The organism is Spirosoma arcticum, assembly GCF_054779955.1.
Genome location: NZ_BAAGXG010000006.1, coordinates 288,358 through 346,028 on the forward strand (window position 1 = coordinate 288,358; position 57,671 = coordinate 346,028).

The window sequence follows — 57,671 nt, forward strand, 5'->3', positions numbered from 1 at the left end:
TGAATACCTTACCTCGAGTTCCGAATTTTTCCGGGCGGGCGATAGTACCGTCAATAATGTTGGCGATATTGTTGGAAACGTCGATCAGCGGTATTTACACATCCCGGCCCTGATTGGGGTGAAACTGGCGCAGTCGGACCGGGGCGTGTCGGCCGTGCGTCTTGCGGTAGGAGCGGAGTATGCTATTCCGTTAGGCGTTGGCAATAACAAATTTAATTTTGAGCAGAGCGACTTCCGGGCGGCCACCGTTAACGGTGTTGGTAATCTGGGCTTCGACGCGGGTCCGCTGATGCTGGACTTCAAATACCACTATGGATTTGCCAACGTACTCGCCGGAAACACAGATACCAGACGCCGGATTGTGAGCGTAAACGTAGGGTTTAAGTTTTAATCCTGTTAATCAGTTAGTGAGTTAACCAGTCGGTTCGGTGATGAGTTGATTAGTCTTCATGTAGTTTTGTACTGACTGGCTAAGTAACGCATTAACGAACCGACTACTTTTATGAACACCCTCTTCCCCATTTTCGTCAAAGCTGAGAAACTGCGCATCCTGATTGTGGGCGGGGGTTACGTAGGGCTGGAGAAGCTAACGGCCGTGCTGGCCAATTCGCCCGCTGCCCGTGTGGTGCTGGTAGCGCCCGAAATCCGCTCCGAGATTCTGGATCTCAGTCGGGAGTATGCCAACGTAAGCTTGATGGTGAAACGCTATCATCCCGAATGCCTCGACGACTGCGACCTGGTGATTGTCGGTACGAATGACAAAGCAGTCAACCGGCAAGTGCAGGTTGACTGCAAGGCCCGGCGCGTTCTGGTCAATGTGGCTGACACACCCGACCTATGCGATTTTTACCTGAGTTCAGTTGTGAAAAAGGGAGATCTTAAAATTGCTATTTCGACTAACGGCAAATCACCGACCTTCGCCAAGCGGTTTCGCGAAGTACTGGAGGAGATTCTGCCCGACAGTTTGCAGGAAACGCTCGACAACCTAACGGCCATCCGTAACCAGCTCAAAGGCGACTTTGTGCAGAAAATGGAGAAGCTGAACGAGATTACGAAGGTATTGCGGTGAACAGCCGCCCCACGTTCGTTTACTCGTCACACCAATAGCTCCTCAGACGGGTCCCAGAGCAGCAATTTGAAATTAACAACGCGATCCTCCTCCACCCGAACGCCTTCATCCTCCAGCAGTTGTTGCATCACCGTTGGGCCACCAAAAAAGTGCTTACCCGATAATACGCCTGCGCTATTGATAACCCGGTGCGCGGGGACATCGTGACCGTGGGACGCGTTCATGGCCCAGCCCACCATTCGGGCACCGGCCCGCAGGCTCAGGTAGCGGGCAATGGCTCCGTAGGTTGTTACCCGGCCGCTCGGCACTAAGCGCACTACCTCATACACTTCCTCAAAATAATCGCGTGGTGGTGTCATTCGCGCAAATATCGGGCATTCGTCCAAAAGCGAAAGCCCCGCCAGTAGCTGGTGGGGCTTTCTTTTCAGTAACGTTGAGTAAATCAGAAAAGCTACCTTAGTTAACTTTGAACGAATCTTTAGCGTCGTCGATACCAGCCTCCGCTTTGTCTGCCAGTTCATCAACTTTATCGTTGTACTGCGACTTCGCGTCTTCCTTGTTGTTCTGAGCCTGACCCTTATACTGATCGTACTGATCCTTGGCTTTATCAGCGTACTGGTTCACCTGCGTTTTCGCCTGTTCAAAGCCTTCTTTCACCTGTACTTTGGCCTGCTCAAAACCTTCCTTCGCCTGAGAAACGCCTTTCTCCCACTGATCCTTCAAATCACCCGACCGCTTATTGGCTTCTTCGGTTAGCTTGTCGCGTGTTTCTTTACCGCTGCGGGGAGCCATTAGTATACCAATTGCTACGCCTGTTAAAATTCCCGTCAGAAAATCGCGTGTGCTTCTCATATCTTTCGTCGTTTATGGTAGTTAGTAAATGAGTTAATAGTTGGCTTTACGCTTCGCCTGCTTAACGGCATCCTGCGTTTTGGAAGCAGCCGTATCCACGTAGTCGTTGTACTGATTCTTGATGTTCTCCAAACCCGACTGTAGTTGATCCTGAAGGTCTTTGAAGAACGAATCCGACTCGGACGTAATTTTCTTACGGGTTTTTTTGCCACTTTCTGGAGCGAGCAGAAGGCCGACAACCGCGCCAACGGCTAAACCCACCAAAATTCCGGGTAACGATTTCATGTGTATTTACTTTAGTGAATGAACTGATTCATCATTAGTATAGAAAATTTTGTACCAGCTTTTGTTTTCACGTTTAATCAACTGATAATTAGTAGGTTAATTGAATAGTCGGGCTTTTGCTGAACTGGTCAGTATGAGGATTATTTTCTACAACGGCGTCCATGTTTTACCCGTTACCTGCTCCCGCCGGTCACTCATAAACGCGCTGTTGACTGGTGGCTTTATAAACAAATGCTGGCAGTAAACTGGTTTATTTGCAACTGCCATTTGTGCTGCACTACATAACTTCCTTAAATGACTGCCACTCACCCGTTTCTACTTTGGTTCAGCGTCTTTGTTATTATAATCTCGTTTGCGCATCTGATTCGCCTTGACTACTGGTGGATACGAATATGGGATTTTCCCCATTTGCAAACCACAGTGCTTACGCTGGTTGGCCTGGTGGCCTGGCTCGTGCTGGACCACACCTTCCAGTGGCCGACTGTGCTTCTGCCGATTGGGCTGGTCATCGCTTTTTTGTACCAGAGCTGGCTTATATACCCCTACACGCCCCTGCACCGCAAAGAGGTGCGCTCTATGGCACGCAGGAAGGTTGAGCCAGATGCCGACGTTAACGCCAACACGGTACGTTTGCTTACCGCCAACGTATATCAGGAAAATACCCGAATGCCCGACGTGCTGAAGCTCATTGTCAAACACCAGCCCGACGTTGTCCTGTTGCTCGAAACGAACGAAGCCTGGAAGGAGGCCATGCAGCCCATCGAATCTAAGTATTCGCATCAGGTGCTGTGCCCGTTAGAAAATACGTACGGGCTGCTGTTTTATTCGCGCTTCCCAATGGTGTCGCACGAACTGCGCTTTTTGATTCAGGACGATATCCCGTCCATTTACGTGCAATTGGTGATGACGTCGGGGCAGCGGGTTCATTTTTACGGGGTGCATCCCATGCCGCCCAGCCCAACCGAACATTACCGCTCAACCGAGCGCGATGCCGAACTGCTGCTGGTGGGCAAAGAGGCCCGGCAACGGTCGGGACCAATCATTATAGCCGGAGATTTGAACGATGTTGCCTGGTCGCACACCACGCGGCTGTTTCAGCGGGTGAGTGGACTGCTGGACCCGCGTATCGGACGTGGCCTGTTCAGTACCTTCAACGCCAAGTATTTTTTCCTGCGATGGCCGCTCGATCACGTCTTCGTGTCGCATCACTTCAGGCTGGCTCAACTGCGCCGGTTACCTAACTGCGGGTCGGATCACTTTCCAATTCTGGTTTCACTAACCTATCAGCCTGACCCGCGCCGTACCGACGAGCTGCCAGAACCCGAAGGCGACGATCTTGAAGAAACGGAGACGATTATTGAAAAGGCAACGCACGGGTGAGGGCCAAAAAAATCCCTGCGCTCAAATTGGCGCAGGGATTTCGTACCCACCGTAACTTGTACTTAACCTAAAATGAGATTGCACGGATAACTCCGCAACTGAACTGACTCAACGTGAATCAGCATTATATTCTGTGCGCCCAAAATTATGACGCAGAACTCGATTTGTCAAACACCCCGACCCTGAATGAGTCGTAATACAACCGCTATAATTGCGATGACCAGTAGAATGTGGATCAGGTTTCCCATCCCAAAACTACCAAACCCAAGAAACCCCAGCAACCAAATGATCACCAGAATAACGGCTATTGTGTAAAGTAAATTTCCCATGGCTTTCGTTAGTGAAGGAGTAATGTATCGTGAGTAAATCAGACTGAATGTCTCGCATCTACTTTTGAAGTAGAAAAATTTGTGCCAAATTAGATTTAGTGTTGCCAATCGTATCAGAATACAAACCTTATACGACTGAGAATGAGCATTTACCTTAGGCTAACCTTTCTTCATAAGTGCTTTTGCCGGATGCGCAGGAGCGGGTGAATAGTGTAGATAAAAATCCACAGATGTAGAATTAATGTAGAAAAATTCCTCACCTATAAAGTGCATATTTCAATGGGTGAAAAAGTCTGCCGGATGTTTAATATATCTAAGTGACTAATCTGTTGCTGTTTAGCGAGTATTTACAACATCTTCTCCTATGACAAATAGTTTCGGCATAGAATTATATAGTATGGTTTATGTACAAGGGTAGCGAACTACTTGATTGTAACAATGATAATGATGACAAGAGTTAATACCACACCGCAGTTTAGACCAACCGTTGTTTCTGGCGTTACAACCGCTAAACGCATTTTGATTATAGACGATGAGACCGATATATGTCTGTTATTATCGGGACTGTTGCGACGATTGGGCTATCAGCCAACCTGCGCCCACTTTATTGAGGAAGGACGGCAGTGTTTGATGTCTCAGCAATTCGACGCCATTTTTTTAGATCTCAATCTCCCTGATGGCTTGGGTTTCGATTTGCTGCCAGCCATCAAGGAAGAACAGACCAAGGCAAAAATAATAATGATCAGCGCTTTCGACGGTCAGGCAGAGCGCCGACGGGCAACGGAGCAGGGAGCCGACTATTTCATTGGTAAGCCGTTCACCCGGCGGTCGGTGGAAATGGCTTTGCAAACTATTCAGGTTTGAGTAACTTTGTTCATGCCGCCACATTTAGGCAGTTTGTTCAACGGTTTATCATTACTTTGGGCAAAAGCTGTGTGAATAAGCTCATTCCCAATACATGGAAAAAATACTGATTGTCGACGATAATAATGATATATGTCTGCTTCTGGAGCGTTTTTTAAGCAAGCAGGGGTATAAAACAGAATCGGTGCAGCGGGGCGAAGATGGTCTGGTTTTACTGCGTAAAGAGGTCTACGAATTAGTTATCTGCGATTTTAAGCTTCCCGATATCGATGGACTTGAGATGTTGCGCCGAATTAAGGTCATGCATCCAAACACAGCCGTTATTATCATTACTGGTTACTCTGATGTTCGGGTTGCTGTGCAAACCGTAAAACACGGCGCCTTCGACTACGTAACCAAACCGCTCTATCCTGACGAAATCTTATTTACGATTAAAAGTGCGCTCGAACGACGCAGTCAGTCGTTGAGCCAACCTGCTGGTTCCACCGCCGTATCTGGCTCAGTTGGCGCTTCTAAAATAAGTGCATCAAGGGCAGCGGCCAAGACCATGCTCACCCCCGATGGGAAGCGATTCATTTTCGGGAAAAGCCGCGCTGCCGATCAACTTCAAAAGCATATTGACCTGATTGCGCCAACGGATATGTCGGTCATCATCACGGGCGAGACGGGAACGGGAAAAGAGTTTGTGGCCAATGCGATTCACCTGAAAAGTAAGCGGGCCGAAAAACCATTTGTTGCCATCGACTGTGGCGCATTGAGCAAAGACCTCGCTGGTAGTGAGTTGTTTGGTCACATAAAAGGCTCGTTCACGGGCGCAATGGCCGACAAAGCCGGGAGCTTTGAATTTGCCAACGGGGGTACGCTTTTCTTAGATGAGATTGGGAACCTGTCTTACGACAACCAGATTAAACTTCTGCGGGTGTTGCAGGAGCGAAAAATTCGGCGTATCGGTTCCAATCAGGATGTTTCGGTGGACGTTCGCATTATTGTTGCTACCAATGAGGACCTGCGCGATGCGGTTCGACAGGGGCGTTTCCGCGAAGACATTTACCACCGCATCAACGAATTTGAAATGCATTTATCGCCCCTGCGTGAGCGCAAAGCCGATATTATGGTTTTCGCTGAGCATTTTCTGGAGTTGGCCAATCGCCAGTTAGAGAAAGACATTCAGGGCTTTGAAGATGACACCCGCGAGAAGCTGAAAGAGTACTACTGGCACGGAAATCTGCGCGAACTTCAAAACGTTGTTAAGCGGGCCGTGCTACTAACGCAAGGCGATTACATTGAAGCTGACGTGTTGCCACAGGAGATTTTGTCGCCCCAGTATTTAACCGCAGCCGATACAATGGCGAACGTGCAGGTAAGTTACGACCCAAACCGGCCGGGCGTTCCCGTTATCAGTCAGTCGGCGGCTAACCTGAAGTCGGTGTCTGAAAGCGCCGAACGAGCCGCCATTCTTAAAGTACTGGAAAAAACCGGCTACAACAAGACCAAGGCGGCCGAGGTGCTCAATATTGACCGCAAGACGTTGTATAACAAGCTCAAAGCCTACGATATTCATTTGTAGCAGTCCGTCAGTTAAAGAGTCGGTAAGTCAGAGAGTGGCTGACGCGAACGTTGCTTTCGCGTCAGCCACTCTCTGACTTACCGACTCTTTAACTGACGGACTGTTTTCAATTCAGGCTGAATCCAACCGATACTAAGCCGACACCGTTTTTGGCATTACCAAGCAACGTTCGGGCGGCTCCGCTATTTGCAATTCGTTGCAGACCCTGTTCGTAACGTGCGCCAATAAACGCTTTGCCGAAGTAGATATTTAGTCCACCGGCAATGCCATAATCCACTTTGTTAAAATTGGCGCGGTTAATGGCACCAATGCCGCTTCCAAAATCCCCGTTTGAGTTAATGTTAGAATTGAGCAGGTACGATACGTACGGGCCTGCCTGAAGCTCAACGGCCTGACCAAGTTTAAACGTAGCTAACACGGGTAATTCAGCGTAGTTAAGTTTAAACGTGTTCGTGCCGTTAAAACCCAGAAAATTGTAATCGGCCGATGCCCCCTTTGTCATATACAGCAACTCGGGTTGAATAGCAAAGAACTCCCCGACCGGAGCCTGAGCAAAAACCCCGACGTGAAAGCCAATCCGCTCGCTTTTATTGTTTACCCCCTGACTGTCGTAGAACAGCGAACTCGCGTTTAACCCACCTTTCAGGCCGGTCCGCACCCTGCCTTGTGCTACCGCGTCTGAGGGATGAAGAAACACTGCGCCGGTAGTCAGCATGACAGCGGCAAGTACTGTTTTCATTGATTTTTTCATAACGTTTCTGTGATTGGCGGAAGGCTAACGCGCCCTCCATTTGTTTTGTTTAATAGATTAAATTCGTGCCAATAACTCCAAATATGGATCTGAACAGCCTACTGCATTGCATTTTACCACGTTAAGACAATTCGTAGCACTGCTTGGTTTAACGAGGGTATTAGCGAATTGCGTAAAATATTCCCCACTTTGTAGAGCTTGCCAGTCAACAACACGGTAGCGAAGCGTACCCTAAAGCCGATAAACCAAGCTGAAAGAAGCGGTTGTTCGGAGATCTTTCACGTTCGTAGATTGCATTTCCGGCGGTGGGCTAACAGGCGGCCACGATACGAAGTATTGTCGGAGATTCTATTGTTTAATGAAGCTGCACACTGCACGTATTTTTCCTTATTTTTGACCAGTCGGGTAAATTGTAGCAGCGCATTAACTGAAATTGTTTCAACTGCATGTATCAGGTCGGGGGCATCAGTGCACGACTGTAGTTCTGGCTGTAACGACAATTACTAACCAAGTATATGTACGGTAAGACTACGAAGATGACTATTTTAATCGCTGATGACGATGCCGACGACCGCATGTTTTTGGAGCAGGCTATGCGCAAAAATGGGTACGAGTATGGAATTCAGTTTGTTGAAGATGGGGAAGAATTAATGGAGTACCTGCGTCAGCAGGGGCGTTATAATAAACTGAACGCCCCCTGGCCCGATATGCTCATTTTGGATCTGAACATGCCCCGTAAAAATGGTTTTCAGGCACTTTCTGAAATTAAAGACGATCCTACGCTCCGTCGGTTGCCCGTGATTGTTATGACGACATCGTCGGCGGATGAGGACGTTTTAAAAACATATAGCTTAGGCGTCAACTCGTTCGTGACGAAGCCGTTTAATTTTAACCGGCTGGTCGAGATGATTGGTACGCTCAAGACGTACTGGATGGATACGGTTAGATTACCTTAAGCACGATTACTTCCCACTCAATGGTTATGAACGTTAGTGCGCCCACACCCGATGGTGTTGAAACCGAAACAATAGTTCGTGTTCTGCTCGTAGAAGACGATGAAGACGATTACATGCTAACGAGGGCTTTGGTATCTGCCAAAGAGAATTCAACGATCAAACTCGATTGGGTAGATAGCTACGACCGGGCACTGGACCTGATCGAAACTAATGGGTACGATGTTTATCTGGTTGATTACCGGTTGGGTATTCACACCGGTATTAATCTTATTCAGGAAGCGTTTCGGATGGGGTGCCGTGCGCCCATGATTTTGCTCACGGGGCAGGATGATCTGACGGTCGATCAGTCAGCCCTCGAACTCGGTGCTGCCGATTATCTGGTGAAGGGCCGCATCGACGCGCAACTCCTCGGCCGCAGCATCCGCTACGCGCTCCGGCAGGCGGGTGTGCTGGACGAAGTTGCCCGACAGGAAAACAAATACCGCTCCCTGTTCGAGCGATCCATCGACGCCATATTTGTTACGACTAACGAAATGCACTTTCAGGACGCAAATCCGTCGGTTGAACGCTTGCTGGGATATAACCGCGATGAGCTGAGGCAATTAAATCCGGCCCGGTTATTTGCCGACCTGAACTGCCTGCGTGAACTCCGGTTCAACGTTCGTGAGCATGGACAAATCAAAGATTTTGAGGTCGTGCTGCTGACCAAAGACCAGCGCAAACGAACCTGTTTGCTTTCGGTTTGGGCGGTTGATGATGTTGTTGGCCGACCCGAGTGGTACCAGGGGATTGTGCGCGACGTTACGGATCAAAAACGGGCACAGCAGGACCTGATTCTGGCTGAGAAATTAACCATGACCGGCAAAATTGCCCGCAGTATCGCCCATGAAGTCAGAAATCCACTGACAAACCTGAGCTTAGCCTTGGAGCAACTTAAGGATGAACTGGATACCGACAGCGAATATGTAACCATGTTTACCGACATTATTGGGCGTAATGTCGACCGGATTGGCCAGTTGATTACGGAAATGCTCAATTCCTCCAAACCTCGTGAACTCGACCGCAAACGGCAGAATTTCAACACCATTGTTAAGGCAACGCTTCAACTCGTGGCCGACCGTATCAAACTTAAGCGAATGCGGCTCGAAACCACATTCGACACGGGCGATTGCACCGCCCTTCTCGATAGCGATCAGGTTAAGACCGCCCTGCTCAACATTCTGGTCAACGCCGTTGAAGCAATGGAAGAGGGGAAGGGGCTGCTGATCGTTAGAACGGAGTGTATAGACAATAAGCAAGTCTGTGTTGAGGTGAGAGACAATGGTGGAGGTATTACTGATGCCGACCGCAAACGGCTCTTCGATCCGTTTTTTACGGGTAAATCGGGGGGTATGGGCCTGGGCCTAACCGCCACGCAAAATATAATTAATAGCCATAAAGGCTCCATTGAGGTCGAGAGCTCGGTGGGGCAGGGGACTACGTTTCGACTCTTCTTTCCCAAATAATCCGCAGGCTCACGCCAAAGCGTCCGTAGTCGGGTGCATACATTATTGCAAAACCAGCCCATATCGGGCTGGTTTTTTTGCGTAGGGAAGAGGTGTGTACGTTTATCCACACATTTCAACCAATGTGCTAAAATTACACATTCGTGACGACCCATACATATGCGGGACACATTCATCATGGAACCCATTAATGGCTGATTATCAGAATTGTAATATCGTTTTTTTTGGATTGGCTTTACCGAAAATTTGTGTGGCACAGTTTAGGCTTATATAAGTTACCATCACGACTATCCTTATGTGGACTACTTCTCACTTTCCGGCAGCGATGCGTTCGCTCAATCCCAGTACGCGCCTTAAGGCAATCGAAATCGCCAATCAACTGCTCGAGAAAGGCCATGTCGACAAACAGCGTATAATTAGTACCAGCATTGACGAGGCCCGCCGGTGGGCACGGTGCGAACACGCGGACTCAGACGTTTTACTTAACCAGATGCGGCCCTTTTTGTAAAACGGGTTCGCGTTCGCTCATGATCTGGAAGAAAAATATCTATGACTCGTTAATTAGCTGTGCAAACCTCTGCGACGAGTTTGCTGCCGATTGCTTCCGGTCTGAGGATGTTGAAAGCCAGTATTGTAGTCTGTTCCTGAGTCTGGATTGTGCCGATATATGCCGTCAGTTAGCGATGCTCTACGTTCGGGATTCGGAGAATATACTGCTGTTGGCTAAAGCCTGCGTTGAGGTCTGCGAGAAATGCGCTCAGCAGGCGAACACCCTCGACACGCAACGTTGTCAGCACGTATATGCGTCATGTCAGCAAACAATTTCGAGTTGCGTTAGTATTCTAAACATGGCGCATCACACCGATGCATCCAGCACATCGGCTCTAACGTCCACGTCGCTGTTTTCCGGCGTAGACCTCCGCAAAACATTTTACAATTAAACGCAGCCACAGTCGTCATAAGTCGTGGAAGGAATAAGGAGCTGGTGCCAAATTCCTTGTGACTCGTACGATAGCCGTGGCGTAAAACTAATTTTCTTGCCGTATGGAAAGCAAACCACAGAAAAACGAAAAGATGGAGAAAGTCCGTGATATGGTGGAGGGAATCCGCATCGCCATGATGACGACCATCGATGAACAGGGTAATTTAGTGAGCCGCCCCATGGCCGCCCTACAGTTTGATGAGGAAGGAAACGTGTGGTTTTTCACGAACCGTTCGTCACCCAAAGTTGACCAGATCGAACACGTTGAGCAACGCGTCAATGTATCGTTCGTGTCGGTCAGCGATGCCGATTACGTGTCAATTTCCGGCACCGCCAATGAGGTAGACGACCGGGCCAAGATCGACGAACTCTGGAATCCGCAGGCTAAAGCCTGGTTTCCAAAAGGAAAGGATGATCCAGATCTTACGCTTCTGAAGGTACACACCCAAATGGCTGAGTACTGGAACTCCAGCGACAGCACAATGGTCCGGCTGTTTCAGCAGGCCAGCGCGGCCATAGTGGGCACAACGCCTAAAATGGGCGAGAACGAAAAAGTATATAACTAATCAAAAAGCGAAAGAGCGGGTGAGTGAGCGAGTGAATATGTATTCCGTACGTATTCACTCGTTCACTCACCCGCTCTTTCGCCCTTTTCTCCGTTTATGATTGTAAACCAAATAGATGCTGGCTGGCAGATTATCAACCAGCAGGCGCATGGCCTGTTAGCTGTTCAGGCGGCCATGCATTGGCGGGCTGACAAGCGTCCGGTTCACTGGATCGAAACGCTCATTGCTCTGACCGAACATGACGATGGTCAGGACCCCTGGGAAGGGCGCAACCACCTCACCACCGCCGGTGCTCCCCTGCATTTTCAGATACTGGAGTACTCCGTTGAGCAGTGCCGTAACATGATTGACATTGGCCTTCAGAAGAGCCGCTGGAATGCCCTCATGCTGTCGATGCACACGACATTTCTGTACGAGCAAAAGCGGGGGACGGATGGCGAACTGGATAAATTTCTGGATCAGCAGATCAGCAGTCAGGTCAAGTGGCGCAGGCAGTACAAAGCCACCAAGGCCGAGGCCGACTATGCCTACGCCTTTGTACAGTGGTGCGATGCTTTGTCGCTGGTACTATGCCTGAGTCAGCTACCATCCGAAAGCCGTCGTCTGGAAGTTAGCAAAGGACCGGATGGCGAACCCTATTTTATTTTTCAGCGTGCGGATGAATCGCTGGGTCTGGACCCCTGGCCGTTCGACGCTTCGGAGTTCTCCGTTCACGTCGAAACGTTTCAATTAGCTAAGCTAACTTTTCAGGACGACAACGAACTTTACAATTCAATGCAGGACGCACCGATGGTGCTGAAGGAATGGTTGTTTAAGAAATGACGAATAGTGTATATATAAATCGGAAATTATCCAATAGGAATAGTAGATTAAAAACAAAAAAGCCTGCCTCCAATGGAAGCAGGCTTTCCGATCCCACCATTCACTACACTACCAAGGCCAGACGAGCCATCGACGCATGAGCAGAGTCGACGCTCTGTTTTTGACGCAATAACAATTCGCGTGTACTGGCTACTAAGTCCGTCTCCTGTAAAACAGAGTTATAATTATCGAGGGCTTCCTGATCGCCCCGCTGGCATTCCTGTACCGTTGCTTTGTCGTCGTCTTTGGCAAACGTGGACTTCACGTTGATCCAGGCGCGGTGCAGGTCGGAGGCTAAGCTCGTGCCGTTATCCGGCTCGCCACCCAAGGTCCGAACTTCCCGTTCCAGTTCCATTGCAAATTCGCCACGCTGACGTGATTGTGCCAAAAACAGGCTTTTCAATTCCGCGTCTTTAGCATTCTCGGCTGCTTCCTGATAGCCCTTTTCTGCATCGCGGCTGGTGGTAAGCAACTTATTCAACTGATCGAGGATTTCACCTCTTGTCTCTTTAACATTCATAACGTTAAGTTGTTTAGTTGTGTAATAAATAAATAGAGTAGTGAAAAATGTACAGTGCCGGACGTGTAATTCAAATCATAAGTTTACGATTTGTAAACCAGAATACGCCATTCATCGTCAGGATTTACTGGGGTCATGACCCCAATTTTTTAATGAATATTCCCAATTCGATCCTTCTGTTTTTTCAGGCTTTTGAGCACTGTGCCGTTTGACATAGCTGACGACTTTCCGCATGTGCGCGTAATCATCATCCGACAGATCGGCCGCTTTTTTACCTAAAATTTCGATGACCCGCTCCCCCGATTTATGCCCTGTCGATTCGTCATCACCGTCTTTCTTCTGACCAACTGAGTTCGACTCCTCCGTTTTGAGCCACTTCTCAAGTTGGGAAGCCGACATATTAACGACATCGTCAAACTCCGTCTTCACGTCCTTCTTCTCCTGATCGTCGAGCGCTGCCATAATCGCAGTTAATTATTTTTTGGTGACCTCACTGGTCGATTTAACCACTTTTTTGTCGCCTTGTTTAATCACCAAAGCGGGTTTGTCGGCCGACCCTTTGCGCTTTACTTTCGTGCCCTGCACCGTTTTCTCAACGTCCTCTTTGTGAACTTCGGTAACTGTGCCTTCCGCTTTTCCTTTGCCAAACTTCCACGTCACCTCATTGCCCTTTTTTATCGTTGCCATACCGCACATTGTTTATAAACGTCGGGCATTGGCCGTTGCAACGCCCGACGCTTTGTTTATTCGTTGCTTAACTTACCATCTTTAGCATCGCGCTGCATCTGCTTATTGGCAAACACCGCCACGTCGACCCGGCGGTTTTTACTGCGCCCGGCTTCCGTCGTGTTGTCAGCTACGGGTTGCGCTTCACCGTACCCCATTTCGTCGACCCGCGATGACTTAACACCCTGCGATTCCAGAAACTCACCAACCGCATCAGCCCGTCGATTCGACAGTTTCTGATTGTGAGCGTCCGAACCGGTGGCATCAGCATGACCTTCGATTCGAATATCCGTGTCTTCGTATTTGTTAAGCGTTTTGGCAAAGTCGGTCAGTTGACGCTTGGTTTCCGACTTTAGTTGGTATGAATCGACATCGAACAGAATATCGGAACCAAAGGTGATCTTGATTCCTTCGCCCACCCGCTCAACCTGCGCCGTTGGCAATTCCCGTCTCATCTCTTCGGCCTGCTTGTCCATCCGGCGTCCAATAACGGCTCCGGCGGCACCGCCTACCGTAGCACCCAATATGGCACCCAGCGCTGTGTTACCCGACCGACGGCCAACGACACCACCGATTACAGCTCCGCTACCAGCGCCAATAACCGCTCCGCGTTGCGTCTTGTTCGTATTATTTTTAACTGATTTACAACTCGTGAGTACGTCTGTTGATAAAAGACTACCAACCAGCAGTACGGCGACAGATTTTCTACTGAGTGAATTAAACTGACTTTTCATTGTGTGTTGTGAACAATTGGTACTGCCTATAGACGCCCAAACGCTGTACCAGTTTAATCCGGTTGCCAGCCAGGTTGCACCTTCATTACTTTAATTAATTGATTTTTAGCGACTTAATGCATTATCTATTCTTTATCATTCATGATGTATAATAACTTACTAAATAAAGTAGATAGAGTAACGGGAAGTCGAATGCCTATTTATGTAGAGCGGGTTCTACACTATGGAGTAACCAGGCAGTAGTAAAGGCAGTAATCATCAAGTCGGCAGACGTTAGCTTCCAGGTATATTTTGCCGGGCTAAATAGATTATTTATCTGATTTGCAGCAGTTTATGGAAGGTAATTTTTGATTTTCTCCTGCGGATTAGCAAACGAAAAACAGTGTCTCAGCGTTAAAAATAGAGACAGTGAAATTCTATAAAATCAATTCATGCTGCTATTAAAATCCGTTTTTATACTGCTGCTAACGAGCAGCCTGTTGCTAATTGCTCCAACGAGTTGTCAGACGTCCAACGTTGTTGACCCGACCGCGCCCGCCCGAACGCTTGTTAGCAGTTCGCCCCTTAGTGAGGTAACGGCCGCTCAATTACGTGGTCGCTACACCGGAGCAAGCGCCGTATTTCAGTTCTTTGTCCGGTACGGCATTGCAGCTTACCGGCTGGAATATACCACAACCAATAGTGATGGAAAGAAGATCAAAGCATCCGGGGCAGTTATTGTCCCTACTGGTGCGGCCACGGCTCTGCCGTTGCTGAGTATGCAGCACGGTACTATTCAGAACGACAGCGATGCGCCCTCTTACTTTGGGTCTGGCAGCGAAGCTTATACGCTCGGGTCGCTGTTTGCGTCGCAGGGCTATATCATTGCCGCCCCGGACTACATTGGTTACGGAGCCTCGAAGGACGTTCCGCACACCTACGAACAGCGCAACGGTTTGGCAACGGCCTCGCTCGACATGCTGCGTGCCACCCGTGAGTTTTTGGCCGACAGGAATGTGAACTGGGACAAGCGGCTGTTCGTGGCGGGTTACTCGGAAGGCGGCTATGCAACGCTGGCCCTGCAAAAAAAGATTGAAGAAGAAACGGGCAGTGAATTTAACTTAGTGGCGTCGAGTTGCGGAGCCGGAGCCTACGACAAACCGGCGTTTATGCGGCAGATCGTCAACGAGCGCACTAGTGGCATCGCTTACATCAACCGGCTGTACGTGTGGGTGTTGCTGACCTACGACCGTATCTACGGACTGAATCGGCCCATGACCCATTACTTCAAAGAGCCGTATGCATCGCAGGTGGCGGCTAAAGGTAAAGATGTGGACATCAGCGTCAGCCTGAACACGACATTTACCGACACCTTTAAAAAAGCCATCAATGACGGTACGGACGCCGATTTTCTGAAAGCCGTGCAGGATAACGATATTCACGATTGGAAACCCCGCACACCCACGCGGCTTTACCACGGCGACGCCGACGAGACGGTGCTTTACCTGAATTCGCAGAATACCTACCAGGCTATGCAAAAACGGGGTGCGGCCAACGTCCGGCTGGAGACGCTAAAGGGGGCCAACCACCCCACGGGTATTCTGGGATTCGTAACCGGGACTTACTCATTTTTCGGTACGGTTCAGTAACTCACAAACGCAAACGATTTGCTGTCGGGCGACCAGCAGGGAACGTTGATCGTTCCCTGCCCACCCGTAAACCGGGCCAGTTCGCTGAACTTGCCCGGTTTTTTTGTGTCCATGAGTCGCAGCATCACGGCTTTATCGGCGGGGTGGGCCGTTTTCTGGTCTTCTAAATAGCTGATAAACAGCATCCATCGGCCGTCGGGCGACAGGTGCGGAAACCAGTTGGCATAGGCGTCGCTGGTAATCTGTTCGGGTTGGGAGCCGTCGGCACGCATCCGCCAGATCTGCATTCGATCCGTGCGGAACGAATTGAAGTAAATGTATTTACCATCGGGCGAGTACTCCGGGCCGTCGTCAAGGCCGGGTGCGGTTGTCAGGCGGGTTTCGGGGCCCCCGCCAATTGGAACGGAGTAAATGTCGTAATCAGGTTTGTCGTCCGGGCCAACCGGCCGCTCACCAACAAACGCCAGCGTTTTGCCGTCGGGCGAGACGCCGTGCCAGTACGACGGTCCTTGCGCCGTAATACGGGTTGGCTCACCGCCCGTCAGGGGCAGCGTAAACACGTTGGAATTGGTACTGCCGCCGGGGTTATTGGCGTTCGCACTGATAATAATCGTCTGACCATCGGGGGTTAGTCCGTGATCGTTGTTGCACGTGGTCACCGAACCCGTATTAATAACCGTTTTCTGACCATTGGCCACGGCGACTTTATAGAGCAGTCCCCGCTCATTTATAATCAACGATTTGCCATCGCGCGTCCAGTTTGGGGCCTCGAACCGGACGCTGTCCTGCCGAACGACGCGCCGGTTGCCGGTGGCAAGATCATAAATTTCCAACCGGCTAAGGACGGGTTTGGGCGGAGTTGACTGGGCCATTGTGCTGCCGGTCGAAACGAGCAGAAAGCAGATGAATACGCTGAATTTCCTCATGCCCACTACAAGACGGACTGGCGACTACTTTACTGTAACAATCGCGTAGGGAGCCTGATTGGGCTGGCGGATTTTGGTGCCAACCGGTAGCTGAAAGCGGTCGTCGTCATGAATGATCAGAAGTTGATTTTTATCCAGCGGTGTCAGGTCCTCGGCTTTGTGACCGAAGCTGAGCGGCTGTCCTTGGCTATCGCGCACGAGCGTAAACGGCTTGTTGGCAAACAGATCATCCGGTGAAATAGACCATAGGTAGGCATCGAGCCGGTCGGTCGTTTCGAGCGACGTCAGCAGGTAGAAGCGCTTGTGATACGGGTCATATTCCAAACTCGACAGGCTTAGCGGCCGGGGCAGCGTCGGTTCTGCTTTTGCCGGGTCGAAGTCAGCAATCACGCGCCAGTCGTCGCGGAGTCGGATACGCGCATCGGTGCCGCTTCCGTCAATGGAATATGACACTGCAATAATTTTGTCGACGGGTTTGAAGCTGCTGAACGACGCCCCCACCTCCCGAACGCCGAATAAGAGGTGTTGGTCCGTTGCCGCCAGCCCTTCGATTTTGAAGTAGGGCGCACCGCCCGGAAACTCATCGGTAGCGAGTGTCTGTGCCAGTTTGGCCCGGTAGGCAATGGATGTCCGGCTCGTATCGTCGGGGGCCAGCACGCGTGGTTGCTGCTCATTGCCGGTGGGCCAGTACAGAATCGTGTTGTAGCCGTCCCACTCAGCACTGACTGGTTTCACGCGGTCGAAGGCGGTGGTCAGCAACACAAACGTACGGTCGGGTGTTTGGGCAAAATCTTCGTATTTCCGCCCAACTGAATACGCCGGTGCCATCAGATAGGTTGGCATTTGCGTTGAATCGGCCAGTGTAACCCGCGTTTTCAGGAATGCCGGACTCTGGGTAGGTGGCATGTCTTTGTCGTTGGCAAACAGCAGGTTGCGCCCGTCATAGGCCACCGCCGACGCTTCGCACCAAACGGCTTTGCCATCCAGCAGGGTTCCCGGCGCGAAGCAGGTCAACAAGCCTTGTTCCGTGATGGTGGCCGAGCGAGGGCCGGAGGAAAGTCGGGCCGTTTTGCAGGAGAAAGTCAGCAGTAAAACAAACGACGCCAGTGTGCGCAACCGGTAATTCATAAGAAAAATTGGTGATTATAACCGCAAACTACTCGGATTCCTGCCGCAACACAAACCCGACACCGTGGATATTTTCGATCCGCACGGCCGGGGCGTCGGCGAGTCGTTTGCGGAGCCGGGAGATGAACACGTCGAGGCTGCGGCCCATGAAATAATCATCGTCGCCCCAAACGGCCCGGAGCAGTTCGTCGCGCCGGACGAGCGTGTTGGGCCGGTCGAGCAGGTAGGCCAGCACGTCGGCTTCGCGGTGGGTGAGCGTTTGGGCGGAGCTGTCCGGCAGATGCCCATTGACGCGCAGGGTCAGGTTGTGCCGGTCGAGGACCAGCGTACCCGGTTTTTCAACGGCCGCAACCGGCAGTGGTGGGGCAGCCCCAGCGGGCGAACGTCTCAGAAAAACCTTGATTTTCAGGATCAGTTCTTCAATGCTGAACGGCTTGGTCAGGTAATCATCGGCTCCGAGCCGCAGTCCCTGCAACCGGTTGTCTTTATCGGCCAGCGCACTCAGAAACAATATCGGCACGTGGGTATCGACAGTCCGAATTTGCCGGGCCAGTGCAAAGCCGTCGGTCGATGTCGTTGGCTGAAGCATTACGTCCAACAGGCACAGATCGAAGTGACCCGCCCGAAACGTGGCCCAGGCGTCGGTTCCGGTGGTGCAGTGCGTTATGGAGAACGGCACGTTCTCTAACGTGTCGCGAATGACGAAACCAAGGTTAACGTCGTCTTCAACGAACAGGATGCGGGCGGGTGTCAATAGTGAAGGAGTGAGAGGGCGAAAGAGTGAAAGAGTGAAAGGGTGAATAGCTGACGCATCACTCATTCACTCTTTCACTCATTAAGAACGTGCTGCCCCGGCCCGGCTCGCTGTCGAGCGTGAGCGGCCAGCCGTGCGCCCGCGCCACCTGCCACACATAGTAGAGGCCCAGACCGAAGCCGCTGACGTTGGTGGTGTGGTTAGTCGGGACGCGGAAAAATTGCCAGAAAACGGCTTTCTGGTGCGCTGGCGCAATGCCAATGCCATTATCCTGCACCGACCAGATTAATCGCCCCGCTGACTGCCGGGTGTGGAGCACAACGCGGGCCGGAGCCGGGCTGTATTTAATGGCGTTGTCGATCAGGTTGTTCAGCGCGGTTTCTAGTTGGTAGCGGTCGGCCTGGATAATTGGGTTAGACGCGTCGAGATCGAGCGCTACGTGAGGAGCGAATGCATCGGCCGCCGTCCGCATGATTTCGTGCAGATCGACGGTTGTTTTGTTCAGTGAAAAACCCGTATGTCCAGCACGTCCGTGGGTAGCCCGTGCCAGTTGCAGCACGCTGTTGATTTGATTTTGCAGCCGACTGCTTTCTTCGCTCAACACGCGGGCATACTGTTTAAGCCGATCAGGTTGCTGCGCAATGGTGTCGGACTGGAGCACGTCGGCGGCAATGCGGATGGTGGAAACGGGCGTTTGCAATTCGTGGGTAATGTTGTTGATGAAGTCGCGCTGCACCTCCGTCAGCCGACGTTGTTTGAGGACAACGCCCAGGGTGTACCCAAAGAAACTAACGACCAGCAGCACGGCCACCATCGACCATAGCCAGCCACTCAACTGCCCGGCCACAAACCCCGACTGATTGGGGAACCGGATGCCGAAATAGTACGTGTAGCGCGGGAACTTGGGCAGGTTCTTCGTTTTCGCCCCAGCCGCCCCGCCCGTGCTGACATATGCGCCGTAGACCATTCGGTCGGTTTCGCAGTCGTAGATACCGTACTCAAAATCGGTGATGAGCTGGTGCTGTTGCAGCGAGTTCTGGATGAACGTTTCGAGCGTGACAGGATCAATGGGTGCGTCGGTGTTAACGATAAAATAGTCGGCCGAAAGCTGCGTCACGGCGTAGCGGTTGAGCATGAATTTGTTCAGTCGGGCCACGTCATCGGCCACGTCCTGGAGGGCAATAAACGCCGACTGCCGAAACTGCCGGTCGCGCAGGGCGTAGGCGTTTCGCACCCAGACTGCCTGCACCGCCAGAATACCAACGATGCTCAGCACGGACAAGACGATTAACAGGCGGAGACGGGCCATTTGTGAATGAGTGAATGAGCGAATTGTAACGCCGAATCGTGGTGAATGAGCAAATGCCAAGACGGGTTCATGGCTGTAAAATAAGCACCATTCACTCATTCAATGATTCATTCATTCGCTAATTAAACTCTCGTTAACAACTCATTAACAAACGTTAGGTAGCCCTTAACAGCCAGGCAGGGAGGAAGACCATACGTTTGTATCGTCGCTTGGTTGAGCGGCTTTATAAACCATCTTACTTTATGAAACGCATGCTGTTGTTTGCTTCGCTGGTTATGCTGACCGTCTCCTTAGCCATGACCATCCCGTCGGCTCTGCTTATCTGGAGCGAAACTACCCACGATTTCGGGCGTATTGTTCAGGGTAAACCCGTCACCGCCGAATTTACCTTTACCAACACGGGCGAACTGCCGCTGCTCATTAACCACGCCAAAGGTTCCTGCGGCTGCACCGGCGTCGATTATCCCAAAGCGGCTATTTTGCCCGGTCAGGCAGGCCGCATCAAAGCGACCTTCAACGCGGCTGCATCCGGCACGTTCAACAAGAGCGTACTGGTCGAGTCGAACGCTGAGGGTGGCACAACGGTCCTGTATGTGAAAGGCGAAGTGATAAAAGAAGGGCAGAAGCAGTAATCGCTGTCACGCTTGTTCATGCAACGGCCGTCTGTAGTGACAAAAGCGACGTGCCAGCCGTTTACCGGTGGCTACGTCGCTTTTGTCCGTAAACAAGTCTGACTTACTCCGCAAGAAGAACCTTGCGTGTAATACGCTGATTCCCCTGGGTCATAATCAGAATATACAGGCCCCGGTTCAGATCCTGCACTGGCATACGAATCAGATTTTCACCTTCAACTACCCTATACTCTACCTGCCTTACTGGCTGGGCAATTGCGTTGACTAATTGCAGCGTTAATTCACCCGCCGATCCAGCCCTGTAACCAATGCGGACTTCATCGCGGGCCGGCACTGGAAAAACCCGAACGGTCTGCTCCGACTGGTCATCGACCGCATCAAGTGCCGCTAACCGATTACCGTTACCGTTGGTTGGTGGATACAATCGGGTTTGGGGAATAGTCTGAGTGCCCACGCCTGGGTAAGCCCACATCAACTGCGCTACGGCTCCCCCGTTGTTTTCATAATACTCCATCCGAATGTCGTACTTCTGCCCCGCAGTCAGGGCAATTGGTACGCTCGTATCTGTGGCATTTCCGTGATCCGTCCAGTTATTAATAACCTGCACACCATTGACCCACAACCGCACCCCGTCGTCTGAAACGGTGCTGAAAACGTAGTTCCCCGATACCGGAGCCTCCACCTGACCTGTCCAGCGGACCGAGAAATTGTCGGCATTTACCGAACTCGCCGGTGCTCCATTGCCCCAGTAGAAGTTGATGATGGGGTCCACGCGGGTCAGCACAGCAGGAACCGTCAGAGTCTGGTTGTTGAAGTACTCACCCAGCAACCCTGTGCCCGTGCCCCCACTGGGCGCGGGCGTCGGTGGGGGTGGCGGGGGTGGGGTTGTGCCACCTGCTACGCGGTAGTAGGCCGAGGCCGGAATGGTCTGCTTGCCCAGCCCCGGACCCGCGTAGCTCACGGTGATCTCCCGGCCACCGCCCCCCTGCAAAAACTGCACCGTCAGGGCGTGGCGGCCCGCTTTGAGCCCGATGCTGCCCGACTGCTCGGTGAGACCATGCAGCCCATCGTTGTTGACCACCTCAGTAGTGCCAATGAGCAGCTTGCTGCCGTCGTCCGAAGCGGTGTAGAAGGTATACTGCCCATCGGTGGGCACATTGACGTAGCCCCGGAAGCGAAGGGCGAACTGCTCATTGCGGGTGCTGACGGTCACGTCCACATTGCCGCTGGTGCCCGTCTTGGCGGGGGTGAGGGCGTTGAAGTCGGGCAGGGTGGCCCATTCTCCCTCGTAGTACTGGTAGTCCAGACCCCCCACGGCATTGGCCGGGTTTTCGGGGTCCCGCAATGTAACTGGTGGGGGTGGGGGTGGCGGGGGTGGTGTGCCACCTGCTACGCGGTAATAGGCCGAGGCCGGAATGGTCTGCTTGCCCAGCCCCGGACCCGCGTAGCTCACGGTGATCTCCCGACCACCGCCCCCCTGCAAAAACTGCACCGTCAGGGCGTGGCGGCCCGCTTTGAGGCCAATGCTGCCCGACTGCTCGGTCAGGCCATGCAGCCCATCGTTGTTGACCACCTCAGTAGTGCCAATGAGCAGCTTGCTGCCGTCGTCCGAAGCGGTGTAGAAGGTATACTGCCCATCGGTGGGCACATTGACGTAGCCCCGGAAGCGAAGGGCGAACTGCTCATTGCGGATGCTGACGGTCACGTCCACATTGCCAGCGGTGCCTGTCTTGGCGGGGGTGAGGGCGTTGAAGTCGGGCAGGGTGGCCCATTCTCCTTCGTAGTACTGGTAGTCCAGACCCCCCACGGCATTGGCCGGGTTCTCGGGGTCCCGCAATGTAACTGGTGGGGGTGGGGGTGGCGGGGGTGGTGTGCCACCTGCTACGCGGTAATAGGCCGAGGCCGGAATGGTCTGCTTGCCCAGCCCCGGACCCGCGTAGCTCACGGTGATCTCCCGACCACCGCCCCCCTGCAAAAACTGCACCGTCAGGGCGTGGCGACCCGCTTTGAGCCCGATGCTGCCCGACTGCTCGGTCAGGCCATGCAGCCCATCGTTGTTGACCACCTCAGTAGTGCCAATGAGCAGCTTGCTGCCGTCGTCTGAAGCGGTGTAGAAGGTGTACTGCCCATCGGTGGGCACATTGACGTAGCCCCGGAAGCGAAGAGCAAACTGCTCATTGCGGGTGCTGACGGTCACGTCCACATTGCCGCTGGTGCCCGTCTTGGCGGGGGTGAGGGCGTTGAAGTCGGGCAGCGTAGCCCATTCTCCTTCGTAGTACTGGTAGTCCAGACCCCCCACGGCATTGGCCGGGTTCTCGGGGTCCCGCAGTGTTGTCGGAGTCGGGGGTGGTGGAGGTGGGGGCGGGGGTGGCGTGCCACCCGGTACCCGGTATACAGAGGTGAATGGAACCATTCTTTTGCTTAATCCCGGCCCTTCGTAGCTCACGGTAAGCTCACGCCCCCCGCCAGCCTGCAGAAAGGTAACGGTCATAGCGTGCATACCCGCCTTGAGACCAATGTTGCCCGACTTCTCGATGGGTCCATGCCGCCCATCATTGTTGACTATTTCAGTGGTGCCAATGAATAGTTTACTGCCGTCGTCGGAAGCGGTGTAGAAGGTGTACTGCCCATTAGTGGGCACATAAACATAGCCCATAAATCGCATAGCATACTGCTCATTGCGGTTGCTGGCATACACGTCCACGTTACGAGCGGTTCCTACCTTAACGGGGGTAAGCGCGTTGAAGTCTGGTATGAAATCCCATTCTCCCTCATAATACTGGTAGTCGAGGCCTGCCACCGCATTGGCCGGGTTCTCAGGGTCCCGCAGTGTAACCGCTGGTCCCCCGCTGGCGGTGAAATTAGCGGTGTACGTCGCATTGCCGTCAGGCATATTAAAATTACCATTGCCATCGACATTAGGCGTCCAGTTTGCGAACGTATAGGTGGTTCCATCATGGACCTGTGGCGACGGCACGGTCAGGTTAACGACTGTGCCGGCGACAAACGAATTATCATAGGGTGTCAAACGGGGTTGCTGGCCATTAACGCTTACTTGTAAACCGGCGGGATTGGTAGCCATAGTTAACGTTACCACTTTAGGACGCACATCAACGTAGGTTGATGATTTGCTTCCCTGCAAATCGGTGACGGTCAGATGAATGCGATACCAGACGTTTGTTGACGTTTCGCCCAGCCTTGGAACCGTAAAACTGCCACTTTTGCCATCACCCGCCACATCCGGCGTTGGTCCGGGATGAAAATGCGTATCGTGGTGAAAATCGATTTGCCACTCAAAGGCCTCGGGCGACAGGTTGCCGTCTTCCTGGTCGGTGGCTGAGCCGCTGAATGTAATGACCTCTCCCCCGCTGTAGAGCCTTCCGTTGGGAGTCGGAGAAAGAATGTTGCCTACCGGGTTCTGATTTGATGTTATGGTGAGCGTTGCCCCATTGCTGTTTACAGTACCTGACGAGTTGGTAACTACTACCCGAAATACAACGCCATCGTCATCCTGCACGACCGGAGAGCGAGTGTAGCTCGTTCCTGTTGCTCCAGCTATGTTCGCCCCATTCCGCTGCCACTGATACGAAAGCCCCGTTCCCGAAGCGCCAACGGTAAAGGTGGCCGTTCCGCCCACCGGAGCAACCTGATTGAGGGGCTGAGCCGAAATAGTGGGAACGTTACTCCCGGTATATTGCACCCGCCACACTTCGCCTTCGCTGCTGGCTGTATTATCCTCAACGGAGCCGCCCCCTAAACCACCACGAGCCAGATAATATAAACTCCCATCGGGTCCAACTTTAAGGGCAACCGGTCGGTTAACGTTCGCAGCAAAGTCTGCAATTACCCGATCACCATTCGTCACGTCCAGTGTCCTGATGTATCCCTTGCAATAATCAGCGAAAAAGTATTTACCTGCATAATTAGCCGGAAAGTGATTAGTGACCTGGTTATAGAATGCACCACCCGTAATGGCACAACCATCCGTATGCGCATACGCAAAAGCCGGGTCCTGGTAATTAGCCGGTGGTGTCTCGTTGGTTCGATACCCTTCAATGCTGGGATAGCCGTAGTTTTTTCCGGCAAATACTTCATCAATCTCTTCGAAGTATGCTCCCCCTACCTCACTGACAAAGATCCGTTCTGTGCCCGGCTGCACAGTGGCTCTGTAGGGGTGACGGAACCCGAATGCCCAGATGGCCCGGTTCTTGCCGGTAGTGGTGTTGTAAAATGGATTGTCGGTGGGGATGCTTCCGTCCGGGTTAATCCGCAACACCTTCCCCAGCAAGGTGGTCAACGACTGAGCGTTTTGCGCCATACCGTTATCACCCGCTGTAATGAACAGCTTACCTCCGCTGAAAAACATGCCGCCCCCGTTATGGATGGAAGCCTGTAAATTGTCTAACTCCAGCAGGATCGTCTCGCTGCCGGGTACAACCAGATCACCATTAGCCCTAAAACGACTGACCCGGTTATGGACCGGGCTTGAGGCCACGGTGTAGTATACATATACGTATTGATTGGAAGCAAAATTCGGGTCGAATATGAGGGTTTGAAGCCCTCGCTCATCATTGTTATTAACGGATAACGTCAGAAACGGAGTAGGTAAAAGGTTACCATTTTTAATGATCCGTACCCGGCCGGCTTTCTCAGTAACAAACAAGCGGCCATCTGGTGCGAACTCCATTCCCGTTGGGTCAAGTCCGGTGGCAATCCGGGTTTCGGAAAAGCCGTTTGGCAGGGTGGATGCATACGTAGTAAACGATAGTAGAAAACCGATAGCCAGATGTAAATAAATTAGCCAGGCAGTTACACCGTTGTTTGCCAGATGAACCATTTTCTTCTTGATGAAGAAAATGTGTTTAGTAGAGTTTTTTTGCGCCATAACCTTCTGATCTATAATTAGATAAAGCAATTGCAAAATACAGAATAGACTAATTAATGTAAAATCTCCCGTGTCATTTTAATGCAACGCGCTTCAAATGATCTAATTTAATTATTGTTTGGTAGTAGCGGATAGGGGGGAACAGTATTCTGCGGGTGCCGGTGCCGTCGCTTTATTAATACTCGTCTTCCGGCGCACTTTACTTCGGCAACAACTATCCCCATATCGGCCTGACGAAGTACAGGAACAAGTTGTCTACTTTAATGTGAATACAGAATTAGTTTACTTAAATAAAGTCTAATGGTCGTAGGGTAAATGATCTGGTAATTCAACTTACTCCACCATAATGACGGACCGTAGACATTATGTGCAACATCAGCCGTTCGAATACACTATTTATCTTATTTTAGACCAACTAATTTCACTTCGTATCCACGTTATTTTAGACTGGCTTAGTTTACCGGCGCAGGTCAGTAAGAAACGTAAAAAAAGCAGTCCGGGCTTCATCAACTTTTGACCAGCTCCGCCAGCCCCACACCCGAATCGGCCGCGCCGTAGTACACCCAGAACTTTCCCGCCCGGTCGTCGCCGTCGGGCCATTGAATCCAGCCATTCGAGAACACGACATTGGGAAAGAAGCCCACCCGCTCCCACGGCAGTTCGGGTGTTAGCAACGGCACGTCGGAGCGGTCGAGCACGATGGATGGATCGTCTTTGTCCAGCAGGGCCAGCGCTAATGAGTAGGCGTGGGTGGCATCAGCGCCGTGGTAGCACACCAACCAGCCCTCGTCGGTCAGAATCGGCTCCGGTCCGGCTCCAATTTTGCCACCTTCCCACGCAAATTGAGCGTCGTCAAGGCCCCGCCCGCCGAACAGAAACCGGTGGTTGCCCCAGTGGATGCCATCTTCCGATTCGGCTAACCAGACCGAGGGCTTGCCAATGTCCGACACCATGGGCCGGTGCAGCAACATATACTTGCCATTGATCTGCTTAGGAAAAAGCGCAACGTCCTTGTTGGGCGGGGGAAGAATCATGCCCACCCGCTCCACGTCCCGAAAATCGGTTGTTACGGCCAGTCCCACACCCGGCCCGTGTTCGGATACGGCCGTGTAAGTAATCCAGTATTTTCCCTCCAGAAACGTGATGCGGGCGTCTTCGATGCCGTACGATTCGTCCATCCGGGCCGGGAAAAGAAACGGCTTTTCGTCGATGGCGAAGTGAATCCCATCGTGGCTGCGGGCAATACGAAGGTGACTTAGCGAGGTTAGGTACTGCTTGCCCTGAATCGTGACGACACGCGGATCGTACTCGCCATCCGGCTCGGCAAACCGTTTGATGGTCAGCGTTGGAACGCCGTCCTGCTCGTCAATCAGCGGTATACTAATGTAACCCTTCTCGGCTTTGGGCGCTTCGGCCACGCGCAGCAGCAGGATAACCTCATCGGCCACCAAACAGGCCGCCGGGTTAAACGCCCCCAGCACCTCGAAGCCGTCGATGGCGGGTTTAACGTCGCTTGTTTTTAGAATTGGCTGGTCAGAGAGTCGGCGGAGTTGGTAGTTGCGCATGAGTCAATCAGTCGGTGAGTTAGTGAGTCGGTCAGTGGCTGACGCAAATACTGTTCGCGCCAGCCATTGACTGACTCACTAACTCACCGACTGCCTGACTGTTTTAAAGCCGTTTACTCAATTAGTTTAAAATCCGGGTAACCTTACTTAATTTGTGCGGTTATGACCACTGCAAGCCTGACACACTCTGAAACCAGCTTACCCATGACTAATCAACCACTGTTCGATCAGGACGAAGATGTACTGATGATGAACCCCGATCCCGAAACAGCCGCCCTCGACGACGATGATGACGATTTCGACGGCGGTGCCGATTTTGATGAATTAGGCTCCGGTGCCACCAGCGGCTACGGAGAAGCAGACCTTGCCGATATAGACATTGCCGATGAGGAGCTAAGCGACGACGATTTGAGCGAAGAATTGGATGATGACGATGTTGAGGATGATCTCGATGACGACAGCACCCTATAATCAACGCCTTACTCACCAATTAACTATCCAGAATGACACCAGCCGAATCACCCGAAGAAGAACCACTTATTACAACCGAGGGTACCGATGAAGAAGGCACCGCACCCGACAGCGAAACCCAGTCATCGGCCGCCAGTGAATCCGGTGGGCGCACCAGCGAAGACGGCTCCCGCGCCCCCAACGACCCCGCCGAAGGTTAAACAGAGAATGAATAATAGTTGATGTAGAATGAATAATGCAGGATAGACAGTCCATTATTCATTCTACATTAACTATTATTCATTCTCTTCACATTACCTTCAACAGTGTCTGGCACTTCATTTCAGTTTCCTGCCATTCGCGTTCGGGCACGGAGTCTTCGGTCAGGCCCGCTCCGGCATAGAGCGTAGCTATTTTCCCTTCCAGCTTCATGCAGCGAATATGCACAAACAAGTTGGTGGCTGTTGAATTAGAACGATCACTGTACGGTGACTGGTCCGCGTCGTTGCTGTCAATATTGATCGGCCCCAGGAAACCTGCATAGAACTCGCGGTCGTGGGTCTCGTACCGTTTGATGAGCGAAAAGGCTACGTCGCGGGGTGTACCGCACACGGCCGACGTGGGATGCAGCAGCCGCAGCATAACGGTTCCAAGCTGAGGATAGCGCACGGCCTGCGTATCGACGGTGAAGCACGAACTGAGGTGCATCAAATTCCCGGCAATGATTGTTTTAGGCCCTTCTTCCACGTACTCCCGCAGCCGGATTCGCTTGAAACATTCGATAATGTAGCGACCAACCAGCGCCTGCTCCTCAATCTCTTTCTGCGACCACATCGCACTCGACGGGCGTTTGGGCGTACCGTCCGGCTCCAGTGCCGACTGCGTCCCGGCCAGCGATACGGTCTGAAAAATACCCTCGGCATTCGTGCTTACCAGCCGTTCGGGCGTGGCGCTGATCCAAATCTGACCAGTTTCGGGTAAGTAAACTGCTGATATAAAGGCAGTTGGATAGGTAGTACATAGCTGATCGAACAGCGCAACGGCGTTCGGGGTCTCATCAAAGGCTACCCGTTTGGTACGGGACAGCACGACCTTACGGAGTTCACCCCGCTGCATAGCGGCAACAGCTTCGCCCACGCTTTGCACATACCGCTCTTCTGCGTCAGGATCGGGTCGGGGCGTGGGGCGGGCGGGTGCGGTCTGCTTAGTTACCGACTGTTTCTGAATGCCCGTCAGTACGTTCTGGAACTGTTCGGCTGCTTGGCCCGCTACCTGATTCCCAATGATTACTTTGTTGTGGACTGGGTTGTCGGAGAAAACGGCGTGGATATCAGCCCGCAGAAAAAGCGTTCGGGCGGGGCTGTCGGGGCCGGTATCCAGATTGTTGAACGGGCTGATGGCGAACCCGGCGGGCAGTTCTTCCAGATCGACCGACACGCGGGGCAGCATCTCATCGAACGAAACGATCAGGTGTTTGTCGTGGTGATTGGGTAACCGCCAGAGCGCACCGGGAAAACCAAGCGTGCGGGCAGTTTCCCAAAAATCGAGGGCGGTGGGTTGAGTGGTGGTAACGGAGTTAACGACGTCAGGTTGCATAGCCAACAGGTCGGCCCGATTGGGGTCGGCTATAAGGGTAACAGTTTGTGCGATGAATTTGTGCGTACTATTCGGGGCTTTGTCGGGCTGACTTCTTAAGAAAAATGTGATTAAGGTTGGCGCATCATAAATCTGACAGACAACCTGTTGCGACAAGCGGCTTTTGTAGTAAATTGGGGTCTACTTGGCACATTGGTGATTGTAAAACAAAAACCGCCCTGAATACGATTGATAGTTTGTAGGATCAAATCACTTCCACTTAAACCCGTCGATTATGAAAACTCTTTGTTCAACAATGGTTGCCCTGCTATTGACCGGGCTAACTGCGAATGCTCAGATTACGGGTTTTGCTCTTGATGAAGATCCTGTTTTTACGGCTACGCTTGCGCACCACATCCACTATCCCGTAACAGCCATCAGAGGGAGCGTTTATGGCCGATTTTACGTAAAATTCTCCATCGACTCCACCGGTGGTATCCAAAATATAGCTGTTTTATACCCGAAGATCAATGCCAAGTATGCAGAAAGGCTTGGCTTCGACTATGAATTGATTAATGGATTGAAACAAGTACCCCAGTTGACTGCTCGTTACAAAGGGAGCTATATCTTGCCGGTTGCCTTCGTCTATATTAACTACAGTGAAGACAGTAAACCACTGGTGCCCACGAATACATTACCCGAAAAATATGTGGACAACAGCCTTGTTTTAAATGAGGTAAGAATCGTCGGTCGCAGTAACATGTATAACAGCGTAAGGCCAGTTAGTCGAATCGCGCCTGCGAGTCGACAAGTAGTTTTGTTCTGATACCAGAAGCCATTGCCGCGACCGTTAATACGATTTAATATAGTCTGGTTTATGAAGCGAAAACGTTGCTTCGTTACTAAATAAAACTCTGGCCGCGTATATAAATAGTTTTGGTTCTCTGCCAATTTTTGGGCGTTCGTCATAGGGGTGAGTGCATCCTCGGTCTGTGTCCCCACGGACCGAGGATACGGATTATAATCTGACAGACAACCTATTGAGACAAGCGGCTTTTGTAGTAAATTGTAGCTTGCTTAGAACGTAACGTTAGATTATAGAACAGTGAGAACCTATCTTATATATCCGAAATCTTTTAGCTGTCGGACTGGATGCTCCAACTGAATAGTGCGACCTCCCATGTTTAAGAAATAGATTTTATCGCTAATCGTCAACACATCCTGATAATAATGGTCTGTAATTAAAATCCCTTTTCTGCTTTTTAGAGTTACTAGCCAGGTCTTTAGCGTTTCAATGTGTAAAGGCATCACGTTTGAAAACGGTTCGTCCAGAATGATTAGTGGCGCTGGACTGGCAAGTACCATGACAGTTTCTACTAAGCGTTTCTGGCCACCGGAGAGGTGATTAAAACGATAGGAAACTAACTCATTCAATTCAGGAAAATAGGAGCTAGCCTCTATTAAGTCAGATTGATAAAGATCTAACGCTTGCCGAACGGTCAAATGACTCGGGACAAAATGCTTCTGTGGTAAATAGGCTAGCACTCCTTGATGCTTGTATAACTTGCCTATATAAGTACCATTAATGCGAATTGAGCTGTTTTGAGCGGACTTGGTACCATGGATAATTTCTAACAGAGACGATTTCCCAGTGCCATTTCGACCTAATAAACCAACGATCTGGCCTATATCGACTCGCAGATAGACGTTCTGTAATATTTTATGGTTTCCATATTCCAACCAAACGCTATCCGCTTCCAATCTTGTTATTGAAGAATGAAACTTGCTAGACAAATACATAGACTAAATATCAAGAGATCAATAATATACACTCCACCAGCTAATTGCAGCTCAGATAGTCCAAAGTGGTGATAGAAGACAAACCCTTTCCGGTTCGTTGTTCGAAAAAGGTACCAGATTATTAGTTGAGCCAGATTACGCAGCCAAAAGAACTTGGTGATGAAAGACATGAATTTGTCCGATTCAAGGGTAGGGTATCCAGCTACCAACCACATCAACAAAGAGGTGGCCAATGTCAATGGGTACAGTTGTTTGTATAAGATCAACAGGATGCGAAGCGATAGCATTTGGGAAATATAGACCGTTTAACCACACTGAGGACGAAATTAAGAAACTTTAACGCTGAAAGCAGTCAGTCAAATCTGCACTATTCCTATTCGTTTAACTTAAATCGAACAACGTAATTTTTAATAAAATCTATTTATATAAAGATAGATATAGGGCGAGTCTGAGAAATGTACAAAGCGCGGAAAAAAGCACTTAGCTAACTCCGTTTATAGCTATTGGAAGACGCTAACGACCAATCGTGCATGTATTCAGCGGTTTGGGACGTTGATCGTATCTTTGAGCGGTCAACGCTCTCTCGTATGAATGATCGTCTGGATACGACTCGCCAATTCACCGCCCTCACCGCCGACGCGCTCGCCCTGCTTAAACGTCTGATTGCTACGCCGTCGTTCAGCCGGGAGGAGGATCAGACGGCCGCGCTAATCGAGGAATTTTTTCGCGAAAGACAGATTCCGTGCGAGCGGCTGAAAAATAACGTCTGGGCGCTGAGTCGTTATTTCGACCCCGCCAAACCGACGCTGCTGCTCAACTCGCACCACGATACCGTGCGGCCCAATACGTCTTACACGCTCGACCCGTTTGCGCCCATCGAACGCGACGGCAAACTGTTTGGCTTAGGCAGCAACGATGCCGGGGGCTGCTTGGCCGCACTGCTGGCGACGTTTGTCCATTTTTACGACCGTCCCGGCATGACCCACAACATTGTGCTGGCGGCCACGGCCGAAGAAGAGATTTCGGGTCGCGACGGGCTGGAACGGCTCCTTCCCGAACTACCGCCCATTAGTTTCGCCATCGTTGGTGAGCCAACCGACATGCAATTAGCCATTGCCGAGAAAGGGCTGCTCGTGCTCGACTGCACCGCCCACGGCGTGAGTGGTCATGCCGCCCGCGACGAAGGCGAAAACGCCATTTACAGCGCCATCCGGGACATCGACTGGCTGACGACTTACCAATTTCCTAAGGTTTCGCCCGTGCTGGGGCCGGTCAAACTCTCGGTCACGATGATCAACGCAGGTACGCAGCACAACGTCGTGCCGGATGCCTGCACGTTCACCATCGACGTGCGCGTAACGGAGCAGTACACGCTGGAGGCCGTGATTGAAACGATCCGGGCTAACGTCCGGGCCGAGGTGAAACCCCGCTCAATCCGGCTTAAACCGTCGAGCATTCCGGCCGATCACCCTATCGTGCGGGCGGGCCTTGCGCTGGGTCGCCATACTTACGGGTCACCCACAACCTCGGATCAGGCCGTGCTTAACTGCCCCTCGCTCAAGTGCGGTCCCGGCCATTCGGGGCGCTCACATTCGGCCGATGAGTTCATTTATCTACGCGAGATTGAGGAAGGCATCGACGGGTACATCCAGATGCTGGAGCAGATTCTTTGAGCAGTGATGCGCCAGAAGTAAGTTTCTTGACTATATCGTGGCTGAGTCGAACTTGCCCAATTATTACGGGCACATCGTGGCTTTGGGGAAAATCAGAGAAATCTTCCGGCTAAAACGATAGATCGGCTCAGGATTAGCCTTCTGAATTGGACCAGCCCGGCTTTTCTGCGCCGATCTGCCGAATTCAACGAATTAACGTTCACGCTTACCAAATCTCGTTTACATGATGCGTACTCTACGTTTATTTTCCTGTCTGCTATCCGGTTTGCTGCTCTTGGGCGGTCATTCTGGATCAGCCCAGCTTATGGCGACGGCCCGGTCGTTGCCCAACGCAATGTACCAGACGGCTCCCCCGCCAACGCGCCAACTGCGCCCGGTAGCGGACCAAACCATCACCGGACGCGTGACGGACGGAGCCACCAGCGCGGGTTTGCCCGGTGTGAGTGTGGTGGTAAAAGGAACGAGTCGCGGCACCACGACCGACGGCGACGGTAACTACCGCGTCAGCGCCCCAGACGGTGGCATTACATTGGCGTTTTCGTTCATCGGTTACGTAACGCAGGAGGTAGCCGTAGGCAATCGCAGTACCGTAAACGTGACGCTGACGGCTGACGACAAGACGCTGAGCGAAATTGTGGTGGTGGGGTATGGTACGCAGAACCGCCGGGAACTGACCGGTTCGATTGCGTCGATTAACACGCAGACCATTCGCGATCAGCCCGTTACAAACGTGGTCGAAGGGCTGAGCGGCCGGTTGCCGGGCGTGCTGATTCAGCAGAACACGGGAGCACCGGGCAACGCACCGTCGATCAAAGTGCGGGGCCTGGGGTCGATTAGCGCGGGCAACGGACCGCTGGTCGTGGTGGACGGTCAGCCGCTGAACTCGGGCGGACTAACCAACGCGGGTGGCCTGCAACAGTTGAATCCGAATGATATTGAAAAGATTGACGTGCTTAAAGATGCGTCAGCCACGGCCATTTTTGGGTCGCGGGGCGCGAACGGTGTGATTTTAGTAACCACCAAGCGCGGCCGGTCGGGTCAGTCGCGTATCAGCGTAGACTACTACACGGGCGTTCAGGAAGTGGCTAAAACCATGGACCTGCTCAACTCACAGCAGTTCGCCGAATATTCCAAGCAAGCGTACAACACAGCCTACCTTGAGCGGGTGCCGGGTGCATCGGTCGATGATCCGAACAGCAAACGGGCGGCTGCGCAGCGCTACCGCTACCCACGGGGCGAGTTTCCGGGCATCGACTTCGACAATCCGGCCAGCTTAGCCTACACCGACTATCAGGCGCTGATTTTCCAGCAAGCACCCATCAGCAACTACCAGGTGTCGGCGTCGGGTGGCTCCGACAAGGTGCAGTATTTCGTGTCGGGTAACTACATCAGTCAGGACGGGATCATCAAACGGTCGGGGCTGGACCGTTACACCGTCCGCTCAAACGTCGACGCTCAATTAAACTCAAAGTTGAAAGTGGGGGTGAGCTTCACGCCTTCCTACACCGTTGAGGACCGGGTTAACTCCGATGGTCACTGGGCTAACAACGGCGTTGTCAACGCAGCCCTTTCGCTCGTACCTTTTCTGTCGGTTTATCAGGCCGATGGCCGGACGTACAACTCAGCGGCCCAGATTTCGGGAGCCTACGATTACTCGGGCGTCACGAACCCCCTGGCCAACATCACCGAGCGTGAGGATCGCGTCAATTCGCTACGGCTACTGGGAAATACGTACGCTGAATACGCTATTTGGAAAACGCTTCGGTATCGGGGTACTTTCGGGGCCGACCTGAGCTACCAGCGCCGGAACCGCTTTCAAACCTCGGCCATTCCGCTGAACCAATTGTTGCCGCCTAACGCCAATAACGGCTCGGTATTTTCGTCGCAGAACGTCAACTGGGTCACCAGCCACACCCTCAATTATACGCTCGATCTTGGTACGAAACACCACCTCGAAGCGCTGGTGGGATTAGAATCACAAAAAAACAGTTACGAAGAGGAACAAATTAACGCCATCAATTTTCCGAATGATGCGGTGCGTACCATCAACGCAGGCACCCTGGTTAATCTCGACACGCCTACGAATCCTACTGCCCGACAGGAACAGTGGGCGCTGGCTTCCTACTTCGCGCGGGTAACGTATGCGCTCAACGACCGCTACCTGTTCAATGCGTCGATCCGGCGCGACGGTTCCAGCCGGTTTGGGCGTAACAAACGCTTCGGTACGTTCCCGTCGGCGTCGGTTGGCTGGCGCATCACCGAAGAGTCGTTCATGAAGGGCATCCCGGCGATTTCGGAACTGAAACTGCGGGCCAGTTACGGGCTGTCGGGCAATAACGCGTTTTTGGATAACAACGGTAATCCCAGCAATTACCCCAGCATCGGGGTACTTACCAAAGATAACTACGTATTGAATAATGCTTTGGTCAACGGCTTGGCTACCAGCAGCATTGGTAATAACGACTTGACGTGGGAGCGCAGCCGCCAGACCGACGTTGGACTGGATGTGGGTCTGTTTCAGAACCGCATCTTCCTGACTGTCGATTACTACCGGCGCATAACGACCGATCTGCTGCTGTCGGTGCAGGTGCCCACGCTGACGGGCTTCTCGTCGGCCATTCGCAACATCGGTCAGGTTGAAAATAAGGGCATGGAGTTTGGTCTCAGCACGCGCAACATCACCGGCGCATTGACTTGGACCACCGACTTGAACCTGTCTTTTAACCGCAATAAGGTGCTCCGGCTCGGCCCCACCGGCGACCCCATTCGCTCGGCATCGGGCATCGGCGAAACCAACATCACCGTCATTGGTCAACCGCTGGGCAGCTTCTTCGGCTACCGGCAGTTGGGGATTTTTCAGAGTCAGGCTGAACTGGATGCGTACCCGCACTTCGCCGATAGTCGACCGGGCGACGTAAAGTTTGAAGACGTCAATGGCGATAAGGTGCTTAACGCCAACGACCGTACGCAAATCGGCAACAACCAGCCCGACTTTGTGTACGGCATCACCAACTCACTGTCGTTCAAAGGAATTGATCTGAACATTGTAGCGCAGGGTATTCAGGGTGGAGAAATTCTCAACCTGTCGCGCCGGTTCTACGAAAACCTTGAAGGCAACGCCCAGCAACTGACCACCGTACTCGACCGCTGGCAGTCGCCCCAGCAGCCCGGCAATGGTACGGTCCCCCGCGCCAATACCCGCACCACGGGCAACAACAACCAGGTGTCGACGCGCTGGGTGGAAGATGGTAGCTACTTCCGAATCCGCAACATTACGCTGGGCTACAACCTGCCCCGAACGCTTACCCAACGTGCCAAAATTCAGTCAGCGCGTATTTACGTAGGTGTCCAGAACGCCTTCACGATCAGCAAATACCTGGGTTATAATCCTGAGGTAAGCGGCTATGAAGGACCGCTGACGGGTGGGGTGGATTACGGTTCATATCCATTAGCCCGCACCTACACCGCTGGTTTAAATCTGGGCTTTTAACCACAAACAAGACATTTTATGAAAACGAAATATATTCTGGCGGGTCTGTTTGCACTGAGTTTATCAGCCTGCAAAGATCAGTTTTTAGACCTGTCGCCCATTGCGCAGGCCAACTCCAATACGTTCTACAAAACGTCGTCGGATATGATTACGGCCCTGAACGGGGCTTACGGCGCGTTGCAATTTCCCGGCCAGTACGGGCAGAACTACATTTTTGCCGAAGTGCCCTCCGACGATACGACACCAGTGTTGTCCGGCTCGGTGACCGATCAGGACGAGTTCGACAAGTTTTACCTGCGCACGACTAACCCATTTCTGGCCGCCCGCTGGAGCGACGGCTACCGGGGCATTTACCGCGCCAACACCGTGATTGACCGCATTGTGGGCGTAACGATGGATGAAACGCTCAAAAAGCGCATCGTAGGGGAGGCCAAATTTCTGCGGGCGCTCATGTATTTCAATCTCGTGCGGCCGTTCGGCGACGTGCCGCTGGTGCTCACCGAGATCATCGACCCGTCGGAGGGTTACGCCTACAGCCGCGCACCGGTGGCCGAGGTGTACACCCAGATTATCAAAGACCTAACTGACGCGGAAGGCGTACTATCTGAACGCTATACGGGTGCGGACGTGGGCCGGGCCACGCGCGGGGCGGCTAAATCGCTGCTGGGCAAAGTGTACCTGACGCAGCGCAACTACGCCGGGGCTGCGGCAAAGCTGAAGGAGGTAGTCGACGCCAACACGTACGACTTGCTGCCTAATTACGCCGACCTGTTCAGAGCCGCCAACAAAAACAATCGGGAGTCGGTGTTTGAGGTGCAGTACAAGAAAGGCTCGGTGGGCGAAGGCAGCAACTTCAGCAACGTGTATGCCCCCGAAAACTCGGGGAATGCCGTCATTCAGTTCGGCGGGGGCGGCAACAACCGCCCGACGCCCGATCTGGAAAGCACCTACGAAGCGGGCGATCCACGCAAAAATCTGTCGTTTGCCACCAGCTACGTCAATGCCGCCGGTAATAAAGTTGACTACTACTTTATTCGCAAGTATGCCGATGTGCCCACGACCAACGGCGATGCGGAAGATAATTTCTACGTGCTCCGTTACGCCGACGTGCTGCTGATGTACGCCGAAGCGCTCAACGAAACGGATAACGCAGCCGCAGCCCTGCCGTTGCTGAATCGCGTCAGGAAGCGGGTTGGACTAGCCGACAAAGCCGGTCTGTCGCAGGCGGATGTGCGGTTAGCCATTGAACAGGAACGGCGCGTTGAGTTGGCGTTTGAGGGTCATCGCTGGTTCGATCTGGTGCGGACGGGCCGGGCGTTGCCGGTGCTACAGGCCAAATCCACGGCCATCGGCATTAAAACGAATCTGATGGCGAACAACCTTGTCTTTCCCGTTCCGCAAAGCCAGATCGACATCAATCCCGACAAGATCAAGCAGAATGCGGGATATTGATGAGGGAGGATGGTTAGCTTCGCGCCGGTCACCCTGAGCCTGTCGAAGGGCATCCGGCGCGAAGCCACAAGAAAAAGTAGCCCAACACGAACTTCCCTACTCCGTTATCCGATTCAATGAAAAAACTACTTTTTCTCCTACTGGCCACAGTGCCTGCTCAGGCTCAACTTCTGGTGCAACGGTTTGAGTCGGTGGGTTTCGCGCAGGTGACCATTACGGATGCCTTCTGGAAACCCAAATTAGACAAGGTGGCCACGGCGACGCTGAACGCCTGCATTGTGCAGACCGAAACTAAAACGGGCCGAATCCGCAACTTTGAGAAGGTAGCCCGGAAAGAGTACGGTACCCACGAAGGCATCTATTACGACGACTCCGATGTGTACAAAGCCATTGAAGCGATGGCATATTCACTCAAAAACCATCCCGATGCGGCCGTTCAGCAAAAAGCCGATGCGTGGATCGACAAGATTGCGGCTGCTCAACTGCCCGATGGCTACCTGAACACCTATTACACGCTGATGGGTCTCGACAAACGCTGGACCGACATGGAAAAGCACGAGGATTACTGCGCCGGACACCTGATCGAAGCCGCCGTAGCCTACTACAACACAACTGGTAAGCGCAAACTCCTTGACGTGGCCATCCGCTTTGCCGACCATATCGATGCCACCTTTCGGGTTCCGAATCGGCATTGGGTGAGCGGTCACCAGGAAATCGAGCTGGCCCTGATGCGGCTTTATCACCTCACTAAGCAGGACCGGTATCTGAAATTAGCCGACTGGTTTCTGGCTCAGCGAGGACACGGCTACGGCAAGGGCAAAATTTGGGACGACTGGAAAAACCCGAAATACTGCCAGGACGACGTACCCGTGAAGGACCAGAAAGAGATTACTGGCCATGCCGTCCGGGCCATGTACATGTACACCGGGGCTGCCGACGTTGCCGCTGCCACCAACGATCCGGGCTATTTGTCGGCCATGACCACGGTCTGGGACGACGTGGTGCACCGGAATATGTACCTGACGGGTGGCATTGGCTCGTCGGGCCACAACGAAGGCTTTACGGATGATTTCGATCTGCCCAACGCGTCGGCCTATTGCGAAACCTGTGCGTCGGTGGGTATGGTATTCTGGAACCAGCGGATGAACCTGCTGACGGGTGAAAGCAAGTACATCGACGTGCTGGAACGCAGCCTGTATAACGGGGCGCTGGATGGACTGAGCCTGTCGGGCGACCGGTTTTTCTACGGTAATCCGCTCTCGTCGGTGGGCAACACCGGGCGTAGCGAGTGGTTCGGCACGGCCTGCTGCCCGTCTAACATTGCGCGGTTGGTAGCCTCGCTGGGCGACTATATTTATGGCCAGTCACCGCAGGGAATCTGGGTGAACCTGTTCGTGAGCAGCCAGGCTACCCTCGGTATCGGTAAAACTGACGTGCCCATTCAGGTGGAGACAAACTACCCCTGGGAGGGCCGGGTGAAACTGACCGTAAATCCGGCTAAACCTGTGGCCTATGCCCTGCACCTGCGCCTTCCCGGCTGGGCCAGAAACGTACCGGCTCCCGGTGGTCTGTACCGGTTTGCCGACAGCACCGCTACCGCACCAGTGACCGTGTTACTCAACGGAAAACCCGTTGTCTACCGCGAGGAGAAAGGCTATGCGGTGATCGACCGGACCTGGAAAAAAGGGGACGTGGTGGAACTGACATTGCCAATGGTGGTGCGGCAGGTCGTCTCGCGCCGGGAAGTAAAGGCCAATCAGGACCGGGCTGCGTTGCAGCGCGGGCCGCTGGTGTACTGCGTCGAAGGTATTGATAACAGCGGTCTCGCCTGGAATATTGTTGTCCCGGTCAACGCGACGTTTACCACGCAGCCGCAGCAGGTTCTGGACGAACCCGTAGTAGCGATTCGGGCCAACTTGTCCGTCGCCGAACCAGCCGCCGATGGGCAGTCGGTGCAGCTAACGCCCCGTTCGGTAATGGCCATTCCGTATTACACCTGGGCCAACCGGGGCAACAGCCCCATGCAGGTCTGGCTCCCCCGCCGAATCCGGGCGGTAACCATATCGGAGTAGTCTGCATAAGTAGGCAAGCCCGCAATCGGTTCTTTTTCACCGAAATTACGTACCCACAAATGACTAATTCAGGAATTATAACGAGTGTATGGATTGCCTTTTTTGGCGTATTGCTACTGACCGAAACCGGATTTGGCAAGGAGCCAGTCAAGAACCAGCGAAACCCGGCTCCGGTCCGCCGAAGCCCAGCCCGCGACGAAGTTTTTTCGCCAGCGTACATCAAAGATGTTTTGCTGAAGGCGACCAAATGGCAGTTGCAACACCCCAAACATAGCCCCACCGACTGGACCAACGGGGCGTTTTACGCCGGAGTTTTTGCGGCTTACGAAACGACAAAATCCCCCGAAATTCTCGACTCGCTGCTGGCGATGGGCGAACGGAACCAGTGGCGGCCCGGTCCCCGCTTCGACCACGCCGACGACATTGCCATCTGCCAGACGTACATTGACCTGTACCGGCTCAAAAAGGACCGCCGGATGATTCAGTCGACCATCGACACGGTGCAGAAGATGCGAACGGTGCCAGGGCAGGAAGTCGCCAAACACAACCTGACCTGGTGGTGGTGCGATGCCCTATTCATGGCTCCGCCCGTGCTGGCCAAACTGAGCACTACGCTGAACGATCCGGCCTACAACGCGCTGTCTGATTCGCTGTTTCGGCAAACCTACGATCACCTGTACAACCAGCAAGAACGGTTGTACGCCCGTGACGCCAGCTACCTTGTCGATGCCAGTGGGGCAGGTAAGAAAGAAGCGAACGGGCAGAAGGTTTTCTGGTCGCGGGGCAACGGCTGGGTAATGGGTGGACTGGTGCGCCTGCTACAGGAACTCCCCGCCAAACACCCCAGCCGGGCGTTTTACCTGACGCAGTATCGGCAGATGAGCGAGCGACTGCTGGCGCTACAACAGGCCGATGGTTTATGGCGGGCCAGTTTGCTGGACCCGGCGGCTTATCCGGGCGGTGAAGTCAGCGGGTCGGGCTTCGACTGCTACGCACTGGCCTGGGGCGTCAACCAGGGCATATTGCCCAGAAAAACCTACCAGCCCGCCGTCGAAAAAGCGTGGGTAGCCATAACGAAATTGGTTTCGCCCGAAGGCCGGGTGGGGTGGGTGCAGCCCATTGGAGCCGACCCCCGGCGTAATTTCAGCGAGGATAGCTGGGAGGTCTACGGCACGGGCGCGTTCCTGCTGGCGGGTTCGCAGGTTATCAAGCTGAAGCGGTAGACCTTCATTGTAATTGTGTTCTACCCGGTTGATTTGCAGTAAAACAAGCCCAGCCGGGCCTTTTCATCGTCGGTGCGGGAGGCAACAATTCGTTGTCAGCGCGGCCCATAACACAAAAAAGTCAGACATGAATATCATGAACTATTCGGGCCGGGCAGCCATCGCCGGGCTATTGCTCTCCGTACTCAACGCGGGCGAATTATACGCCCAAACGAAATCGGCAGTCTTCCCCCAAACGCCCGGCATGCAAACCTACACGTATCGGCGGGGCATGAGAGCAAACCCGGCGGCCTCACTCGACAGCATCCGGGCGTTGGGCATCACCGACCTCGAATGCGGAGTATTTTCCGGTAAAACAGCTGCTGAATCACGCAAAATGCTTGATGAACGCGGGATGCGCTGCTCCAGCACCGGGGGTAGTTACGATGCCATGCTCGACACAACCAAGCTGCGGGAGATCGGGCGCAACGCCAAAATAATGGGCGCTGAGTACATTATGTTGGCCTGGATTATGAAAAAGCCGCCGTTCACGCTGGACGATGCTAAAGCCGCCGTTACCAACTTTAACCGCATTGGTAAGCAGCTCAAAGATGAATTTAACCTGACGTTCTGCTACCACAACCACGGCTACGAATTTGCGAAACACGGGGATGGTACGCTCTTCGACTACATCGTGCAGAACACCGATCCGCGCTACGTGAGTTTTGAGCTTGACCTGCTTTGGGCGGCTTTTCCGGGCCAGAAACCCGAAGAACTGCTCACCAAATACGGAAATCGGTTTAAACTGATGCACCTCAAAGACCTCCGCAAGGGCATACCGGGCGATCTGTCGGGCGGCACGTCGGTAGAGAACGACGTAGCCCTCGGCACTGGCGCGATCAACATGCCTGCCGTATTGAAAGCGGCCAAAAAAGCGGGTATCAAGCATTATTACATCGAAGACGAAAGCTCGTCGTTTGCCACGCAGGTGCCCCAGAGCATGGCGTATCTGAAGAGTGTGAAGGAATAGGCAGAGTAGTTTGTGGTTTATAGTTCGTGGTTTGTGGTTGCGGTTCCCCGCCGGGACTGACGCACGATTGCTCCGCGTTAGTCCCGGCGGGGAACCGCAACCACGAACTACAAACCACAAACTAATTACCCCAATGTCAATTCGCTTTACCTCTCTCCTGCTACTCACTCTGCTGACAAGTCTGTCCGGCCCCGCTCAACCACCCCGGCCTTCACCACAGCCCGCGCCCCGTCAGTTGGCCTGGCAACAGCTTGAAACGACGGCGTTTCTGCACTTTACGGTCAACACGTTTACCGATAAGGAATGGGGCGACGGCACCGAAAGCCCGGCCATTTTCAACCCCACCAAACTCGACGCCCGGCAGTGGATTAAGGCACTCCGCGACGCAGGATTTAAGATGGCGATCATCACGGCCAAGCACCACGATGGTTTCTGTCTGTGGCCGTCGAAACTGACCGAGCATTCGGTCAAGAACAGCCCCTATAAGAACGGTAAGGGTGATGTAGTGCGTGAAGTGGCCGACGCCTGCCGCGAGTTCGGGCTGAAGTTCGGCGTGTATCTCTCACCCTGGGATCGGCACGAGAGCAAGTACGGCACAGCCGCCTACAACGACTACTACAAAGCGCAGCTGCGCGAACTGCTGACCAATTACGGTCCCGTTTCGGAGGTGTGGTTCGATGGGGCGAAGGGCGAAAACGCCAAAGACATGACCTATGATTTTGCGGGCTACTGGGCATTGGTGCGGCAGTTGCAGCCGCAGGCGGTGCTGTTTTCGGACGCTGGACCGGACGTGCGCTGGGTGGGCAACGAAGCAGGCAACGCGGGCGAAACCTGCTGGTCAACGATCAGTACCGACGGCATGGCGCCCGGCGTGGCCGACTCGAAATACCTGAACCGGGGCGACCCGGTGGGAAAATCGTGGATACCGGCCGAAACCGATGTGTCCATCCGGCCGGGCTGGTTCTATCACCCCGCTGAGGACACAAAGGTGCGGTCGGCGCAGAACTTGGTCGATCTGTATTACCAGTCCGTTGGGCGAAATAGCCTGTTGCTGCTCAACGTGCCACCTAACCGCGAGGGGCTGCTGTCGGAAGCCGACGTGGCGAGTTTGATGGCTTTCCGACGGACGCTGGACGAAACGTTTCGGACGAACTTAGTCGCGAAGAACCCAAAACTGACGGATAAACAATTGGTCTCCTTTGTGCCGCTGTCGGCGACGCAGCCGCTGACCATCGACCTGAACGGAGAGCAAACGTTTGACCGAATTTCAATCCAGGAAAACATCGCCAACGGGCAGCGCATTGCGGCCGGCCGGGTTGAGTACTGGAACGGCACGGATTGGCAATCGCTCCAGAGCTTTACGACGGTTGGTTACAGGCGACTGCTGCGGTTTCCGGCGGTGCGTTCGTCCCGCATCCGGCTCATGGTGACTAACGCAAACGGGCCCGTGCAACTGGCCGAAGTGGGTGTGTACAAAGCATCGGCGGGGGAAGAAAAATAGTCCGTTAGCAAATTACCGCTCCGCCTTTACTCACCTATTTTGGTGACGTAGGCGTTAGCTTGTTGAGGAGCTTCTTTTGTTGTAAGTCATGAATGTATTCCCAAAACATGACCCCGGCCAGCCTTTTCGATTTTACGTAATCCAGTTTGTGGGTAAATGATTCTTCGTCGGCGTAAGAAATAAACGTGCGCGTCGTGGGGTTCCACAGATACGGCGCTTTTGCTTCGGCGTCCCAGTAGCGGGTGAAGCCGTTTTTGCCGATGTATTCAGCGACCAGTTCGTCGTGACTGATGAACGAGTGCTTGCCGGTTGATGGCTGATATAAACCGTTGTCCTGGTTGTTGACACCGGCCCAGCCGCGTCCGTAGAAGGGCAAACCCAGCACGATTTTGTTCGCCGGTACACCCGCCCGGATGTGCCCGTCGACCGCGTCGACTGTGCTGTTGCGCGACTGATTGCCGGTCGCCGATTGGTTCAGATTGCTGTGGTGCCCCGTCGTTTTATCGTTGCCGTGGTAGAGGTCGTAGGTCATGATGTTGACGTAGTCCAAGTAGCGCTGCGCTTTACCCAATTCGGTGTGGTTAACGAACGCCGTGTCGGCCCCGGTCGCGGTTGTCAGCAGGTAGTGGTTCGTGCCCGTACGCCGGTCGCGTTTACCCTGCGCGTCCAGGCCATCGCGCAACGCGCTCAGTAACAGCGTATAGTTCTGCTTATCTTCCGGGCGAAAGATGTTTCCGTCACCCACCTGCGCCGGGTATTCCCAGTCGATGTCCACGCCGTCGAGCCGGTGTTTTTGGAGCAGGGCCACCGCGCTGCTGGTAAATTTCCGGCGCGATGCGTCCGTCAGGGCTACGTCGGAAAAGTATTTGCAACCGCCCCAACCACCAATCGAAATCAGTACTTTCAGGTCTTTGTTGACCTTCTTCAGCGACGTCAGCGCGGCTAAGTTGACGGAATCCCGCGCCCTGAGCGGGGCCAGTTCACCAGTTTCGGCAGGCACGGCAAAGGCATAGTTGATGTGCGTCAGTTTTTGGGCTTCAATCTGATCTTTCGTCCAGCCGCTGCCCGTTACGTAGCCGATAATGACGTAGGGACGGGACGGACTGCCCGGTTGTGCCAGCACCAGCGCCCCTCGTAGCATGAGGAATAGGCAGCACGCACTGAGGACAATCGGTAAGCGGGAATTTTTCATGCTAAATCAAGTTGAAGAGATCGATTAATTTCGTACTTAACGTCAATTAATGTCTTTACTGCAAACTAACCCATTTAATGTCATCCTTTAAAACCGGTCTGGTTATTTTCATCTCGCTGTGGATAGCCTCCTTTTCGGTCGTTGAAAAGAAGGCTATCCCTGTTATGCTGGATACCACAGGCGCGGCTCTCAGCGATTCAATCGCTGCGGGTAAACAACTGGCCCTGCGCCATTGCGGAAGCTGCCACCTGTTTCCCGAACCCGAACTGTTAGACAAAAAGACCTGGGTTATCGGCGTGCTTCCCAATATGGCCCGGCGGCTTGGCGTCAAACTGCCCGAACACGATACGCTGACACCCCGCTCGCCCGAAGAAGAAAAAGCCCTGAGCAAACTGGCCGTTTACCCCGAAACCGCCGTACTCTCGGTCGATGACTGGCAAAAAATTGTCCGCTATTACGAACGTACCGCGCCCGCCGAACCGTTGCCGCAAAAATCGAATCAACCCATAACCAATCAGCTTCCGTTGTTCAGGGTCCGGGACGTATCGCCCGGCGATAAGCCAGTACCGCAGACTACCCTATTAAAGTACGACCAAACTACCGGTCAGCTTTACGTAGGGGACGCCCAGAATGCGTTGTACGTGCTCGACGGTCAGTTGCAACCGGGCAATGCTTCGCTGAAAAATACCTGGTGGATTGATACCCCGCCAACGGATATTGACTTTCCCAAAAATGCGGCTCCCCGGCTACTCACCATTGGCATTTTCAGCCCGTCGGATCAGCAATTGGGCCGACTGATGACGCTGGACAAATCTGCCAAAGCCGGTTCGCCCGTTATCAACATCCGGGATTTACCCCGGCCGGTACAGTTTGCAGCCGCAGACCTGAACGCCGACGGAAAGGAAGATGCCGTCATTTGTGGATTTGGCAATAACGCGGGCAAGCTATTCTGGTACGACGGTTTCGATCCAGCCAAAGAACACGTTTTGAAAGCGTTGCCCGGTGCCAGACGGGTTGAAATTGCTGATTTTAACCATGACAAAAAGCCGGATATTATGGTGCTGATGGCGCAGGCGCGGGAGGAAGTTACCATTTTTTACAATCAGGGTAACGGGAAATTCAGGGAAAAAACCGTGTTGCGTTTCTCGCCGGTGTTCGGGGCCAGTTATTTTGAACTGGTAGATTTTAACAAGGACGGTTTCCCGGATATTCTGCTGACCAATGGTGACAATTGGGACTATTCGTCGATCAACAAAAATTATCACGGGGTACGCATTTACTTGAATGACCGGAACGGTAATTTCAACGAAGCCTGGTTTTACCCGATGTATGGGGCCAGTAAAGCCGTTGCCAGAGACTTTGATAAAGATGGCGATCTCGACATCGCAGCTACGTCCTTCTATACCAGTCTGGCACAGCCGGAACAGGGCTTTTTGTATCTATCCAACCAAGGCCGGTTGACCTTTAAACCGTTCAGCACCCCGGAAGCCGCCTACGGAAAATGGATGACCATGGAAGCCGCCGACTTCGACCGGGACGGCGATATTGATATTGTGCTGGGTTCCTATTTTCATACGGTTGGCGAAATGACCCAGTTACTACTCAAAGGCATTACGTCCTTTCCGCAATTGCTGGTACTGGAGAATCATCAGGGGCAATAAGCGAGAGGTCCCTGACCCCTAAACCGCACCGGCGGACCGCCCCTGAAGGGGACTTTGTTTGAGTGGGTACAAAGTCCCCTTCAGGGGCGGTCCGCCGGTGCGGTTTAGGGGATTTAGGGGTCAGAACCTGATCAGCGATTATTTCACATCCCAGAAAATCTTGTTTGTCAGCTTGTCAGTTGATCGCACAGCCTCATAATTCGTTGTATTGTAGGTGATTTCGTTACCCGGAATGCTCCAACGAAGAGGGGGCGAGGTTTGATTGTTCGCATTATCGGTTTGAAAATTCAGCACCGGATAATCCAGTCGGCGGATGTCTGCCCAGTTGTCGTAGGGCTGAACGAGATTATAATGCAGCCATTTCTGGGTGGCAATCAGTTTTAGCTTGTCGGCGCTGGTTGTGGCGCTGCTCCAGTTCACGCCTTTGCCAGCAATGTAAGCGGCAACAGAGGCCTGCGTCGCCTGAGCCGGGATGGTCGAATTCGTGATTCCGGTAGCGTTGGTAACCGCCAAAATTCCGTTATAGAATTCTACGGACTGGACAATGGCCGTTTCATACGCCGTTTTTGCCGATGCATCATTACCGACTCGCAGGTAATATTCTGCCTTAATCAAGTTCATCTGCGCGGCATTGATGAGCACACCGGGGAAAAACTGGTTATGGCTCAGCGTATACCGGTTATAGATCGCCACCTGGCCCGCACTGTACAGGGCCGTTTGTGCTGCTTCGGTAGCCATGGGATCAATACCGATGTATTCTCCGGCGGCATTGGCACCCGGCTCAAACAGGATTGGCAGGCGCGGGTCACTGTTGGTTTTCATGTTGTCGATGATCGCCTTGCCCGCCGTGTTGCCAAACCAGTTGCCGTCCGTCGAAGCTATACCGCCCTGAAATCCTTTGGAGTTAATATCTGTGTTGATATCATATACATTGATCTGAATATTCTGGGCGTTGGTTTCCACGACCGGGTAGGTTGTCGCGTTGCCCAGGATTTCGGCCATTTCGGTGTTCGATCTGGATTTAAAGCTTTCTGCGTCCGAAACCCGGTTCAGCATTCGCAGCCGTAACGAGTTGGCATAGCGTTTCCAGGCCGTCAGATCGCCTTTGTTGAGGAAATCCTGCGTCTGGAACGACTTCTGATACCCGGCATTGAGGGTAATCGAATTCAGTTCGGTAGCAATGCTTTTCAGATCGTCCAGCATGAACGTATAAATACTTTCGGCCGTATCGAATTTGGCGCTGGAGGCTACGTAATCACCGCCTTTGGTGCTGAGCGTCCCGGCTTCGCTGAAGGGAATGGCCCCGTGAACATCAACCATCTTTTGGGTGTAGTCGTACACGTAAACCGCAGCCGCCAGCATGAAAATCCGCCGGTCCTTCTGCTGATCTGTCGGTAGCGCTGCGTACACTTTTTGCAGTTCGCGATACTGAGCCAGCGTATTGTAGTAGTTGAACCACACATCTTCTACCCCCGACGAACCCGGTATATACTGACCTGACTCGTTGACCCAGCCCGTGGCCTGGTTGTAATGGTTGAGGGAGGTCCGGAGCGTCACAAAATAGTGGCGGTAGCCCGGAAGCACGTATTCCCGGTTGGAAAATAATACGCCGGTAAATTGCTTCTCAACGGTGGTTTGAGCAATCTTGGACGGATCGGGATAGGCGGCCGTAAACTCTGATTCTTTACAGGACACGTTGGCCAGCAAAAGCCCCGCTATAAACAGTGATGCTATTTTTTTCATGGTCATGAGTGCTTTAAGATTAGAAACTGGCCCGTAGCATTACTCCCGCCGTGCGGAACGACGGGTTACTGCCCGCGTTATTGATATTGTCTGCCCACCGCGTACTGACGGTGGTCTGTTCGGCATCCAGATCCTTAATGGTTCGGTAGAGGAAGAACAGGTTGCGGCCAAACACCGACAGCGTCATGTTCTGCGTACCGATTTTACTGGTCAGCCTGGCCGGTAGTCTGTAGCCCAGCGAAAGCTCTCTCATCTTAATGTAGGTGTTCTCTTTCACGTACAGTTCGTAGCGGGCACTGCTATACTGCGGTCCGCCCCAGTTGTAGGTGCTGTTGTAATACGTAGCCTGGGAAATGACGTTGGTGTTGGCTTCGCCGTTGGCTAATGCGCCGTTCATCAGCATACCGTCGTTGTAGACCACTTCGTTATTCGGTCCGGCCGCGGCTGTTGTCTGGATGCCTTTGCCCGCTGCGTCTTTATAATAGCGGAGGCCACCGCGTTCGGCATCCATGGCCGTCAGGCTTTCTTCGGTCAAACCCCGCGACGTCAGCCAGTTAATACCCGTCGGCATGATGTGGCCGCCAAACCGGAAGTCCGTAACGATGTCCAGAATAAACCCTTTGTAGCTGAGGCTGTTGATCAGACCACCCGTTAGTTTGGGAATCGCATTACCCACTTTTATCCAGTTGGCACCGTCTAATTGGTACAGTCCGTTCGGACCCACTACGTCCTGGCCGCTGGCATTTTTCAGGATGCCATGCACGTAAATATCACCCATTGGCTGGCCAACTACCGACCGTAGCTGAGCCGCGTTGCCGTCATAATCAGCGTGCAACAGCTCGGTCGAGCCGTTCGCCAGCTTTTCAACTTTGTTTCTGTTCTTGGCTAAGTTCAGCGTCAGGTCCCAGTTCAGGCCGTTGGCGCCTTGCGCCCGGATGGGCGATATATTCAGGGCCATTTCCAGCCCCTGGTTCCGGAGCGTACCAATGTTAGCCAGAATAGTTTTAGCTCCCGCGCTGGAAGCAATCGACAGAGGCAGGATCTGGTCAACAATTTGCGCGTTGTAGTACGCTAAATCAATCCGCAGCCGATCTCTGAAAAAACGGGTGTCCAGACCAAATTCAAACTCGCGTTTCTGCTCAGGGCGAATCTGATCATTGCCGTATTCGCTGCTGATATTCGTATACAGCACAGAATTGCCGCCGGTTTGCTGCACATTCAGGTTACCCTGCGTATAGGCATTGTTCGCCCGGTAGATCGCCGGATAGTTACCCACGATACCAAAAGACGCCCGTAGTTTAGCAAATGTGATAGCCGCCGGTAACCGAATCAGATCGCTGAACACAAACGAGGAGTTTACGGACGGATAAACGAAGGCGTTGTTGCCCGGCGCCAGTGTCGACGTACGGTCCCGGCGGAGCGTACCTTCTACGTAGACGATGTCCTTATAGTTGAAATTCAGCGTACCCAAGTAAGCATCCCGGACCCAGCGTTCGCGGCTGTTAAAAGCGGTATTGTAAGTTGGCGTGTTAACCGAAGCCGAAATGTCGAAGAAATTCTCCGTGCTCAATCCACCATTGGTTGACCGCTGCATCAGCGTGTTTAACTGCCGGTAGCCATTGTAACCCGCCAAAGCCGAAATCGTGATGTCTTCAGTCAACTTTTTGCTGTAGGTAAGCAGCAGATCGCCGTAGAAATTACTGTACAGGTTGTTGCTGAGGCCAAATTCACCGGAGTAGCCAAAAGCCAGTGGTTTTTCAGTGCGTTTCTTGTCCTCAATTCGCTCCGACGTAAAATCGGTTCCCAGGCGGCCTCTCAGGTTCAGATTCGGTACAATTTCCCAGCTCTGCGTAATGCTGGCGATAACCCGGTTGCTGTATTCGTCGTAGGTATTGGCGCGGGTGCTCCACACGTAATCGCCAATATCCGTTTTGAAGCCATTGCGAATGATGTTCTCATTGGGCGTCAGGCTTTGGTTGGTGCCGGTTACAAACTTGTAGCCTAAGCTGGTCTGGTACTTGTTAAAATACCAGTCGGCCGATTCAAACCGGTTCATCATCCCCGTAAAGTTGTTGATCATACGATCCACTTTATACGGCCGGTTGTGCGTGTACTGGTTAATGAAATTGACGATCAGATCCGTCTTCAGCTTTTTGTTGGGACTAAAGCTGGCGTTCAGGTTCATGATGTTCTTTTCATTTTTCGCGCCGTAGCTAATCATGCCATTATCCTGCCGCGTATACGAGAAACGCAGGGCTGTGTTGTCGGTTGCTTTGGAAACCGCCAGATTGATGTTGGCGCTGTTGGCGTTCTGAAACAGATCGGCGTAGCTGTTACCGGAGGGCGAGTAGGGCCGAACTACCCCGTCGAACGCCATCACCGGCTGTCCGTCGAACTTAGGTCCGAAATTTACCGTGGCACCCAGCAACCCCCGCGTATCGCCCACGCCATCGCCATTGGTATCGTAGGATATGAATCCGTTGGCATCCTGCCCGCCATTGGCGTAGTTCAGCATGTAACCCGGTCCTCTGACGTTCTGGTACCGGGGCAGGTACGCAATTTTGTCCACGCTGTAGCTCGCGCTGAAATCGACGCCCAGTCCTTTACGTCCTTTACCGCTCTTGGTGGTCACCAACACGACCCCATTCACGGCTTCCGAACCATAAAGCGCAGCAGCCGAAGCGCCTTTCAGAATCGAGATGTTTTCGATATCGGCCGGGTTCAAGTCCAGCAGGCCATTCCCGCGAATGCGCTGATCGCCCCAGTAATCACCGTTTCGTGCTTCGCCATTCCGAATGGGGATACCATCCATGACAATCAGCGGCTGCGTATTACCGGTAATTGACGACAGACCACGAATGTTAATATTGACGGCGCTGGTTGCCCCACCGGGCGTCGCGTTAATGGTTACACCGGGTGCTTTGCCGTACAGCGCCGTAGCAAAGTTCGTGTTCGCGGTTTTGACCAAGGCCTCACTGTTCACAATCGCCGTCGCGTAGCCCAGTGCCCGTTGTTCCTTGGTAATACCGAGGGCCGTAACAACCACTTCGTTGATCAGAGTGGCATCTTCGTCCAGCGAGATGTCCACGACGGATCGGTTGGCGATGGCAACTTCTTTGGTCTTGTAACCGATGAAGGAGAATACCAATGTACCGTTCCTCCCGGCGGGAAGGCTGTACTTGCCATCGGCATCTGTTGAGGTGCCCGACGAGGTGCCCTTCACAAGAATGGACACGCCGGGCAGCGACTGGCCATCATTACCTGCCGTAACCCTACCCGAGATCGTCTGCGCCAACGCGGGTGTGCTTATCATCAGCATGACAATAAGCCTGAGTAAATTTTGTGCCATAGGGATAGTTGATAAAATGGACTATTGAGGACCTATTGGGAAAGTTTAATAGAAAAATAATGAATTGAATGCAATTTTACTGTTTTATACGAATTTAGTCTGCATTTATTAAAAAAATTTAAAGAGCATCGCCTTTTAGTTACATTAGGCTAAGTCTTGCTATAAACTGAATAACTTTGCCCTATTTAGTACATACCTTACTATATGACCTTCTCATCCACAGCAGAAGTCGATTTTGCCGTCAAAAAATCGGTAGTTGTTTATAAAAAAAATCAAAAGGTAAGGCGTGTTCTTTCGTACCTGTATCAGGAGGGTGCGTGTACACTGGCTCATCTGGCCGAGCTTGTTCACACGAGCGTACCGTCGATCACCGAAGTAGTTGAGCACCTCATCGACGAGCGGTGGGTAACCATTAGTGGTACGGCAACAGGCAATAATGGTCGGCGTCCGGCTCTTTTTGGTTTGAATCCAGACGGCCATTACGTGGTGGTTCTGGACAGCACCACGCACGACACCAGCCTGATGATTGTGAACCCCGTACGGCAAATTGTTTTTCAGCGCACCGTTGATCATCACTTGGAGGATAACACCCGGTACTTAGAGTTTCTGGTTCAGTTCGTGACCGACGCGCTGACCGAGTCGACGCTGGCCCTGACGGACGTTATTGGCGTTGGTCTGTCCATTCCTGGCCTGATCGACAATCGCCGGGGAATTAATCTGTCCTATCCCAATCTTAATCCACCCGATCAGTCATTGATCGATTGGCTGGAACAGCGGCTGGGCCTACCGGTCTATCTGATCAACGATACGAAAGCCACTGCACTGGGCGAGAACCGGTTTGGGGGCGGACAGGGCAAAAAACACGCCTTATCCATCAACATCGACTGGGGCGTTGGGCTGGGCATCATTCTCAACGGTGAAGTTTTCCAGGGAGCGTCAGGCTTCGCGGGTGAGTTGGGCCATATTCAGGTCGACCCCGACGGTGAGTTGTGCTACTGCGGCAAAGTAGGTTGCTTGGACACCATTACGTCGGCTTCGTCGCTGGTCCGGCGGGTGCAGCGGGCGGTGCTGGAGGGCTGCGTGTCGCAGTTGGCCGTTTACCAGGACGACGTGACCCAAATCACCATTAATCAGATTATCGAGGCTGCCCACCAGGGGGATGCGTTTGCCATCGACATGCTCCACGAGACGGGTTATCAACTCGGCAAGGGTCTTTCTATCGCGATCAACCTGTTCAATCCGGAAATTATTATTGTCGACGGTCTATTGGCGCAGGCCGCCATGTTCATTACCAACCCCATTGAGCAGGCTATTAATAAACATTGCCTGAGCGGTTTTCGGAATGATTTGACGGTGGAAGTTACGCAGCTAAACGGCGCAGCCAAATGGCTGGGCACCCACGCGTACGTAATGGAAAACCTCGTTGCGCTCGTCTGATCAGCTCATTAAAAGTTTGCCTGAATAGAGGCCAATGGAACCTGCTGATACCCCTTAAAAACGAAAACCCACCTGTATGCTGTTGAGCAGGGACAGGTGGGAATACCAACGGAATAACCTAATTTCGATGGAATAGTTCAAGTTTCCAACCTGATTGAATGACTTACCCAGATTACGAAGCGGCTCTTTCATCGGCTCGGTTAAACCGTTACGTTATCGCTGTTGGCGGGGATACAAATAAAGCAATCAGACTGTACCGACTCAACATCCAGCTTTCGCAGCTATTCTATGCTTTATTAAGCATTTTCGAGGTATGCCTTCGTAACCGCGTTGATATGCATTATGCCACCCACTTTGCTGATCAGGAATGGCTAAAGAACCAATGTACGGGTACAGGCTTTCTTACTAACTCAGCGTTTAAAGCGGGTGGATTTAAGTCCCGCAAGAACGTGGATAATGCCATTCGCAGCCTTGGTGTAAAATATAACCGTGATCGCTTGATCGCATCTATGACACTTGGGTTTTGGATCAATCTTTTTGCTCCTTTACAGTTCCGCCTGGCTGGTCAGAACATTCATCGCTGTTTTGTGGCTCGCCCGAAGGGCACTCGCCCAAAAGATGTGTATAATCGGCTTGATGAACTATTACGCTTTCGCAATCGCATTGCTCATTCTGAACCGATTTGTTTTAACATGGCTCATCACAAAGACACTTCCTACGCAGAGGCTAATTATCGTCAGTTAATAACCTTAACGCAATGGCTCGGTCTTGACTCAGTTGCTTTGTATCAGGAACTTGACAATGTGCTGGTTACAGTTAGTGAGGTCAACAGTTTGTGAATCGAATGGCCACTGTCATTGCTCAAAAGAATATGGTTGCCCAAAAACGTCATAACCATAAATTAAAAACCTATATGCTTTACCCGCTCACGTTCGAGACCATTTTCAAAGATAAAATCTGGGGTGGCCAGAAGATAAGAACCGTTCTGGGCAAGGATTTCGCCGGAACTGCACCGGCGGACCGGCCGGGCCGTCCCCTGCCTAACTGTGGCGAAACTTGGGAAGTGTCCGATGTTGAAGGCAATGTGTCGGTGGTGAAGGAAGGTAGTTTGCAGGGCAAGTCGCTCCGCGAGCTGGTAGCGCAGTACAAAGGTGATCTGGTCGGAAATCATGTCTACGAGCAGTACGGCGAACGCTTTCCGCTACTCATTAAATTCATCGACGCCAACGACGACCTCTCCATTCAGGTTCACCCGAACGACGAGTTAGCCAAACAACGGGGCGTTGGTTACGGCAAGACCGAGATGTGGTACATCATACAAGCCGATGAAGGGGCAAAACTCAATTCGGGGTTCAACCGCGAGGTGACGAAAGATGAATACGTTAAGGCCGTGGCCGACAACACGATTCAGGACATTCTGAATATCGAACCGGCCCAGGCTGGCGACGTGTTTTTTCTGCCCGCCGGACGCGTACATTACATCGGCAAAGGGTTGTTACTGGCGGAAATTCAGCAAACCTCCGACACCACTTACCGCATTTATGACTTCGACCGGGTAGACGCTACCACCGGCCAAACCCGCGAACTCCACACCGATCTGGCCGTCGACGCCATCGACTACCACCACTACGACGAGTACAAAACGCCCTACGAGCGGAAACTCAACGAAAGCGCCAACGCCGTTGTCAGCGACTATTTCGTAACTAACGTGCTGACTTTTAATCAGGAAGTAGAGCACGACTACACCCACCTCGATTCGTTCGTCGTGCTGATCTGCGTGTCGGGTGGGCTAACCGTCAACGCGCCGGGCGGCTACAGCGTTGTGCTCAAAACGGGTGAATGCGTCCTGATCCCGGCATCGGTGTCTAATGTAACGCTCGTGCCTGATGGCGATATGACGGTGCTGGAAACGTACGTGCCGTAGGTTGTACCCACGGCCGGGGCGTGTAGCCTTCAGCCCGTGTTTGCTGAATACAAAACACGGGCTGAAGCTCGTGGGTATTTTCACTCACTACTTCAGCCGGTTCTCCAGCAGCATAATTCCCGCGCCGGGTTTACGCCAGTAGTTCATCAGATCGACGTGATTAGGCGTAGTAGGCCGGAAAAACGACCCCAGCAAAATGTCATCGTCACCGTCCTGATCGACGTCGCCAGTGGCCATTCGTAGCCAGCGACCCCGGTTTGCTGTGGGAAAGGTGCGGGGCGTAAACGTTAGATTGCCGGTATTCTCAAAGTACACAAACCCACCGTTGGGCCGTTGCGAAAAGTCCGGGAAGTGGGCAATGGCCGCAATGTCGACGTCGCCATCCTGATCGAAATCCCGCACAACCGTTTGCGTAGCGCCGTGCATGGGATAGAACCACGCCTGCTTAAATTTAAAGTTACCATCGTTCAGAAAAACCCGGACTCCATGGTAGGGTTTGAGCACGATTGAATAGTCGGCATTGTCGCCGTTGGTATAAACCAGATCGGAATCGCCGTCCTGATCCATATCAATCAATTCGAGGTAGCTGGAGCCGTAAACGGATGGAAACCGCAGCAGGGTCTCTTTCCGGAACGATCCATTGCGGAGGTTATGATACACGGCCACCTGTTCATCGCCCTGCGTCAGCAATGCCACCACGTCGGGCCAGCCATCACTATCAACGTCGCGCACGATGGACAGCCGGGCACCGGGCACAGCATTGAGTATGTGCTCGCGGTAAGCGTTGCTCGATGCGTCGGTTTGCGGCAAGCGTTCGTGCCAGGTCAGCTTGCCGAGGTAGTGCCCAAACTGACACACCACTACGTCCTCGCGTCCATCGCGGTTCAGGTCGGCCACCGTCGCCTGAACCGGCCGTTGCAGCCCCTTCAATTGGGGTGTTGGCGTTTGGCTGTTTTGTGCCTGATGCGACCAGGTGCCGCTTTGTTTGTCATTCGGATTCAGGACGCCAGCCGTCAGCCAGTCGACGCTTCCGTCGGCGTTGGTGCGTCGGTCGGTGGGCGGGCTGCTCAACCGCAGTGAATCAACCCGTTGCAGCTGCTTATTCAGAGCATACACTTGGCTGCGTCCGTCGCCGACCCAGATACGATTCGTCAGCGAATCGTACGTCAGCAGCGTCACGAAACCGTCTATGGCCTGAACAGACGGCCGCGCTCGAAACAACGGCAACTCGGTTCGCAGGGGAGCATGGGCGGCTTGTGGAAGCGGTTTGTCAGGCGCTTCGGTCGTGTAAAAGTTGACGATTTTCTGCCAGTCGCCGGGGTGGAGCATAGGCGTTTCAGGCAGCGCGTTTGCTTCCAGAACTCGGGTTAATTCGTCTGTATCATTGAAGTTGGTCAGCGCATTCATTCGCTTATCCGACAGGCCCATCCGCAGAGCCATCTGGGGCAGTACCCCATCTTTCCAGCTTGCCTTGTCGAGCAGCGACGGGGCGGGGTACAGGTGGCAACTGCCGCAGTATTGTTGACTAAGCTGTTTTCCGGTAAGTTGGGTAAGCGCGGGAATAGTGGGTACTGTGGCGGAGGTTTCCTCAGAAGATGTCGATTGACAGGCCGTCAGCAACGCTAATCCAAGAAGCACAGTAACCGTCAGGCGTAAAAAATACATGATCGACTCTTTCTACAAATATAACCCCAAAATCACGTTGTTTTGCGTCCCTATTTCACCAGTATCCTATGACCTGTTTTGTTGGGGTTGACGTCGGCACGACCAACGTGAAAGCCCTTGCCCTGCCGCCCAACGACCTGAGCCAGATTATTGCTCACGCGTCGGCTCCCGTCACGACGCTCAATCCCGAACCGGGTTACGCCGAGCAGGACCCGGCCGAAATCTGGTCGGCCTTTGTGCAGGTAATGGCCGAAGTGAGCCGTGAGGTGGTTGCGGGCGGCCACACGATCACGCACGTCGCGTTTAGCACGGCCATGCATAGTTTACTGGCCATGGACGCCGACGGCGATCCACTCGGCAACGCCATTCTCTGGTCCGACAACCGCGCCGAAGCGCAGGCGACGACCCTCCGCACCAATCAGACTGAACTGGGTAAGGTAATCTATGAAGAAACGGGTACGCCCATTCACCCGATGATTCCGCTGTGCAAACTGGCGTGGCTCCGGGAACACGATCCGCGTCTGCTCCGCCGAACGGCCTATTTCGGTTCCATCAAAGAATTCCTGTGGCACAAACTGACGGGTACATTCGAGGTCGATTACTCCATTGCGACCGCTACGGGGCTGTTTGACGCCAACAAGAAACAATGGAGCGAACGGGCTATGGACTACGCAGGTGTCCGGCCGGAGCAATTGGCCTGTCCCGTTCCAACAACGCACCAACGCCCGTACCGCCCGTCGCCAGCGACCGCCGGAACGGGCTTGCCGACGGGCGTGTCGCTGCTGATTGGGGCGTCAGACGGGTGTCTGGCGAACCTCGGCGCGGGCGTCATCAAACCCGGTACGGCCACGCTCACTATCGGCACCAGCGGGGCCATCCGGCAAACCGTCCGCGAACCCCTCCGCGACGAGCAGGGGCGCTTGTTCTGTTATGTTTTAGACGACGATCACTACGTGGTGGGTGGGCCAACCAACAACGGCGGGAATGTGCTGGAATGGGTAAGCGAAAAACTGATCCGGCAGGCTACGGAAGCCGTGCTGACCGACGCCGAACGAGTGCCGCCCGGCTCCGATGGTCTGCTGTTTTTTCCGTACCTACAGGGCGAACGTGCCCCACTTTGGGACGCGACCGTGCGCGGGGCCTACCTGCACGTCGACTGGCAGCATACGCAAGCTCATTTTGCGCGGGCGGCTTTGGAAGGTGTTCTTTTCAACCTGCTCAGCATCAACGAACTTTTGGTGGCGCACACTGGTCCGGCGCGGGTGATTCACGCCAACGGGGGCTTTGCGCAGTCGACGTTCTGGGTGCAGATGCTGGCCGACATTGCCGGTATTCCCGTGCGGCTCAACGCCAGCAACGAAAGTGGCTCGATGGGGGCGATCCTGCTGACGATGAAAGCCGTTGGTTTAGTTCCCTCATTGGACGAAGCCGCCGAACGGGTGGCGTTCGGCGACACCTTCGAGCCGGACCCGGCGCGGCACCGAACCTACATCGACGTAGTTGAAAAGTGGCAGGGGGGAATGGGCCGGTTATATTGAGAAGTTGACCTGCTTTGAATGCACTCCCCGATTCGGTAGATTTGTCAATTGCTGAAAACGCACCCGATTATGCAACTGCCCCTGAATATTCCCCAACTCGACCGCTTCACCGATGAAGAATTAGTCCGGTTCTGTCTGGCTAA

At 53.1% G+C, this 57,671-nt stretch carries 50 protein-coding genes (2 of these 50 only partly in view); 29 read left to right on the forward strand and 21 right to left on the reverse strand.

The features are described 5' to 3' along the window. Positions 1 to 391, forward strand: the end of a protein-coding gene (locus ACYVHB_RS15655; RefSeq protein ID WP_461052698.1) for a hypothetical protein. The gene continues 539 nt to the left of window position 1, outside the view; only the last 391 of its 930 coding nucleotides appear in the window; the start codon falls outside the window, past its left edge; it ends in the stop codon at positions 389 to 391. A 111-nt stretch (positions 392 to 502) separates the two neighbouring features. After that, positions 503 to 1,069 (forward strand): precorrin-2 dehydrogenase/sirohydrochlorin ferrochelatase family protein, encoded by a 567-nt coding sequence (locus tag ACYVHB_RS15660; RefSeq protein ID WP_461052699.1) that lies wholly within the window; start codon positions 503 to 505, stop codon positions 1,067 to 1,069. Positions 1,070 to 1,095: 26 nt separating this feature from the next. Here ACYVHB_RS15660 and ACYVHB_RS15665 read toward each other — a convergent pair whose 3' ends face one another. The 3 genes from ACYVHB_RS15665 to ACYVHB_RS15675 form a co-directional block, all read right to left on the reverse strand. Then, complete coding sequence (locus ACYVHB_RS15665; protein ID WP_461052700.1) at positions 1,096 to 1,428, reverse strand: MGMT family protein; 333 nt, start codon at positions 1,426 to 1,428, stop codon at positions 1,096 to 1,098. Between the two features lie 97 nt (positions 1,429 to 1,525). Next, a complete protein-coding gene (locus ACYVHB_RS15670; RefSeq protein ID WP_461052701.1) occupies positions 1,526 to 1,921 on the reverse strand; it encodes a YtxH domain-containing protein in 396 nt (131 codons plus the stop codon). A 33-nt stretch (positions 1,922 to 1,954) separates the two neighbouring features. Further along, positions 1,955 to 2,206 (reverse strand): YtxH domain-containing protein, encoded by a 252-nt coding sequence (locus tag ACYVHB_RS15675; protein WP_461052702.1) that lies wholly within the window; start codon positions 2,204 to 2,206, stop codon positions 1,955 to 1,957. A gap of 294 nt (positions 2,207 to 2,500) precedes the next feature. On the opposite strand from ACYVHB_RS15675, the gene ACYVHB_RS15680 reads away from it, so the two are divergent. Further along, positions 2,501 to 3,586 (forward strand): endonuclease/exonuclease/phosphatase family protein, encoded by a 1,086-nt coding sequence (locus tag ACYVHB_RS15680; protein WP_461052703.1) that lies wholly within the window; start codon positions 2,501 to 2,503, stop codon positions 3,584 to 3,586. A 167-nt stretch (positions 3,587 to 3,753) separates the two neighbouring features. Here the strand turns inward: ACYVHB_RS15680 and ACYVHB_RS15685 are convergent, their stop codons facing one another. Beyond that, on the reverse strand, positions 3,754 to 3,915 hold the full coding sequence (locus ACYVHB_RS15685; protein WP_461052704.1) for a lmo0937 family membrane protein: 162 nt from the start codon (positions 3,913 to 3,915) through the stop codon (positions 3,754 to 3,756). 519 nt (positions 3,916 to 4,434) lie between these two features. Between ACYVHB_RS15685 and ACYVHB_RS15690 the strand changes: the two genes are divergently transcribed. Both ACYVHB_RS15690 and ACYVHB_RS15695 read left to right on the forward strand, forming a co-directional pair. Further along, entirely contained in the window at positions 4,435 to 4,779 is a 345-nt protein-coding gene (locus tag ACYVHB_RS15690) for a response regulator (protein WP_461052705.1), read from the forward strand. 94 nt (positions 4,780 to 4,873) lie between these two features. Further along, positions 4,874 to 6,346 (forward strand): sigma-54-dependent transcriptional regulator, encoded by a 1,473-nt coding sequence (locus ACYVHB_RS15695; RefSeq protein ID WP_461052706.1) that lies wholly within the window; start codon positions 4,874 to 4,876, stop codon positions 6,344 to 6,346. Between the two features lie 106 nt (positions 6,347 to 6,452). Here ACYVHB_RS15695 and ACYVHB_RS15700 read toward each other — a convergent pair whose 3' ends face one another. Further along, the gene (locus ACYVHB_RS15700; protein ID WP_461052707.1) at positions 6,453 to 7,097 is read right to left on the reverse strand and encodes a porin family protein; all 645 of its coding nucleotides are present in this window, start codon (positions 7,095 to 7,097) and stop codon (positions 6,453 to 6,455) included. A 536-nt stretch (positions 7,098 to 7,633) separates the two neighbouring features. Here ACYVHB_RS15700 and ACYVHB_RS15705 point away from each other — a divergent pair. The 6 genes from ACYVHB_RS15705 to ACYVHB_RS15730 all read left to right on the forward strand — a co-directional run bounded on the left by ACYVHB_RS15705 (position 7,634) and on the right by ACYVHB_RS15730 (position 11,928). After that, complete coding sequence (locus tag ACYVHB_RS15705; RefSeq protein ID WP_461052708.1) at positions 7,634 to 8,053, forward strand: response regulator; 420 nt, start codon at positions 7,634 to 7,636, stop codon at positions 8,051 to 8,053. A 26-nt stretch (positions 8,054 to 8,079) separates the two neighbouring features. Next, positions 8,080 to 9,558 (forward strand): two-component system sensor histidine kinase NtrB, encoded by a 1,479-nt coding sequence (locus tag ACYVHB_RS15710; protein ID WP_461052709.1) that lies wholly within the window; start codon positions 8,080 to 8,082, stop codon positions 9,556 to 9,558. Between the two features lie 295 nt (positions 9,559 to 9,853). Further along, on the forward strand, positions 9,854 to 10,066 hold the full coding sequence (locus ACYVHB_RS15715) for a DUF2188 domain-containing protein (protein ID WP_461052710.1): 213 nt from the start codon (positions 9,854 to 9,856) through the stop codon (positions 10,064 to 10,066). A gap of 19 nt (positions 10,067 to 10,085) precedes the next feature. After that, on the forward strand, positions 10,086 to 10,499 hold the full coding sequence (locus tag ACYVHB_RS15720; protein ID WP_461052711.1) for a four-helix bundle copper-binding protein: 414 nt from the start codon (positions 10,086 to 10,088) through the stop codon (positions 10,497 to 10,499). 103 nt (positions 10,500 to 10,602) lie between these two features. After that, entirely contained in the window at positions 10,603 to 11,106 is a 504-nt protein-coding gene (locus ACYVHB_RS15725; protein ID WP_461052712.1) for a pyridoxamine 5'-phosphate oxidase family protein, read from the forward strand. 96 nt (positions 11,107 to 11,202) lie between these two features. Beyond that, the gene (locus tag ACYVHB_RS15730) at positions 11,203 to 11,928 is read left to right on the forward strand and encodes a DUF3891 family protein (protein ID WP_461052713.1); all 726 of its coding nucleotides are present in this window, start codon (positions 11,203 to 11,205) and stop codon (positions 11,926 to 11,928) included. 103 nt (positions 11,929 to 12,031) lie between these two features. Here the strand turns inward: ACYVHB_RS15730 and ACYVHB_RS15735 are convergent, their stop codons facing one another. The 4 genes from ACYVHB_RS15735 to ACYVHB_RS15750 form a co-directional block, all read right to left on the reverse strand. Then, positions 12,032 to 12,487, reverse strand: a complete 456-nt coding sequence (locus tag ACYVHB_RS15735; protein ID WP_461052714.1) for a ferritin-like domain-containing protein — start codon at positions 12,485 to 12,487, stop codon at positions 12,032 to 12,034. 117 nt (positions 12,488 to 12,604) lie between these two features. Further along, positions 12,605 to 12,949 carry a DUF3140 domain-containing protein gene (locus ACYVHB_RS15740; protein WP_461052715.1) on the reverse strand — a complete coding sequence of 115 codons (345 nt, stop codon included), beginning with the start codon at positions 12,947 to 12,949 and terminating at the stop codon, positions 12,605 to 12,607. A gap of 12 nt (positions 12,950 to 12,961) precedes the next feature. Beyond that, a complete protein-coding gene (locus ACYVHB_RS15745) occupies positions 12,962 to 13,174 on the reverse strand; it encodes a hypervirulence associated TUDOR domain-containing protein (protein ID WP_461052716.1) in 213 nt (70 codons plus the stop codon). A 56-nt stretch (positions 13,175 to 13,230) separates the two neighbouring features. Then, entirely contained in the window at positions 13,231 to 13,947 is a 717-nt protein-coding gene (locus ACYVHB_RS15750; protein WP_461052717.1) for an OmpA family protein, read from the reverse strand. A 431-nt stretch (positions 13,948 to 14,378) separates the two neighbouring features. On the opposite strand from ACYVHB_RS15750, the gene ACYVHB_RS15755 reads away from it, so the two are divergent. After that, positions 14,379 to 15,575 (forward strand): alpha/beta hydrolase family protein, encoded by a 1,197-nt coding sequence (locus ACYVHB_RS15755; protein ID WP_461052718.1) that lies wholly within the window; start codon positions 14,379 to 14,381, stop codon positions 15,573 to 15,575. Here the strand turns inward: ACYVHB_RS15755 and ACYVHB_RS15760 are convergent. The 4 genes from ACYVHB_RS15760 to ACYVHB_RS15775 are packed head-to-tail and all read right to left on the reverse strand — an operon-like array spanning position 15,569 to position 19,692. After that, positions 15,569 to 16,501, reverse strand: coding sequence for a TolB family protein (locus ACYVHB_RS15760; protein WP_461052719.1), 933 nt, complete (start codon positions 16,499 to 16,501; stop codon positions 15,569 to 15,571). The two genes, ACYVHB_RS15755 and ACYVHB_RS15760, sit on opposite strands and share 7 nt — an antisense overlap. A 24-nt stretch (positions 16,502 to 16,525) precedes the next feature. Further along, on the reverse strand, positions 16,526 to 17,629 hold the full coding sequence (locus tag ACYVHB_RS15765; protein WP_461052720.1) for a hypothetical protein: 1,104 nt from the start codon (positions 17,627 to 17,629) through the stop codon (positions 16,526 to 16,528). Between the two features lie 28 nt (positions 17,630 to 17,657). Next, positions 17,658 to 18,449 (reverse strand): response regulator transcription factor, encoded by a 792-nt coding sequence (locus tag ACYVHB_RS15770; RefSeq protein WP_461052721.1) that lies wholly within the window; start codon positions 18,447 to 18,449, stop codon positions 17,658 to 17,660. Then, a complete protein-coding gene (locus tag ACYVHB_RS15775) occupies positions 18,442 to 19,692 on the reverse strand; it encodes a sensor histidine kinase (protein WP_461052722.1) in 1,251 nt (416 codons plus the stop codon). The genes ACYVHB_RS15770 and ACYVHB_RS15775 overlap by 8 nt, the downstream gene beginning before the upstream one ends. A gap of 242 nt (positions 19,693 to 19,934) precedes the next feature. Between ACYVHB_RS15775 and ACYVHB_RS15780 the strand changes: the two genes are divergently transcribed. After that, entirely contained in the window at positions 19,935 to 20,324 is a 390-nt protein-coding gene (locus ACYVHB_RS15780; protein WP_461052723.1) for a DUF1573 domain-containing protein, read from the forward strand. A 103-nt stretch (positions 20,325 to 20,427) separates the two neighbouring features. Here the strand turns inward: ACYVHB_RS15780 and ACYVHB_RS15785 are convergent, their stop codons facing one another. After that, the gene (locus ACYVHB_RS15785; RefSeq protein ID WP_461052724.1) at positions 20,428 to 25,209 is read right to left on the reverse strand and encodes a PA14 domain-containing protein; all 4,782 of its coding nucleotides are present in this window, start codon (positions 25,207 to 25,209) and stop codon (positions 20,428 to 20,430) included. 506 nt (positions 25,210 to 25,715) lie between these two features. Next, on the reverse strand, positions 25,716 to 26,774 hold the full coding sequence (locus tag ACYVHB_RS15790) for a glycoside hydrolase family 130 protein (RefSeq protein WP_461052725.1): 1,059 nt from the start codon (positions 26,772 to 26,774) through the stop codon (positions 25,716 to 25,718). Between the two features lie 204 nt (positions 26,775 to 26,978). Here ACYVHB_RS15790 and ACYVHB_RS15795 point away from each other — a divergent pair, with 204 nt between their 5' ends. Both ACYVHB_RS15795 and ACYVHB_RS15800 read left to right on the forward strand, forming a co-directional pair. Further along, entirely contained in the window at positions 26,979 to 27,245 is a 267-nt protein-coding gene (locus ACYVHB_RS15795) for an adhesin (protein WP_461052726.1), read from the forward strand. A gap of 32 nt (positions 27,246 to 27,277) precedes the next feature. Beyond that, positions 27,278 to 27,445 carry a hypothetical protein gene (locus tag ACYVHB_RS15800; protein ID WP_461052727.1) on the forward strand — a complete coding sequence of 56 codons (168 nt, stop codon included), beginning with the start codon at positions 27,278 to 27,280 and terminating at the stop codon, positions 27,443 to 27,445. A gap of 88 nt (positions 27,446 to 27,533) precedes the next feature. On the opposite strand, the gene ACYVHB_RS15805 is transcribed toward ACYVHB_RS15800, so the two are convergent. After that, positions 27,534 to 28,820 carry a chorismate-binding protein gene (locus tag ACYVHB_RS15805; RefSeq protein ID WP_461052921.1) on the reverse strand — a complete coding sequence of 429 codons (1,287 nt, stop codon included), beginning with the start codon at positions 28,818 to 28,820 and terminating at the stop codon, positions 27,534 to 27,536. A gap of 274 nt (positions 28,821 to 29,094) precedes the next feature. Here ACYVHB_RS15805 and ACYVHB_RS15810 point away from each other — a divergent pair, with 274 nt between their 5' ends. Then, positions 29,095 to 29,625, forward strand: a complete 531-nt coding sequence (locus tag ACYVHB_RS15810) for a hypothetical protein (RefSeq protein ID WP_461052728.1) — start codon at positions 29,095 to 29,097, stop codon at positions 29,623 to 29,625. 287 nt (positions 29,626 to 29,912) lie between these two features. Here the strand turns inward: ACYVHB_RS15810 and ACYVHB_RS15815 are convergent, their stop codons facing one another. Beyond that, a complete protein-coding gene (locus tag ACYVHB_RS15815) occupies positions 29,913 to 30,560 on the reverse strand; it encodes an ATP-binding cassette domain-containing protein (RefSeq protein WP_461052729.1) in 648 nt (215 codons plus the stop codon). A 626-nt stretch (positions 30,561 to 31,186) separates the two neighbouring features. Between ACYVHB_RS15815 and ACYVHB_RS15820 the strand changes: the two genes are divergently transcribed. The 7 genes from ACYVHB_RS15820 (at position 31,187) to ACYVHB_RS15850 (ending at position 43,019) form a co-directional block, all read left to right on the forward strand. Beyond that, complete coding sequence (locus ACYVHB_RS15820; RefSeq protein WP_461052730.1) at positions 31,187 to 32,272, forward strand: M20 family metallo-hydrolase; 1,086 nt, start codon at positions 31,187 to 31,189, stop codon at positions 32,270 to 32,272. Positions 32,273 to 32,495: 223 nt separating this feature from the next. Next, positions 32,496 to 35,762, forward strand: a complete 3,267-nt coding sequence (locus ACYVHB_RS15825; protein WP_461052731.1) for a SusC/RagA family TonB-linked outer membrane protein — start codon at positions 32,496 to 32,498, stop codon at positions 35,760 to 35,762. Between the two features lie 18 nt (positions 35,763 to 35,780). Then, a complete protein-coding gene (locus ACYVHB_RS15830; RefSeq protein ID WP_461052732.1) occupies positions 35,781 to 37,214 on the forward strand; it encodes a RagB/SusD family nutrient uptake outer membrane protein in 1,434 nt (477 codons plus the stop codon). 116 nt (positions 37,215 to 37,330) lie between these two features. Beyond that, the gene (locus ACYVHB_RS15835) at positions 37,331 to 39,286 is read left to right on the forward strand and encodes a glycoside hydrolase family 127 protein (RefSeq protein ID WP_461052733.1); all 1,956 of its coding nucleotides are present in this window, start codon (positions 37,331 to 37,333) and stop codon (positions 39,284 to 39,286) included. Between the two features lie 59 nt (positions 39,287 to 39,345). Beyond that, positions 39,346 to 40,509, forward strand: a complete 1,164-nt coding sequence (locus ACYVHB_RS15840; RefSeq protein WP_461052734.1) for a glycoside hydrolase family 88/105 protein — start codon at positions 39,346 to 39,348, stop codon at positions 40,507 to 40,509. 127 nt (positions 40,510 to 40,636) lie between these two features. Next, positions 40,637 to 41,518, forward strand: coding sequence for a sugar phosphate isomerase/epimerase family protein (locus tag ACYVHB_RS15845; protein ID WP_461052735.1), 882 nt, complete (start codon positions 40,637 to 40,639; stop codon positions 41,516 to 41,518). A gap of 133 nt (positions 41,519 to 41,651) precedes the next feature. After that, on the forward strand, positions 41,652 to 43,019 hold the full coding sequence (locus tag ACYVHB_RS15850; protein WP_461052736.1) for an alpha-L-fucosidase: 1,368 nt from the start codon (positions 41,652 to 41,654) through the stop codon (positions 43,017 to 43,019). A 34-nt stretch (positions 43,020 to 43,053) separates the two neighbouring features. Here the strand turns inward: ACYVHB_RS15850 and ACYVHB_RS15855 are convergent, their stop codons facing one another. Continuing rightward, a complete protein-coding gene (locus ACYVHB_RS15855) occupies positions 43,054 to 44,211 on the reverse strand; it encodes a glycoside hydrolase family 18 protein (protein WP_461052737.1) in 1,158 nt (385 codons plus the stop codon). A gap of 77 nt (positions 44,212 to 44,288) precedes the next feature. Between ACYVHB_RS15855 and ACYVHB_RS15860 the strand changes: the two genes are divergently transcribed. After that, complete coding sequence (locus tag ACYVHB_RS15860; protein ID WP_461052738.1) at positions 44,289 to 45,872, forward strand: FG-GAP repeat domain-containing protein; 1,584 nt, start codon at positions 44,289 to 44,291, stop codon at positions 45,870 to 45,872. 138 nt (positions 45,873 to 46,010) lie between these two features. On the opposite strand, the gene ACYVHB_RS15865 is transcribed toward ACYVHB_RS15860, so the two are convergent. Beyond that, the gene (locus tag ACYVHB_RS15865) at positions 46,011 to 47,615 is read right to left on the reverse strand and encodes a SusD/RagB family nutrient-binding outer membrane lipoprotein (protein ID WP_461052739.1); all 1,605 of its coding nucleotides are present in this window, start codon (positions 47,613 to 47,615) and stop codon (positions 46,011 to 46,013) included. A 19-nt stretch (positions 47,616 to 47,634) separates the two neighbouring features. Further along, a complete protein-coding gene (locus ACYVHB_RS15870; protein ID WP_461052740.1) occupies positions 47,635 to 50,964 on the reverse strand; it encodes a SusC/RagA family TonB-linked outer membrane protein in 3,330 nt (1,109 codons plus the stop codon). A gap of 204 nt (positions 50,965 to 51,168) precedes the next feature. On the opposite strand from ACYVHB_RS15870, the gene ACYVHB_RS15875 reads away from it, so the two are divergent. The 3 genes from ACYVHB_RS15875 to ACYVHB_RS15885 all read left to right on the forward strand — a co-directional run bounded on the left by ACYVHB_RS15875 (position 51,169) and on the right by ACYVHB_RS15885 (position 54,325). Further along, entirely contained in the window at positions 51,169 to 52,401 is a 1,233-nt protein-coding gene (locus tag ACYVHB_RS15875) for an ROK family protein (RefSeq protein WP_461052741.1), read from the forward strand. A 158-nt stretch (positions 52,402 to 52,559) separates the two neighbouring features. Next, positions 52,560 to 53,240 carry an Abi family protein gene (locus tag ACYVHB_RS15880; RefSeq protein WP_461052742.1) on the forward strand — a complete coding sequence of 227 codons (681 nt, stop codon included), beginning with the start codon at positions 52,560 to 52,562 and terminating at the stop codon, positions 53,238 to 53,240. A 74-nt stretch (positions 53,241 to 53,314) separates the two neighbouring features. Beyond that, positions 53,315 to 54,325, forward strand: a complete 1,011-nt coding sequence (locus ACYVHB_RS15885; RefSeq protein ID WP_461052743.1) for a type I phosphomannose isomerase catalytic subunit — start codon at positions 53,315 to 53,317, stop codon at positions 54,323 to 54,325. 87 nt (positions 54,326 to 54,412) lie between these two features. Here ACYVHB_RS15885 and ACYVHB_RS15890 read toward each other — a convergent pair whose 3' ends face one another. After that, the gene (locus ACYVHB_RS15890) at positions 54,413 to 55,990 is read right to left on the reverse strand and encodes an FG-GAP repeat domain-containing protein (protein ID WP_461052744.1); all 1,578 of its coding nucleotides are present in this window, start codon (positions 55,988 to 55,990) and stop codon (positions 54,413 to 54,415) included. Between the two features lie 68 nt (positions 55,991 to 56,058). Here ACYVHB_RS15890 and ACYVHB_RS15895 point away from each other — a divergent pair, with 68 nt between their 5' ends. Continuing rightward, positions 56,059 to 57,528: a gluconokinase gene (locus ACYVHB_RS15895; RefSeq protein ID WP_461052745.1), complete on the forward strand. Its 1,470-nt coding sequence runs from the start codon at positions 56,059 to 56,061 to the stop codon at positions 57,526 to 57,528. A gap of 69 nt (positions 57,529 to 57,597) precedes the next feature. After that, positions 57,598 to 57,671 carry the 5' portion of a Uma2 family endonuclease gene (locus ACYVHB_RS15900; RefSeq protein WP_461052746.1) on the forward strand. Its footprint extends 301 nt past the window's final position, so only the first 74 of its 375 coding nucleotides appear in the window; the start codon lies at positions 57,598 to 57,600; its stop codon lies beyond the right edge, outside the window.

Coding starts and splice junctions, on each gene's coding strand:
- ACYVHB_RS15670 (WP_461052701.1), bottom strand. CDS start 1,921: ATGAGAAGCACACGCGATTTTCTGACGGGAATTTTAACAGGCGTAGCA.
- ACYVHB_RS15705 (WP_461052708.1), top strand. CDS start 7,634: ATGACTATTTTAATCGCTGATGACGATGCCGACGACCGCATGTTTTTG.
- ACYVHB_RS15830 (WP_461052732.1), top strand. CDS start 35,781: ATGAAAACGAAATATATTCTGGCGGGTCTGTTTGCACTGAGTTTATCA.
- ACYVHB_RS15775 (WP_461052722.1), bottom strand. CDS start 19,692: ATGGCCCGTCTCCGCCTGTTAATCGTCTTGTCCGTGCTGAGCATCGTT.
- ACYVHB_RS15885 (WP_461052743.1), top strand. CDS start 53,315: ATGCTTTACCCGCTCACGTTCGAGACCATTTTCAAAGATAAAATCTGG.
- ACYVHB_RS15675 (WP_461052702.1), bottom strand. CDS start 2,206: ATGAAATCGTTACCCGGAATTTTGGTGGGTTTAGCCGTTGGCGCGGTT.
- ACYVHB_RS15835 (WP_461052733.1), top strand. CDS start 37,331: ATGAAAAAACTACTTTTTCTCCTACTGGCCACAGTGCCTGCTCAGGCT.
- ACYVHB_RS15895 (WP_461052745.1), top strand. CDS start 56,059: ATGACCTGTTTTGTTGGGGTTGACGTCGGCACGACCAACGTGAAAGCC.
- ACYVHB_RS15875 (WP_461052741.1), top strand. CDS start 51,169: ATGACCTTCTCATCCACAGCAGAAGTCGATTTTGCCGTCAAAAAATCG.
- ACYVHB_RS15780 (WP_461052723.1), top strand. CDS start 19,935: ATGAAACGCATGCTGTTGTTTGCTTCGCTGGTTATGCTGACCGTCTCC.
- ACYVHB_RS15805 (WP_461052921.1), bottom strand. CDS start 28,820: ATGCAACCTGACGTCGTTAACTCCGTTACCACCACTCAACCCACCGCC.
- ACYVHB_RS15870 (WP_461052740.1), bottom strand. CDS start 50,964: ATGGCACAAAATTTACTCAGGCTTATTGTCATGCTGATGATAAGCACA.
- ACYVHB_RS15755 (WP_461052718.1), top strand. CDS start 14,379: ATGCTGCTATTAAAATCCGTTTTTATACTGCTGCTAACGAGCAGCCTG.
- ACYVHB_RS15855 (WP_461052737.1), bottom strand. CDS start 44,211: ATGAAAAATTCCCGCTTACCGATTGTCCTCAGTGCGTGCTGCCTATTC.
- ACYVHB_RS15770 (WP_461052721.1), bottom strand. CDS start 18,449: ATGAGTGATGCGTCAGCTATTCACCCTTTCACTCTTTCACTCTTTCGC.
- ACYVHB_RS15720 (WP_461052711.1), top strand. CDS start 10,086: ATGATCTGGAAGAAAAATATCTATGACTCGTTAATTAGCTGTGCAAAC.
- ACYVHB_RS15825 (WP_461052731.1), top strand. CDS start 32,496: ATGATGCGTACTCTACGTTTATTTTCCTGTCTGCTATCCGGTTTGCTG.
- ACYVHB_RS15880 (WP_461052742.1), top strand. CDS start 52,560: ATGACTTACCCAGATTACGAAGCGGCTCTTTCATCGGCTCGGTTAAAC.
- ACYVHB_RS15860 (WP_461052738.1), top strand. CDS start 44,289: ATGTCATCCTTTAAAACCGGTCTGGTTATTTTCATCTCGCTGTGGATA.
- ACYVHB_RS15680 (WP_461052703.1), top strand. CDS start 2,501: ATGACTGCCACTCACCCGTTTCTACTTTGGTTCAGCGTCTTTGTTATT.
- ACYVHB_RS15850 (WP_461052736.1), top strand. CDS start 41,652: ATGTCAATTCGCTTTACCTCTCTCCTGCTACTCACTCTGCTGACAAGT.
- ACYVHB_RS15710 (WP_461052709.1), top strand. CDS start 8,080: ATGAACGTTAGTGCGCCCACACCCGATGGTGTTGAAACCGAAACAATA.
- ACYVHB_RS15890 (WP_461052744.1), bottom strand. CDS start 55,990: ATGTATTTTTTACGCCTGACGGTTACTGTGCTTCTTGGATTAGCGTTG.
- ACYVHB_RS15785 (WP_461052724.1), bottom strand. CDS start 25,209: ATGGCGCAAAAAAACTCTACTAAACACATTTTCTTCATCAAGAAGAAA.
- ACYVHB_RS15725 (WP_461052712.1), top strand. CDS start 10,603: ATGGAAAGCAAACCACAGAAAAACGAAAAGATGGAGAAAGTCCGTGAT.
- ACYVHB_RS15800 (WP_461052727.1), top strand. CDS start 27,278: ATGACACCAGCCGAATCACCCGAAGAAGAACCACTTATTACAACCGAG.
- ACYVHB_RS15765 (WP_461052720.1), bottom strand. CDS start 17,629: ATGAATTACCGGTTGCGCACACTGGCGTCGTTTGTTTTACTGCTGACT.
- ACYVHB_RS15840 (WP_461052734.1), top strand. CDS start 39,346: ATGACTAATTCAGGAATTATAACGAGTGTATGGATTGCCTTTTTTGGC.
- ACYVHB_RS15665 (WP_461052700.1), bottom strand. CDS start 1,428: ATGACACCACCACGCGATTATTTTGAGGAAGTGTATGAGGTAGTGCGC.
- ACYVHB_RS15795 (WP_461052726.1), top strand. CDS start 26,979: ATGACTAATCAACCACTGTTCGATCAGGACGAAGATGTACTGATGATG.
- ACYVHB_RS15865 (WP_461052739.1), bottom strand. CDS start 47,615: ATGAAAAAAATAGCATCACTGTTTATAGCGGGGCTTTTGCTGGCCAAC.
- ACYVHB_RS15685 (WP_461052704.1), bottom strand. CDS start 3,915: ATGGGAAATTTACTTTACACAATAGCCGTTATTCTGGTGATCATTTGG.
- ACYVHB_RS15745 (WP_461052716.1), bottom strand. CDS start 13,174: ATGGCAACGATAAAAAAGGGCAATGAGGTGACGTGGAAGTTTGGCAAA.
- ACYVHB_RS15700 (WP_461052707.1), bottom strand. CDS start 7,097: ATGAAAAAATCAATGAAAACAGTACTTGCCGCTGTCATGCTGACTACC.
- ACYVHB_RS15735 (WP_461052714.1), bottom strand. CDS start 12,487: ATGAATGTTAAAGAGACAAGAGGTGAAATCCTCGATCAGTTGAATAAG.
- ACYVHB_RS15790 (WP_461052725.1), bottom strand. CDS start 26,774: ATGCGCAACTACCAACTCCGCCGACTCTCTGACCAGCCAATTCTAAAA.
- ACYVHB_RS15730 (WP_461052713.1), top strand. CDS start 11,203: ATGATTGTAAACCAAATAGATGCTGGCTGGCAGATTATCAACCAGCAG.
- ACYVHB_RS15715 (WP_461052710.1), top strand. CDS start 9,854: ATGTGGACTACTTCTCACTTTCCGGCAGCGATGCGTTCGCTCAATCCC.
- ACYVHB_RS15750 (WP_461052717.1), bottom strand. CDS start 13,947: ATGAAAAGTCAGTTTAATTCACTCAGTAGAAAATCTGTCGCCGTACTG.
- ACYVHB_RS15820 (WP_461052730.1), top strand. CDS start 31,187: ATGAATGATCGTCTGGATACGACTCGCCAATTCACCGCCCTCACCGCC.
- ACYVHB_RS15760 (WP_461052719.1), bottom strand. CDS start 16,501: ATGAGGAAATTCAGCGTATTCATCTGCTTTCTGCTCGTTTCGACCGGC.
- ACYVHB_RS15810 (WP_461052728.1), top strand. CDS start 29,095: ATGAAAACTCTTTGTTCAACAATGGTTGCCCTGCTATTGACCGGGCTA.
- ACYVHB_RS15660 (WP_461052699.1), top strand. CDS start 503: ATGAACACCCTCTTCCCCATTTTCGTCAAAGCTGAGAAACTGCGCATC.
- ACYVHB_RS15845 (WP_461052735.1), top strand. CDS start 40,637: ATGAATATCATGAACTATTCGGGCCGGGCAGCCATCGCCGGGCTATTG.
- ACYVHB_RS15740 (WP_461052715.1), bottom strand. CDS start 12,949: ATGGCAGCGCTCGACGATCAGGAGAAGAAGGACGTGAAGACGGAGTTT.
- ACYVHB_RS15695 (WP_461052706.1), top strand. CDS start 4,874: ATGGAAAAAATACTGATTGTCGACGATAATAATGATATATGTCTGCTT.